This window comes from Acinetobacter terrestris, from assembly GCF_004331155.1.
Lineage (GTDB): Bacteria > Pseudomonadota > Gammaproteobacteria > Pseudomonadales > Moraxellaceae > Acinetobacter > Acinetobacter terrestris.
The window spans coordinates 57,672-115,342 of sequence record NZ_SJNZ01000009.1 but is presented as its reverse complement, the minus strand read 5'-3'; the positions used below and the strand labels follow the sequence as shown (position 1 = coordinate 115,342).

Here is a 57,671-nt window from a genome sequence, read left to right as displayed (position 1 = left end):
TATCACTAACTAAATTAAACCCAATTGAAGCAGTAGACGATATTATTCCTTATTTAAAAAATACGAATCCAAAGGTTCAAATTTTGACTCTGGGTGTTCTTCATAATGCTTCCCTACTCACGAAGAAAGAACATGAGCTTAAGCATTCACTTACAGAGAATGAAGCTGTTCGTAAACGGATTACTGAAGCCGTTAATGAGCTTAAAGTAGATCCAAATACGTCAAATGAAGTAAAGGAAGTATTAATTTCTACTTACTCAGGGAGTAATACTTCTTTAAAAGGTAAATAACAACTCATTTTATAGAGCATTCTTAATTCACTATTGAGTGGAAAATACCCCCATTTAACATAATGGCGCTTATACGAAACGCGATTGTAATAATATTGAAATATCAACAAGTTAAGCTAAAAGAAAAAGTTAAAAGATCAGCAGAATCCCGGCTTGGAAACAAGTCGGCTTTTTTTTAAACTGTTTTGATATATTCCGCCAATAGAATTGATCATAATTTAATCAAAATGAAACTTTTCTCAATGTTCCCGGACTTACCAGGGCAAAAAATATCCCCAATTTTTGCGGATAAATCTGGGACAGTTTTTAGGCAGTGTTGTACGCATTTGCTTACATCAATTCCGGTCCTTTGCGGCTATACGATCTAGCTACAATTTCCTATGATGGGGACATAGAGAGCAGGATGCTCCAGATAAAAAGAACAAGAGAAAGAACAAGGAATGTGAGATCAGACAGGAGTCAGATCTAAGCATCAAATACGAAAAAGCCCAACAGGATGTTGGGCTTTTTTTATGCTTGATCAATTATTGTGTAATGCAAGTTGCAGAATCTTAATGATCTGCTAGAGGGCAAACATAATTAATTATGTTATCAGTGATAATTTTAAATTGATTTTTTATACACATAAAAGATTCTCTGCATAATAGCTGGCTCTATTGATTGTTACTCATTTGAACCATACACTTGTCTAAAAGTATTCAGCGACTCGGGTTTCAAATAGGCAGAAAAATCATTCTATTTTACTAATGAAATATAAAAGCTTAAAAAAGCAACCAGATTTGTCTTGGTAATGAATAGGGGTAAAACTACATTTCAAATTGCTGAGTAATAAACAGCATAAAAAACCCGCAATAATGCGGGTGTTGAATTATTCAAAAAACAGTTAAATATAATAACTGGTCTTGGTCATTAACTTTGAAATGCCGGTCATTGCAATACGCACTGGGGCAGGTAAATCCACACCGCCAGCATTCAATGCTGTATCTCTATGATGCAGTTCATCTTCATTCATTTGCACAAGAATTTTACGTGAACGTTCATCTTGCTCCGGCAACTGCTTGATATGGTCTTCTAAATGCAGACTGACTTGACGTTCTGTTTCTGCCACGAAACCTAGGCTGTATTTATCACCGGCAATTCCGGCAATGGCACCCATACCAAATGACAAACTGTACCAGACTGGATTGAGTAAACTGGTATGGCTATCTAGTTCTTTTAAACGGTCTTCACACCAGGCCAAATGATCTTGTTCTTCAATTGCAGCCTGTTCCATTTCACGGCGTACATTGGGCAGTTTTGCAGTGAGCGCCTGACCATGATAAAGCGCTTGTGCACAGACTTCACCACTATGATTCACCCGCATTAAACCAGCAACATGACGTGCTTCACTGACACCTAGTTTGGTTTCAACAGTACTGCCCGGATTTTCACGATGTGCAGAGGTCGTTCCGGGAACCAAACTGCGAAGCGCCTGGTCAAATGAATGAATAAATTTGTCGATACCGGTATATTGACGCATAAAATTAATCCTCTAAAGCTTCTTGTTGTACTGCAAGCATCGGCTTGAGCCTAAACAGGAGCCATGTAGTGAAAATGGCGCTTAGAATAGCGGTAATACTGAAAAGTATTTTAATATCAATCTTGAATATACTTAAGATGATAATCGAAAATACAGCAGAGGATACCATGAATACGGCATTTAGGATGTTGTTTGCAGCCACCACACGCGCACGATGTGAGCGCGGAGAAAAGGCCTGCATCATGGCGTATAAAGGTACGATGTAAAAACCGCCACTAATCCCGAGTAATGTCACGGCAAGCATGACATGGTAATAGCTCCAGCCTTGGGTAAATACCTCTTTTAAACCTAACAGGTCACCGCTACGTTCAGGCACAAAAGCCAGACTTGCGGCTAAATAAAAAGCAAAAACCGTTAAGCCAATGGCACCAATTGGTACCATCTTCAAATTCACCTCTGTACCGCCAATTCTGCGGCACAATAATGAACCGACACCAATCCCGACAGAGAAGAAGGTTAAAAGCAGACTGACGACATTTTCAGAAGCATGTAGATTCTGCTGGGTTAACTGTGGAATCTGAGTCAGATAAGTTGCCCCATAAAACCAGTACCAGGAATTACCCAATAAAATCAGAAAAATGATCGGTAGACTTTTGGCATATTTTAAGGTCTGAAAACTGGTTCTAAAAAAGTTCCAGTCAATTTTAATGTCAGGTGAGCTTACATTTTGCTTTAACACAAAACGACTCGAGATATAGCCTAAAACAGCAATGGTGACCACAGTCAGGCTAATCCAGACCAAATTGCCGTCTGATGCAGAAATGACGGCACCGCCTAAAATCATACCAATCAGAATGGCCATAGATGTACCAGATTGAAACAGGGCATTTCCGGACATCAGTTCGTTTGGTTTTAAAATTTCAGGCAAAATGGCATACTTGATTGGCCCAAAGAAGGTCGAATGCACACCCATTAAAAATAAAGCCATTAATAATAGCCACAAATGACCCAATAAAAAGCCAGCAGAGCCAATTAACATGATCACAATTTCGAGTATTTTAATGCCGCGTACAAGTTGTGAGCGTTCAGATTTATCTGCAATCTGGCCGGCTGTCGCAGAGAAAATAAAATAGGGTAAAATAAACAATAAGGCTGCAAGATTATTCAGGGTACTGACACTGGCGCTTTGCTGATTGATCCAACCATAGGTAATGACCAGTAACAAGGATTGTTTATAGACATTGTCATTCAGGGCACCGAAAAACTGAGTGACGAACATCGGTAAAAACCGACGTGTGCCTAAAAGATGTTCATTTTTTTCCATGGTTTTTGGGCTTCATTAAGTTTTATTAAGAAATGTGAGCATTTGGTAAAACACTATAAAAAATCATGTATTATATTTTAAACCTATACTTTAGTGAAAATTCCAATAGATTTGAGTTTGTTAGCAAGCGAATATTGGGCATTTCCATTACAAATATTATATTAGTTTAGAGTTGTTTATGCTTTCAAAACTGAATTTTAAAAAGTCGACTCTTACACTAAGTGTCAATTCCTTCATACAGTGGGATGATCAACATAAACGATTTTGTTTAAGTCTCTTTTTAATGTTACTTGCACAGCAAGGTTTTGCACAAGTTGCACAGCCTGATCCAACGGTCACTCAAACAGAATTTGAACAACAACTCAAGAGTGAAGCTGTTAAGCAAGGCATGGACAGTGCCGAAGAACTAGAAAAAATTGAAAACTTTCAAGAAAAACAAGCTGAACCTGATAGTTTGCAAATGCTACAACAACAAGAACAGGCGGGGCAGACTCTACCAGAATTTAAGCCAATTGAATTTGAAGATTTAGAAGAACTGCCGATTGAGCCAGTCAGTCAGGCAATGGCAGACGAAATTTTTCGTGAGGCTGAAAATGCGAAAAATCAAGCACAACTCTACCGTGCAGGACAGGTTTCAGAAGTGGTGGTTTCTGATGCAACCCAGCAAGAACTGGTTGAAATTAATCAGGCGCCTGTAAATGTCGATCAATTGATGTCAAGCATTCAAAACGATAGCAAAATTGTGGTTGAAGCCAATGAGGCCGCTAGAACTTTACCTGAAATCAGGCCAGCGGACGAAGTTGAAGAACCAAACTTCTTTAAGCGCTGGCTTTATAAAATACGACCTTCACGTCAGATAAATACTGTGAAAGTTCCGCGTATTAGTGCAGACGTTGTGTTTATCTCAGCTCAAAACAGCAGTGAGGTTTCAAGCAAAGCCTACGCTCAAGCGCTAGAGAATCTTGAAACCAATATTAAAGGCAAGCTTTCCAGTTTTACCCAAGAATCTTTTAGTGATTTTCCTTCGGCACTGCCACAATTAAGAACGATGTCGAATCAGGCTGCGCAGGCAGTTGGCTTTTATAATGCCGAATTTAAATTTGAAAAACTCAGCGAAAACCGTGTTCGCGTCAGAGTAACGCCGAATGCACCTGTGCAAATTAGAGAGCAAAATATTGAGTTGAGTGGCGCAGGTCAACAGCAAGCGCAGTTCCAGGTCATCAGTGTGCTACCCGATCAAGATGTCGGCAACATTTTCAATCATGGTTTATATGAACAAACTAAAACACGAATTAATGATGCAGCGACCAATAACGGCTACTTTGATTCATACTGGCGTTTACATGATGTAAAAGTGGCCCAGCCGCAAAATACTGCCGATGTAAATTTGCGTTTTGAAACAGGTGACCGCTACAAACTAGGCCCTGTTGAATTTCGTATGAGTGATCCATCGAAACCATTCCCAATAGACATGGATGTCTTGCAAAGTATGGTGTCGTGGGAAGATGGCGCTGATTATACCTTTTGGCGTGTCAATGGCTTGGCAAACAACTTAACCAACTCGCGTTATTTTAATTACACTTTGGTGGATGCTGTACGACCGGATCCGATTGAAAAACCGCTGGAACTTCCACCTGATATCCAGGCATTAGTAGATCAGCAAAAACTATCGGAAAATGAAGCGAGCGTACAGGACAAAAAGCAGGTTGCTTCTGCAAAAGAAGTCACTCAGTCAGTTGTGGATGAGACACAATTTGCAGGTAAAACAGATGCAGAAGGTGATCAAAATCTGCGTCAAATGCGTGTAGAACAGGAAACCAAACAATCTGAAGAAGAACGTTTAAAAGCGCAAGCACGTGAAGAAAAGAAAATTCCGGTGATTGTTACTTTAAATGCCGACCGTCTAAATACTGCAGAAGTCGGTGCCGGTTATGGTAGCGATACCGGTGCACGTGTCCGTGGTCAGTATCGCCGTGCCATTGTAAACCGTCGTGGGCATTCCTTTGATGCCAACTTGGAATTATCTAAAATCCGCCAGTCGATTGACGGTCGCTATAATATTCCTTATCACCATCCACTCAATGATTATATTAGTCTGGTGGGTGGTTATGAGCGTGAAGAACGGGATGATGTTGCACAAGGCAATGGATTAATGATTGAATCTGCAGTTGCGGGTGTGGATCGAATTATTAAAAGACCACGCGGAAGCTGGCAACATACTTTTGGCATGCGTTATCGTTTAGATCGTATTACACAAGACGGCATACTAGATGCTGAAGAAATTCCTGATGCATTTTTAGCAAACACCAATGAGCAGCAACAATCCTTACTTTTCGGTTATGAGGTTGCGCGTACCACCAGTGATAAACGTGTCAACCCGGGCAAAGGTTTTAAACAGACTTATAAAGTGGAACTTGGTAGTGAAAGTTTATTGTCTGATGCCGATATGGCCATTGTAAATGCCGGTTGGCGTTTTATTTATTCATTGGGTGAAAATGATAACCATCAGTTTGTGGGCCGTGGTGATGTAGGTTATATCTTTACAGAAGATTTTACCAAAGTTCCTTATAACCTGCGTTATTTTACTGGTGGTGACCAAACTGTTCGCGGTTTTGACTATAAGAGTCTATCGCCAGAAGAAAATGGATTTAAACTTGGTGGCCAAGCTTTAGCTGTGGGCTCCTTGGAATATAACTATCAATTTAAAGAAGGCTGGCGTGCAGCTGTATTTAGTGATGTGGGGAATGCGTACGACAAAGATTTTAATACGCCAACTGCATATAGTGTTGGTTTGGGGGTTCGTTGGGCATCGCCAATTGGTCCAATTCGTATAGATGTGGCTTCAGGCATTTCTGATGATGATCATCCGATCCGTATCCATTTCTTTATTGGTTCACAATTATAAATTTTAGGTTTTAGAGAGCATTATGGCTGAAGTAGAACAGCAACCAGAGACGGAAATCCCTCGACCAAAAAAACGTCGTATTTTGAGGAGTGTGTTATTCACACTCCTTATTGTGTTGGTTCTACTTATTGCTTCCTTTGCTGTCATGTTTACTACCGATAAAGGTAGTAAATTCTTACTGGACCGAGTACTTGAACGCCAACAGATTATTCATTATGAATATGAGGGTGGCAATCTGTTAAACGGGATTATTTTAAAAAATATCCTGGTCACCTTAAAACCTGTTGACGTCAAAATTGATCGTGCCGACATAACTTTGGGGTGGCGCGCCATCCTGAAAAAAGAAATTCATTTAAATCGTGCCGATGTACGCAATCTGCAAATTATCTCCAAGAATCCATCGAGTGATGATCCGTTTAAATTCAATGAAATCCGTTTGCCTTTTGTCCTGCGCTTAGATACGGCGGATATTGATCATCTACTGATTAAAACCGCAACCAGCAGCGTGAAGTTTAGCGATGTTCATCTGAATAATTCACTCTGGTCAGGGACACAGCTCAAGTTTGAAGATTCCCGTATGAATATGGGCTATCTTTCGGTAAAAAATGCCACAGGCAACATGAAATTTGAAGGGAAGTACCCTTTAAATGCCGTAGGTGACTTGAATATACCGTCATTAAATAAAAGCCTGAATATTCATGATATTAAAGTGGTAGCCCGAGGTACTCTGGATACCATTCAAGCCGGTGTGGCAACCAATACGCCTGATCTGTTAACCGGTTGGGTGGTGTTACATCCAGTACGTAAACATGTGCCTATGTTTGGCGAGCTGCAGTTCAAACAATATCACTGGCCATTAATGACTGAACAAAAGCTGTTTAGTAAAGATGGTGTGGCAAAATTTAATGGGGATATTGAACGCCTAAATATCGATGTTGCGACCGATTTAAGTGGCAAAAATATTCCACAAGGTCAATATAACGGTAGCATGCATACCGATCTGGTCAATCAGTTGGATGTTAGCAATTTAAATGGCCAGCTCATGAATGGCGCCGTGAATGTTGCAGGTGTGGTGAGCTGGAAAGACCTGGTGACTTGGGATATGAATGGTCGTCTGGATAAAATCAATCCTAAAGACAAGCTGATTCCACAAGTCATCCAGGATTTTCTACCGCCAAGTCTGGATGGTAAAATCGCGTCTAAAGGCAGTTTAGACAAAGGCCTGCATTTGACCGCACTGGTCGATTTTGACCGTTATGAAACCTGGAACCTTAAACTCGATCAAGCCGAGCAAAAAGGTAAAAAGCCAAATCCAATGCTGCTTGATGTTGCCTGGCAGAATATCGACCGCGCCGTACCCTATGTAGGCTGGCTCAGCAGTAAATCGGGTGATGTCAAATTGGCCCTGGTGGAAGGTAGTCAAGATATTTATGTCGCAACTGCTGTGACTCAAAATGATCAGGGAGTATTGCCAGAAGGGTTCTACAAGGCAAAACTCAACCTTAAAAATAATAATTTGAATGTGCCGAGTTTTAGCTATGTGGCAGGTAAAGGCAGCTTAAGCGGAAGCGGGAAAGTCGACTTGCCGACTGAAAAGCGCCAATTAAAATGGAATGCCATCCTAAATGCCAAAGATTTTAATCCACAAACTGTAGTGGATGCTGCACCCGTAAACTTGTTGAATGGACAGATCAAAGCCAATGGTTTTGCCAAACCGAATCAGCAAATTATTCAGTTAAATGGCATTAACTTAACCGGTCGTCTGGCACAGCAAAATAGCAATGAAACCGTCCGTTTAACTGGACGTAGTACCGTTGCCCTGATTTTCCATAATGAAAAGTCGGGCGGTGGCTTTAAAAGTTTTGCCGTAAATTATGATGGTGCATTGAATGCAAGTCATATTCAGGCAAGTGAAGGTTTACTCAAGTTTAAAGTTTCAGGTACACCTGAATTGATTAAAATTGCTGAATTACAGCATTCAGGTATTGCAGGGAAAATTTTTGCCAGTGGTTTGGTCAATCTAAAAAATGGCATTGGCTGGAATGTAAATGCATCCCTGGTTCGATTTAAGCCACATTATTTTGTCTCGTCTGTACGTGGTGAATTATCGGGTAATGTGAAAACTGAAGGGGTTTGGTCAGATCGCTTAAAACGCATTAATATCGAAAAATTAAATTTAGCCGGTATTATCAATAATAAACCTGTTCGCGGAACAGGGAATTTGGCGATGGTCATCGATTCAAATCAAAAAGGTTTCTTGCCGAAACAATTTGAAGCCAATAATTTGTATCTGTCTTATGCAAAAAACCAGCTTCAAGCAACTGGTAATGCACAAAACTTAAGATTAAAAATTAATGCACCTGCCTTGTATGAAATTTATGCTGGACTTAAAGGGCGTGCTTATGGCTATTTAAATGTGCAATCGCAACCACGTGTACAAGCCACTGCAAATCTGGCGGTAGATGATTTTGGTTTTAACAATGTATTCAGCATTAAAAAATTACGGGTACAAGGTCAGTTACCGACTTCAGAACTTACACCGACACTTCTGACGGCGAAAATGGAAAGTTTGCGTAGTGGTACGCGTGAGATTCAGCAAGGTGAAATTTCACTGGCAGGAACACGTAAGGCCCACATATTGAAAGTTCAGGCAGAAAACAGAATTTCCAAATTTTATGTGCAGTTGGCCGGTGGCTTTAATGCTCAAAATGATTGGCTGGGGCAAATTCAGAAAGGTGATTTTGACTCTTTGCGTGCCCGATTGGTGCAACGTCAAAATGCCTCGGTTATTTACAATACTGCAAAATCTGAATTATTTGTCGGTGCACATTGCTGGTCCAGTCAGCAAAGTCAATTGTGTTTCGATCAACCGATTCGCGTCAGTAAAACCAAAGGTAATGTGTCCTTTGTTACCCAAAATGTCGATTTAAATGATTTTGCAGCCTTTATGCCAGAAGGTTTGGCCATTACCGGTAAGGTCAATGGTTATGCAAAAGCTGCATGGGCTCAAGGGGCTAAACCGAAAATTGATGCAAGACTGGTCACACGCAATGGTGTAATTGGTCTGGCAGCTGAAGATCCGCAGGATGTAGGTTCTACATTAAGGTATAACGAAATTGGCCTAATTGCGAAAAGTGTAGCCGAAGGTCTGCAGGTTCGTTTAGATGTGAAAACCCCTGAAATTGGTACCGGTTATGCCAATGTCATTATTGATCCTTATAAAGCCAACAAGCCTATGCGTGGTGAAGTTGCCTTTGACCAGGTGCAACTTAAGGTCTTTAAACCCTTTATTCAAGATGTTCGCTCACTCGCTGGAACCCTGTCTTTTGCAGGCAAAATCGCAGGAACGCTGACTCAGCCGTTGTTTAATGGTGAAATGCGCCTCAAAGATGGCGCCATTAGCATGATTTCATTGCCTGTAAACTTGAGCAATATTCAGGTTTATTCATCTATTCGACAAGATCATGCCAGCATTAATGGGGCATTTAACAGTGGTCGAGGCGTAGGTGCATTAGCGGGGAATGTGGACTGGAAAAATGATCCACGTATTCAATTGCATTTAAAAGGTGAAAACCTGCTGATTCGCCAAGCACCACTGATTACCGCAGTGGTTACACCAGATTTAACCTTGGATGTTTTGCCATTCCAGAAAAAATTAACCTTAAATGGCAAGGTTGAAGTACCACGTGCCTTAATTTCTATGCCTGAAGCTTCAGCACCGGTGATCAATGTATCATCGGATGTACGTATTGTTCATGAAGGGCAAGATCAGCTTGCAATATTGAGAGCGGCTCGACCATGGGATATTCGTGCAGATGTCATGGTCAATCTGGGCAATCAAGTGATTTTCCAGGGTTTTGATAGCCGCATTCCAATGCTGGGACGTCTATATTTATCCCAACGTGGGCTTGAAACAGCAATGCGTGCCAATGGTGCAATTGGTGTGAGTCAAAAGGTAAAAATTGAAGCTTATGGACAAAGTCTGGACTTGAACCGTGCAATTGCCCGTTTCAATGGACCTTTATATAACCCAACTTTGGATATTGATGCCAATAAGAGTGTTCAAGGCAGCACAGTGGGTGTGCGGGTTACCGGAACAGCAACCAGTCCAAATATTCAGGTTTATAACGATGCCGGTTTGTCTGAACAGGAAGCGTTAAATGCCATACTCACTGGTCGTATTAATGAAGGGACTAGTGGTATTAGTCAAACAGAAGGCTTTAAATCCGATGTCAATAATACCATTGCTGCGGCAGGGATCAGTATGGGCTTGGGCGGTACACGTGCCTTGACCAATCAGATTGGACGTACTTTTGGCTTAACTGGCTTGGCGCTAGATGCTCAGGGGACAGGTGATGATACCCAAGTCAGTGTGACCGGTTATATTACCCCTGATTTGTTTATTCGTTATGGTGTGGGGGTGTTCACGCCTGTAAATAAATTGACCTTACGTTATCAAATGAACAAACGGTTGTATTTGGAAGCTAGCCAATCCTTAGAGCGAGCTGTGGATTTATTTTATAACTGGCGGTTTTAAGAACTAATCACCTTAAAATTTTCTCTGCATTATTTAATACCGCCTTCGGGCGGTTTTTATATGACAGAAGTCATTGTTTTTGTTAGATTGTTATTACTTTGTAAAAATGGAAAAGTAGTCAAAAAAATACTTATTGCGGGGATACTGGGATTTGGATTGGCGGGGTGTACTGCTATTCAAGTCAACAATACGACTGGATTTAAGCCAGATTCAATTAAACAGGTGTGTATTATTCATAATCCAAAAGTCATAATTAAGGATTATGACAAATTAGTAGAAAAAAGTTTTGCTAGATACAACATCCATGCTGAAACACATCAAGAAACGGATAATTTAAGTTTCTGTCAAACTACACTGAATTATACAGCGCTAAGATCTTGGGATGTGGTTCCTTATATGGTCTCTGCACAATTTAATTTAATACAAAATGGTCGTCAGGTATCAGAAGCATCCTTTAGATTAAAAGGAAATGGTGGCTTGGCGCTTAATAAATGGAGAAGTACCGAGACTAAAATCAATGAGCTAGTCGATCAATTATTAAATAAGGCTTCGAGAGAATAATTTAAGTTTTTATAAAGCCCAGATGTGCAAAAGCGAGAGTGAACTCTCGCTTTTTACTCTTAAACTATCTTACTGATGTAAGAATAATTTTAGAATTATAGTGCTACGATGTTTACAGCATTCGGGCCTTTTTGACCTTGAGTGATGCTGAATTCAACTTGTTGGCCTTCAGCCAAAGTTTTGAAACCAGAGTTAGCGATTTCGCTGAAATGAGCAAAAACGTCAGGACCGTTTTCTTGTTGAATAAAACCGAAACCTTTAGTTTCGTTGAACCACTTAACAGTACCTTTAACAGTATTAGACATAATACAATCCTATAAACTTTAATATTTTTGGTTTAATAAAAAACCGGGTGTTAACTTGAAAATATGAATGGAACTTTAAATCTGAAAAACGAAGGATTATGACTAAAACTGCGAAATACAAAAAGATTTACCAGAACAAAACTATTTCTCTAGTTGAGATAAAGAATACAGGTATATTTAAGAATGTGCAAGTTAATATTTACCTATTGATGCTTTTTATGCCGTGTATTTGTAAGTAAATAATTATTTTTAGTAAATCAATAATTTATCTTTTGATTCTGTGATCTTTTTATCGAGTTAAAGTTATGACTCAATTCTATTTCATAGCTTTAAACCACTTTATTTGAACTTTATTTGAAAAAATGACTTAAATTTTTTCAGATTGGTAATCTTACGCATTAAAAAATACTGACGTGATGACTTTAATTAATCCTCTTATTATATTTTCATGGGCCTTATGATTGTGAATTTAGGACTTAAACAGGGCAATGAATGCCTAAATGCGTTATTTTTCAATTAAAATTGAATAAAGTTTGCTTTGTTATGCTTTAGGGCGTATAAAGCTAACTCGTTGATGCGGGATGGAGCAGTCTGGTAGCTCGTCGGGCTCATAACCCGAAGGTCGTTGGTTCAAATCCAGCTCCCGCTACCAACGAAAGAATAAAAGAGTTTATAGCCTAATCTACACAGATTAGGCTTTTTTTATGCCTTCTATTTAACTTCAAACTCAGGTTTTTCCCTATATAAAGGACGCATTATTTCTTATTTTCCCTAACTTTGATTATGATAGAGGCAATAGGAGAAGGTTCATGAATAAGTTATTCACTTTAATGGTATTGGTTGCTTTGGTCGGTTGTGCTGAAAAAAAACCATTAACTGCTGAAGAGCAGTGGAAAGGCTATTGTACAAGCGTGGGAAATGCTGCAAATACAATTATGTATGATCGTCAAAATGCAATTGATAAAGCAGCGGCATTAGAACATGCCGGCAAAATTGAAGATGAAACCACAAAAACCTTTATTTTGGATATTATTGAACAGGTTTATGCATTTCCATTAGCTGAAATTAATGCCGACCCAGATGCAAGCCGCAAACAATTCAAGCAAAAAACCATAGAAAAATGTCTTGTGACTCCGCATGACAAAATGCCAGATTACAAACCGTTCTAAGGAACGGTTTTTTTTATTTATCTTTTATTTGAATGGTTAAAATAGCCTAAGTATGGGCGGCATAAATTGTGACATTTGAGTAAATCATAAATATAGAAAAGCTTATACAAATAGTGAATAATGAAAATAACTACAAAAAAACGAAGGGGCGCTATATGGATGTTGTGGGTTATTTACATAATGCAGACCTGCTCTTGGAAGATGAACAGGGTGTTGTGGTGATGGGCGGGAGTCACTATGTACTCAGTTTGGGCGATAAAGTCTATCTTCAGCATATGATTGATCAAGAAACGAAGCTTTATCAGGTTCATATTTCGTTTGCCAGCGCAGAGCATGCTATGCTGCATGAAGATGAAATTCAGGTTAAATTTGAAGGCTGTCGCGATGATTTACGTGAATATATCAATGCAACGACAGTCCACTAAGGTTGAATGTTTTTCTTTTTTAAAAGAGGGCAACATTAAGTTGCCTTTTTTATGTATGAATTTCAGTTAAAAGTTAATTATCATCAGCATTAAAGATGTACATTGGGGTGGGCGTGATTACTGAGTGATCAATATGGGCATCATTTAGATACTAAATAATGGACATCATAAAGAAACACTCTACTTGCATTAACTTTTAACTGGAATTTTAGTAAAATTTTGCAGTCCATATTATTTGTGAAGCTTTATAGAAGCTGGAATTCACAGATAATTTTTTAAAAAAGAGGAATAACACCGTGCTAGAAGCTTACCGCCAACACGTTGCAGAACGTGCCGCACTCGGAGTCCCACCGAAGCCACTTGATGATGTTCAAACAGCTGACTTGGTTGAACTATTAAAAAATCCCCCAGCTGGTGAAGAAGCTTTTTTAGTTGATTTGCTAGAAAACCGTGTTCCTGCAGGTGTTGACCAAGCTGCTTATGTTAAAGCTGCTTTCTTGGCTGCTTTGGCAAAAGGTGAAGCAACTTCTCCACTTATTTCTAAAGAACGTGCGGTTTACTTACTAGGTACTATGCTTGGTGGTTATAACGTAGCGCCTTTAGTTGCATTGCTTGACGACGCTGAACTTTCAGAACTTGCTGCTGAAGCGTTGAAAAAAACTCTTCTTGTATTTGATGCGTTCCATGACGTTGCAGATAAAGCGAAAGCGGGCAACGCAAATGCACAAGCGGTTATGCAGTCTTGGGCTGATGCTGAATGGTTCACTACACGTCCAGACGTTCCATCTGAAATTAAATTGACAGTTTTCAAAGTAACTGGCGAAACAAATACAGATGACTTGTCTCCAGCTCAAGACGCTTGGAGCCGTCCAGACATCCCATTGCATGCAAATGCAATGCTTAAAAACGTACGTGACGGGATCAACCCGGAAGTTCCTGGTGAAGTGGGTCCACTTAACCAAATTAAAGAATTGATCGCGAAAGGCAACCAGGTTGCTTACGTAGGTGACGTTGTCGGTACGGGTTCATCTCGTAAATCTGCAACTAACTCTGTACTTTGGTTCTTCGGTGACGACATTGCTCACATCCCGAACAAAAAAGACGGTGGTTACTGCCTAGGTTCTAAAATCGCTCCAATCTTCTTCAACACTATGGAAGATGCTGGTGCGTTACCAATCGAGATCGACGTTGCTAACATGAACATGGGCGATGAAATCGTTCTTAAGATTGATCATGCTGCTGCGAAAGTTTCTGCGTCTAAAGACGGTGCAGTGATTGCTGAATCTGACCTTAAAACTCCAGTGCTTCTAGACGAAGTTCGTGCTGGCGGTCGTATTAACCTGATCGTTGGTCGTGGTTTGACAACTAAGGCTCGTGAAGCTTTAGGTCTTCCAGTATCTACTTTGTTCCGTGTTCCGGTTCAACCTGCTGCAACTGGCAAAGGTTTCACTCAAGCACAGAAAATGGTTGGTCGCGCTTGTGGTCTTCCTGAAGGTCAAGGCGTACTTCCAGGTACTTACTGTGAACCACGCATGACAACTGTAGGTTCGCAAGATACTACAGGTCCTATGACGCGTGACGAATTGAAAGACTTGGCTTGCCTAGGTTTCTCTGCTGACCTTGTTATGCAATCTTTCTGTCATACAGCTGCGTATCCAAAACCAATTGACGTTCAAATGCAACACTCGCTTCCTGATTTCATCATGAACCGTGGTGGTGTGTCTTTACGCCCAGGTGACGGTATTATTCACTCTTGGTTAAACCGTATGCTTCTTCCGGATACCGTTGGTACTGGTGGTGACTCGCATACTCGTTTCCCAATTGGTATTTCATTCCCAGCGGGTTCTGGTCTTGTAGCGTTCGCTGCTGCTACTGGTGTTATGCCATTAGACATGCCTGAATCTGTTCTTGTTAAGTTCAAAGGTAAAATGCAGCCTGGTATCACTCTACGTGACCTAGTACATGCTATTCCTTACTACGCGATTCAAGCGGGTGACTTGACTGTAGAGAAGAAAGGTAAGAAAAACATCTTCTCTGGTCGTATCCTTGAGATCGACTTAACAGAAATGGAAACTGACTTAACTGTTGAGCAAGCGTTCGAACTTTCTGATGCTTCTGCTGAACGTTCAGCTGCTGGTTGTTCAATCACGCTTTCTGAAGAGAAAGTTGCTGAATACCTTAAATCAAACATTACAATGTTGAAATGGATGATTTCTGAAGGTTATGGCGATGCGCGTACAATGGCTCGTCGTGTTGAGAACATGGAAAAATGGTTGGCTAACCCAAGCCTTCTTAAAGCTGATGCTGACGCTGAATACACTAAAGTGTATGAAATTGATCTTGCTGACATCAAAGAACCTGTTCTTTGCTGCCCGAACGATCCAGATGACGCGAAACTTCTTTCTGATGTTCAAGGCGTGAAAATTGACGAAGTATTCGTTGGTTCATGTATGACGAACATTGGTCACTTCCGCGCAACTGGTAAGTTACTTGAGAAAGTTCCTGGTGGCGTACTTTCAACTCGTTTGTGGATTGCTCCACCTACGCGTATGGACGAACGTCAATTGATGGAAGAAGGTTTCTACAACATCTATGGTAAAGCTGGCGCGCGTACTGAAATGCCAGGTTGTTCATTATGTATGGGTAACCAAGCACGTGTAGCTCCGAACACTACTTGTGTTTCGACTTCTACGCGTAACTTCCCGAACCGTCTAGGTCAAGGTGCTAACGTTTACTTAGCTTCTGCTGAACTTGCATCTGTTGCTGCTGTACTTGGTAAATTACCAACTCCAGAAGAATACCAACAATATGCAGCTCAAATTGACAGCATGTCAGCTGACATCTATCAATACTTAAGCTTCGACAAAATGAGCGACTATACTGACGCTGCTGCGAATGTTGATACGAAGAAAATTGCTGCTGCTCAGTTGACTTAATTCTTTGTTAATTAAGCAATAAGCGGTATAAGATAAGGGCTGAGTAATCGGCCCTTATCTTTTTATGAATAAAACAGAAGCTTTTTTAAAATGGCAAAAGAATACTCAAGAAATTTTTGATTTTAGTGTTTTAGTACATTATGCGGTTCCGGCTTTAAGACAACAAATTTCTTTAGTTGAAAAAGGCGTAGTAAAGCAGTTATGTAGACCAGATTATTATAGAAGTCATAAGGAAAATTATTATTCCTCTCCAAATTTATTGATCAATATAAAAAGAAGAACTTCAGGCTATAAATCACATGTTTCAGATTATTTATTGCTTTCTTTATTTAGCTATTTTGAAGCATTTGTAATAGATATTATTAAAGAATTTTTAGATTTTCATGGTGGAATTTCTGAATTTCAAAGTTTTGCAATTAAAAAATCTATAGAACAGTTAAGTAATCACAAAGAAATTAGAAAATATAGAAATAATTTAAAACCGACTATTGCAAAGAATCAGCCTGATCGCAAGCATGCAACCCGTGAATTGAAGAAGACAGAATTTAGATTCCCTAGTGATCACTTTGCATCGTATGGAATATTTATGCTTGGAAAGAAAGTTGAGGATTTAAAAGCAAGAGACATTCCTGAAGTATTAATAAATGTATTATTAATTGAACTAGCCCCAGAGGATGTAAAAAAATTTCATAATATTAGAGATATACGAAATAGTATTGCTCATGGTTAATTGGTTCATCTTGATATTGAGGCAGTTACAAAACACAATGACGTTTTAATGGGTCTTGCTAAGAAAGTTAACACACATGTTTGTGAATTTTTTAAAATCTATGAATGTCATTATTTTAGTTAAATTTTTTATGAAAGAGCTATCTTTGAACGATAGTAACTTCTAATTTTTTCCAAAAATAAATCATCTAAATTGCTCATGATTTTAAATTTTCAAACCAAGATTCATTTAGTATGTTTCAATTACTACATTACTCAAGCATTAAAAAATTACATTATTTGCCAAATGTAAAGCTGATGATATAAAGATCTCACGAGTATGGCGAATATTTATTATGTTCTTTAAGGAGTTTGACGATTCTATACACTTTACAGCTAGACTAATAAATCGTTTAATCCCCACGTTCAAGAATGATTTAAAAAGTTGATGTAACAATGGCAAAACAATCCCGATTCCTCTGTATTGGTGGGTTCCTCAACGGAACCCAAGTTAAAGACCAAGGCGATAACTTTGTCTGTGTCGAAAAGTCTAAAAATGTGACTTACACAAAAAAGGAAATTTTCCATCCTGACGCTTGGGATCATGACTACTATGTCTGTGAAAATACTACAGACAAACAAGCCCGAAATTGGGTCTATGATATCGAATCGAATTAGATATTCATTAAAAAGCTCAAATCTTAAAAATAGATTTGAGCTTTTTTTATAACAATAATGATTTGATTAACCATAAGAGAGCCAATCAAAAACTTAAAAATAAATTATTAAAAATGAATCTTTATATAACAGTTTTCTAGCTGACCTAAAGTCCATATATGGACTTAAAATGATTAAAAATCCAAGTCGCTGAAATTTTTGAACTGGATTTTGATATTGTAATGTGGAAGAAAGATCTACAATACCATATATAAAACTGATATGAATTTAAGATGAATGGTTGTTATTATGATTTATTATTTATATCTCTGTGCTAAAATTTGTACGTTTTTCAAAATAAAAAAACTTTCTACATAAATTTATAAAAAACAAAATAAAAACTAGGTTACTCATAATGTTTTCAAAATATACATATCAGGCAATGCTTACTGCTGTGCTTTCAGGATTCTTATTGTCTGCTTGTGGTGGAAGCTCCGACAGTCAAAATTCACCGTCATCATCCAATTCCTCTGCCACTCCAACACAACAAACTTATGCTGAACTCTCAGGTACGGCTTTTTCAAACAAGCCTTTGGCTGATGCTAAAGTAAATGCAATTTGTAAGGATGGTAGCGGTTTTAAATCTAGTGTTACTACAGATCAGGAAGGGCGATGGTTAGGTGAAGTAAATGCTTCACAATTTCCATGTCGTATTGAGGTGCAAGCTGAGCAAAAATATTATGGTTATGCGCAAAAGGCAGGTAATGTTAATTTAAATCCGTTAACTACATTAGCGATTGTTGGGACATCGGGGAAATTGCCCTCAGCGTGGTATACGGAAGAAAGAAATTTAGATTCTAGCCGTTTGCAAAACACAATTAAAAATTTGATTACTGAATTCAAGCAAGAAGGATATTCAGTGGATGAAAGCCGAGGTTGGTTTAATTCACTGAGTGACCTGAATTCAGTCGAGTTTAAAGTCGTACAGGAACTTTTAGCTGCAATTGAAGAAAATCCAAATATTGAAGATTTCGAAGCATTATTACTTCTAATTAAAGATGGTAATATCAGTCAGATTCCTGCAAAACCTGATAGGGTTATTACTGTACCATGGAATATTAATCTGAATGCTTGTGTCCGTGAAAAGATTGAAGGCTCTGATCATATAGAGTCTTATGGTAAATGCTCTGGTGCTGTACTTAAAGATTTTCAAACAACAGATCTTGTGGATGATGCTAGCGATATATCATGTTCCTTACATAAGGAAAATAATACGATTACATTAACAAGAGGTACTCAATCGCTATCCGTCATTCTTGATCAGGAAGGTGCGGATGGAATAATGATAAATCATAACATTATCGATGATGATGGATTCCCATCGTATCTTCTAGTGAGTTCTACAGGTATATATGATTTTAATTTCCAATATAATCAAGGACTATTTGATTTTAGGCATTCCGGTAAATTGATGGCTGCTTATATCAAAGGGCCATCCGCTGAAATTCGCTGTTTGCACCCAGATTTTAAAAAGTTAATAGAACATTATGGTGGTGATGCTGATGATTTGGATGATGAGTAATTCAATTTCTTGTATTTAGCATAAATATGAACAGCCCCTTGAATGGGGCTGTTTTTTATGGGTGTTAGTTAGTCATTAACTGAATTTATGATGAACAATAATTTAAAAAAATTGGAAAAAATGAAAAATAAATCTCAGGCAATAAAAAGCCCCATGGTTAGGGGCTAGTCGTATATAGGTCAAGCCTATATACTGTAAGAGGCTCATCTCAAACTGAGTGTATTAGAACACAGCAGCCTTCAAATAACTATCTAAATCTTATTTAAACTACCAATTGCTGCGCAATCACCGACCATAAATTCTGATGCGACTTTTTGAACATCAGCATATGACCAATAGCTTTATGCTCATAATTTTTAGGCTTAAGTTCAATCATCTGGGTATCTGCATTCGGGTATAAACGCAGTAAATCTTTCACATTTGCAGACGTTGCAATTTCATCGTCTGATGACCAAAGTACCGTGATCGGACAATCAATTTCAGCGTGATAATCTTCAAACACAGTTTTACCCATCGCATTCATGACATAACCCGGTTTGCTGCAAAATTGCGCCCATTGTTTAGCCACATCTTTAGGCAGGTTTTCACCCATGCCAATGGCTTGGGTTGGACCATAACCTTTGGTAATACGCGCTAATGGGAAAATGACATTGAACATGACAGGGGCAAGCAGTTTAGTTTTGCCTTTTAGACCTTTCACATGTCCGGTTGAGCCAGAAACTGCAATCACTTTGGCCACTTTTTGATAATTTGGCACAATTCCTAAAAGCTGACCACCTGCACTATGACCCAGTAAAATGACTTGCTCTGCTTGTGTCTTGCATAACAAGGTGTCTATGGCCGCAGGAATATCAAGCTGTCCCCAGTTGATAATACTGGCTTTAGACTTACTTACATGGCCGTGTAGGGAGCGACCAATACCCCGGAAGTCAAAGCTTAAAACATCATAACCTTGCGTAGCCAACCATTCTGCAAAAGCCTGATAAAAATGTTGGGTGATCCCCGTTGCAGGGCAAATTAAAACGGGGTAATTATTTTGACTGGGATTTTGTTTTGGGTAAAAACGTCCACTGAGAGAATATCCATCTTTACAGCTGATTTCTAATGTTTCAAAAATATTCATATTTAGAACATGCGTTCAATTTAACTTGTTACTACTGTACCCAAGTTCCAAAAAGAAACTTGCACAAATCATGACTTTAAAGTCAGAATAGCGCTCTAAAAATAAGGATATAAATCAATGGATATTGAAAGTTTAAATCAGTCTGTTTCGCTGGCAATCATATTTAGCGGTGTTTTTCTTTGGGTCGGCATGCTGACTGGGGTGTGGAAATATTATCAAATACGCCATTCTGAACAGGCTCGGGCACATTATTATGTCGATATCGCGCATAGAAGCAGTTTGCTTTATGCACCCGCCAGTTTAATTCTTGCGGTACTGGCATTTTTTTCAGTCTGGGCTGAGGGGCTTAACTTAATTTTCGTGCTGATCAATCTGTTCTTTTTTAGTTTTTCAATTTTAAGTTATGTCTTACATGGCTGGCTTAAAGATACCAGCAACCAGTTTAAACAGCCACACCAGATGGGGCTTTGGCATTTGCCAAAATGGATGCTCAGCAGTGCGATGATTTTTTTGGTGATTGGGGAATTAGGCGCGACAGCAGGGTTGTTGCTTGGAGCAATATTGGCGCTGAATGGATTTTGATGAGATTATTTAACTAGATAATATTTATGATTTTTTGGTTTTTATTTTCTGTTTTTTTCTTTTCTGAAGATGGGTGATAGTCACCCATCTTTTATTCTGTAGTGTTAATTTGTTTCTGTTGGCGATACTTTTGATCGACCAAAGCCCAAATATAAAAGGCAACTGAAACAATAAAAGCATATAAAAAGTATTCAGGTTTTAAATTGTCTTGAATCAAACCATGAATAATAAGTGTCACGAGCAGAGCAGCAGTCGTACTCAAATAGGTGACTATGTTCTTATTTGCTTTTAGAGCGTTAATGAAGACTTCTTTATTGAAATGTATTGATAACATCTCCACCCCTCCTGTTGTTTTTGACTTAAACTTAATTGTTTTAGTCAGATTAGTCTCTATTGTTGTACTGCTTATTTAATGTTGTTTCAATAGCTATTGTCATTATTTTGTAATAAAAGCATGTTAATGCATAAAACCAGAGATAAATCCTCTTTAAAATATAAAAAGTATGTATTTTTAGGCCTTGAAATAACTATTGTTGATGGTTTAAATGTGCAATAAATAAGCTTTATTCAACAATGCTAGATAGAAATATATAAAAAGCAATATTGATGCCAGTAGTGTGTATGCAATTCAGTATTACGAAGGGGGAAATTGAAGATTTTGCAGGAAATAACGATGAATCATCATTTAATATTTTTACATTAAAATGTATACAACCGGAAACTGTGCCAATAAGAGATGTAAACAATAAAACTCTGTTTGGGTAAAACATGATGTTTTATTGATCACGCTTAAAATCATGTTTGGGTAAAACTTGATTTTAATGACCTCAGCTTTCGGTTATTTTTTAACTTTATCGATCACAATAGCAATTATCAGCACAATGGTAGATGGAATAAGCCATGCCAAATTTTGCGCATTTAAAGGTAAATGTTGAATCATTTCAGGCAAATTGAAACCTGCAACTTTAAGTCCATCCAATATGCCAAATAAAAATGCAATCGCAGTTACGGGCGCAACAACGTAAGCAGGTTTATTGAAAAACTTCCAGAAGAAGCTGAGTAGAATAACCACAATGGCTGGTGGATAAATCGCGCTTAAAACAGGGACAGACACTGCAATAAGTTTGGTTAAACCCAAGTTTGAAATGATGAACGAGAAGCCAACCAAAACAAAAACCAAGATTTTATAAGGAATTTTAGTCAGTCCAGAGAAGTATTCTGCACATGCACAGGTGAGACCAATGGCTGTAACCATACAGGCAAGGAAAATCATTCCGGTTAAGAACAGCGAGCCAATATCGCCAAACGCATGTTGTACATATGCATGCAGGATCACTGCACCATTTGCTGCATTTGGAGCAACATCGTGACTGCCTAAACCTAATTTGAACAGGCTTAAGTAAACTAGCGTTAAACCCACACCAGAAATCAAACTAGCGATCACTGCATATTTAGTCACCAGTTTTTTGTCAGTTACACCACGTGAATGAATCGCGTGAATAATGACAATACCAAAGACCAATGCGCCTAAAGTGTCCATGGTTAAGTAACCATTCACGAAACCTTCAGAGACAGGAGCAGTCACATAGTTATCAATTGCAGGTGGAATGAATCCGGCAGGAATTGCAAATGCGGCAATACCCAACACAGCCAAAGAAATGATCTTTAAAGGTGCAAGGAAGTGACCTACAGTATCGAGCAGTTTATTTGGGTATAAAGACACAACCGTTACAACGGCAAAGTAAATTGCACTGTAAATGAGCAGACTGCTGCTTTCTGTACCAAAATAAGAAGAAAAACCGATTTCATAAGAAACCGTTGCTGTACGTGGAGTTGCAAATAAAGGACCAACCGCTAAGTAACACACGACAGTTAAAATCAGACTTGCGATTTTACCTAAAGGAGAACTTAAATTTTGGATGGATCCTTCTACACGTGACAGCGCCATAATGGTGATGACAGGCAGACCAACTGCGGTAATTAGAAAACCTAAAGCAGCTAACCATACATGTTCACCCGCTTGTTGAGCGACAATCGGAGGAAAGATAATATTGCCTGCACCAATAAAAAGTGCAAATGTCATGAAACCTAAGGCAATAATATCTCTTGTACGGAGACTTGTCATAGAGGGGAGATGGATTGACCAAAAGAGGCAATTTTAGAGGATAGAAAAGTATTTGGGTACCTTATTTTATTTAGGTTATGGCTTTTATTTATATTGATATATCAATTTATGAATATAAAGCTGAATTGAGGTTGATTTATATTATTGATTATTGAATGAAAATTATAGAATATTGAAAAATAGTGTGCATTTTTAAAGATTTACGCATTGTTTAATTTTTTTGTAATGACAGTTTAAGTGTATAAAAATCAGTCATTAAAGCCCTAAAATTACCGCACTATTGGCTTTATGTACTGTAATTAAACAAAAAAATGGTAAAAGGTTTATAATCATAAGCCTTATTTATGAGGATGATGCAATGAAAGCTTCCACTATTACCATTAAAACTGAGCAAGATCTCGAGAAACTGCGTATTTCCGGGCGTCTGGCTGCTCAGGTTTTAGAAATGATAGGGAAGTATGTCAAGCCGGGCGTGAGTACAGAATATCTGGATGACATTTGTAATGATTTCATTGTAAACACTTTAAAAGTGATTCCAGCCAATGTTGGCTATTATGGCTATACCAAAACCACCTGTATTTCACCTAATGAAGTGGTTTGTCATGGTATCCCATCGCTGAATACCATTTTGCAAGATGGTGACATTATCAATATTGATGTTGCGATTATTAAAGATGGTTATTTTGGCGATACCAGCCGGATGTATTACGTAGGTACAGTTAAACCAGAAGCTAAAAAACTGGTTGAAACCACCTATGAAGCGATGGTTGCGGGTATTCATGCAGTGAAACCGGGTGCAACGCTGGGTGATATCGGTTTTGCCATTCAGTCGGTTGCACATCGTGAAGGTTATAGCATTGTGCGTGAATATTGCGGTCACGGGATTGGTAAGGTTTATCACGAACAACCGAATGTTTTACATTATGGTCAACCGGGTCAGGGGCTTATACTTAAAAAAGGCATGGTTTTTACCATTGAACCGATGGTTAACGCCGGTAAACCGCGTGTCAAAGAACTTAAAGATGGCTGGACAGTGGTTACAGCAGATCGCTCTTTGACTGCACAATGGGAACATATGGTTGCTGTGACAGACACCGGTTTTGAGCTTTTATCCCCTTGGCCAGAAGGTACAGGTTCGTATCCTTCAATTTAATGGATGGAGTTTAAATGAAATAGATTGTTTTATACTTAAGTAAAAGGCAATCTATTCTGTATACTAATAAAGTTTTAAAAACGATTAGTAACAAACTTAAGTCTATGTTTAAATTTAAAAAATAATTTTTCAGATTTTTTTGTAAGATATTTTAAATATTAGATTTAACTGTATTTATTTTGTACTATATACATATAGATTCTAGCTGTAGTTTCTTTTTCAAAGTTTATAGGCTTACCCACCTCGGGTAAGCTTTTTTTTGCCTAAAATTTTAACGACATCAAGTGATATTTCATACTTTGTTGTTTATAAATATCATTTTTGTCTTGTCGAGAGATGACTGAAATTTGTCAGCAGGTGACTTTAAATATTCAGCCATTATCCCTTAAGCCATCAATGATTAAAAAATTAATGTTTGCTGAGCTGTTCAACTAAATAGTCGATAAAGACACGCACAGCAGGCAGTAGTCCACGGCGTGATGGATAGACGGCATGGAAAATACCATGGGGTGCTTTCCAGTTCGGAAGTACACGAACCAGTTCACCGCTTTGCACGTAGTCTTGCACAATGGTATCCGGTAATAAGGCAATCCCGCAATTTTGTCTGGTAAGTTGCGCCAGCATCATCAAATCAGAACCCATCACCATGGGATTCACCTTGATTTTTTTCTGATTGTTTTTTTCATCGTGTACCACAATATGCTGATCTAGATGTTCATCTGCCATACTCAGAATTTGATGCTGGCTTAAATCTTCCGGTTGTTTTAATTCACCAAATTCATTCAGATAAGCCTGACTGGCAAATAAGTGCTGTTCGATATTTTCAAATTTTCGTATGATCAGACTTGGATCCTCATCCAAATTTGAACGAACACGCAATGCGATATCAATACCTTCATTGATGACGTCAACACGGCGATTACTGACAATGAGCTGAACTTTGATTTCAGGATAGCTTTTGAGGAATTGAGGCAGAATTTTGGCAATTTCATTCTGCGCGATGGAGACAGGGAGACTGACCTTAATCACGCCGCGTGGCTGGGTACTCAAATGATCAACCAGGTCATGGGCGGCTTGCGCAGCATTCATCATGACTTGTGCATGGCGATAAATATTCATGCCAATGTCTGTCACTGCGAAATGGCGTGAACTGCGTTGAATTAACCGAACCCCCAAGTGCTCTTCCAGATTATAGACGCGACGACTGAGTTTTGATTTGGGGATATCGGTTGCGCGTTCTGCTGCGCTAAAACCCCCATGTTCAACCACCAATGCAAAGCAATAAAAATCATCAAGATCTGACAGCATTTAAGAATTCCATTTATGCAACAATATATAAGATTAAAGGTCTATCGTTTCAGTTTGTCAATTTTAATTTGCTTAATTTTTCAGATTTGAATTGTCTATCCTATTGAGATAACAAGGCTAAAGTGGAATATCTATATACCGGGCTTTTCTTTAATTTGATGCGTGGCTGCTTTGAGTTAAACAAGGTTGGATTTTTCCATTTTTATTATGACTTCTTATCAATATATAGATTTGAATAAAGGAAAAATGTCATGGAATTAAGACATTTACGCTATTTTGTTGCCGTGGTTGAGGAGCAGAGCTTTACCAAGGCTGCTGAAAAACTGTTTATTGCCCAGCCTCCTTTAAGTCGTCAAATTCAAAATCTTGAAACTGAGCTGGGTGCTTTGCTGTTTGAGCGTGGAAGTCGTCCGTTAAAGCCCACCGCTGTGGGGTATTTCTTTTATCAGCAAGCGGTCAAGCTGCTAGCCAGTGCCGACCAGATGAAGTCGATCACCATGCGTGAAGGCATTATCAAAAAAACCATGACCATTGGTTTTGGTGGTTCATTGTTGTATGGATTATTACCCAGAGTGGTTTATTTATTTCGCCAGCAACAGCCGTATTTGAAAATCAAACTGGTTCAAATGAATGCGATGGAGCAAATAGATGCGCTTAAAGAGGGGCGGATTGATGCCAGTTTTGGTCGGGTTAGAATTTCTGATCCTGCAATCAAGCGAATTTTATTGCGTGAAGAACCATTGATGGTCGCCGTGCATTCCAGTCATGCGCTTGCTGCAAAAAAACAGGGAGTTAAACTCGAAGAAATTGTTGAGGAACATGTGTTGTTGTATCCGAAGCTACCCAAGCCGAGTTTTTCAGCCCAAATGAAAGGTCTATTTTCAGAATATGGTTTAGAGCCTAAAAATTTAACTGTGGTTGACGATATTCAACTGGCTTTAGGTTTGGCGGCTGCAGGCGAAGGTCTGTGTATTGTTCCTGAGAGCGCCAAAACCGTGCAGTTTAAGCACCTGAATTATATTCCTATATTGGATGATGACGCCGTGAGTCCGGTCTTTTTGATTATCCGCAACGCTGATCACAGTGAATATATCCGTTCATTATTGGATAGTGTTTATCAAGTCTATGACCTGGAAGCCATCAAGTATGATCGTCAGATTTTTTAATATTGATCGATAGTAAATGACTCTATTTAATTGTTTAATTTAACTACTTTATTTAATTGCCTTGTTTAAGAAATTGAGCAATTTCGCGACCGAATTTGATCGGTTCACTGATTAACGGCGTATGCCCAGATTTTTCAAAGATAATCTGTTTGGAGTTTTTTACGCTATTGGCAATTATTTTTTGCCCTGCTGCAGGATATAGCCTGGATTGTTCACCAATAAAAAAAGTGCTTGGGCAAGCAAGCTGTGCAATGGCATCACGATAGTCTTCTTGATGATGTAAATAATTATTCACATACCAGGCCAAATAGTCCAAACGCTGCATCGGTAAAACAAGGGACTGTAATTTTGGCTGTTTTAATGCCATTTTGACCACTAAAGGTGCAACTTTATTGCTCGCTTGAAGCTGAAGAAAGCCAAACCAGAGCTCCAATAAATGTTGTCGGGATGCTAGGTCTAGATCAGATAACTGAAGTGCATGAGGTTTTGAGGCAAGGAGCTGTGAAATCTCTGCCAAGAGCTGTTTAAATTTAGGCTGTTGCTGGCTAAATAAACCGTATTGCCAAGTTTCATCCACCGAAATTTTTGGTGTTTGATCAATATGCAGATAACGGGTTATTTTTGCATTTAAATTGCTGTAATGCATGCCATGCATGGCCGTGGTTGCACCCATGGAATAAGCAATCACCGAGAATTGATCTAACTCAAGCTGTTCAATCAAGCTGTCTATATCACGCCAGTGACTGGAAATAGCATCCAGTTCAGGGATGCTGCAATGCTGTGAACCGCCAAAACCACGCCAGTCTGGAATAATGAATTTATTGTTCTTGGCTTGGGGATACAAGAACGGAAGCCATTGCCAACTTTGCATGCCCAAACCTGACAGAACCAATACGGGCTGTCCTTGGCCAAATTCGCGGACAGAAAGTTGTTCGCCATCAGGCATACGGTAATGTGACATGGTTGTTTTCCTGGTTTATTATTGTTGATCGAATGCTTTTAATTGTGGAATCATGCTTTCTAACCACGAAATCCAGCCCACTTCCAAATCAATCCCAAGTTGCAGAATCATTTTATGAATAAACTGGGTTCGGTCCTGATCTTGCCCATTGGCGAAATCTTTTGCAAAAATAGTTTGGTAAATTTTTAGATTTTCTTTGTGTAAAATCAGATGCCGTTCCAGTTCAGGGAGTACAGTGTTGCCGCCCAGTTGAGCTTCTGCACGCAGACGCACCATGAGTTCTTCACGTAATTGGGCAGGTGGACTTTGTTTGACCATCCAGTCTGCTAATTCAGTACGACCCAATTGTTCAACTTGATAGGTTTTTTTTCGGCTGGTCGAGTCATGCTCTTCAAGGGTTGAGATCCAGTTTTTTTGTTGCATGCCACTCAGTTCACGGTAAATCTGCTGATGCGTTGCATTCCAGAAGAAGCCCATGGAACGGTCAAAGCGACGTGCTAAATCAATTCCCGTACTGGGTTTTTCAATTAAGCTGGTCAATAAAACATGGGCTAAAGACATAAACGGCTCAGTCAGTAAAAATTTACCAGATCATTATGCAACATGTTGCATAAAAATCAAATCTAGAATATAAATTATGCAACAAGTTGCATTAAGCACCATATTCGCCAGCTCAAATGGCACGCCAAGGAGATCATATGTCTAATTACCCTCATTTATTAGCACCTTTAGATTTAGGCTTTACCACGCTTAAAAACCGTGTCTTGATGGGATCCATGCACGTGGGCCTGGAAGAAGCGCCCGGTGGTTATGATCGTATGGCTGCATTTTATGCCGAACGTGCTCAAGGCGGTGTGGGGCTAATTGTGACTGGGGGAATTTCACCGAATGAGGCAGGACTGACCTTTGCCGGTGGAGCTAAATTAGACAGCCGTGAAGAAGCTGAAAAGCATCAAGTGATTACTCAAGCAGTGCATGATGCAGGCGGCAAAATAGCCATGCAGATTTTACATACCGGCCGTTATTCTTATCAGGCTGATCTGGTCGCGCCATCTGCCATTCAAGCACCGATTAATCCTACTAAACCGCACGCTTTGACTACAGCAGAAGTGAATCAGACCATTGCAGATTTTGCTCACTGTGCTAAGTGGGCACAATATGCGGGCTATGATGGCGTAGAAATCATGGGATCTGAAGGTTATCTGATTAATGAATTTATTGCTGCACGGACCAATCATCGTGATGATGAATGGGGTGGTAGCTATGAAAACCGGATTCGTTTCCCGATTGAAATCGTCCGCCGTACCCGTGAAGCAGTCGGTGAAAATTTTATTATTATTTATCGTTTGTCGATGCTAGATCTGGTTGAAGGCGGCTCTACTTTTGATGAAGTCGTGCAACTGGCAAAAGAAATTGAAAAAGCCGGTGCAACCATTATCAATACCGGGATTGGCTGGCATGAAGCACGAATTCCGACCATTGCCACCAAAGTGCCGCGCGCTGCATTTACTTGGGTGACAGAAAAGCTCAAAGGTTTGGTCAAGGTTCCATTGATTACCTCAAACCGTATTAATACCCCAGAAATGGCAGAGCATGTTCTGGCTTCTGGTCATGCCGATATGATCTCCATGGCGCGTCCAATGCTTGCCGACGCATTCTTTGTGCAAAAAGCAGAACAAGGCCGTAGTGATGAAATCAATACCTGCATTGGTTGTAACCAAGCCTGTCTAGATCATATTTTCTCGATGAAAATTGCCACTTGCCTGGTCAATCCACGGGCTTGTTATGAAACGGAGCTGATCTTTAAAGAATCCACTGTTGCAAAAAACATTGCGGTGATTGGTGCGGGTCCGGCTGGGTTAAGCTTTGCCACCTATGCGGCAGAACGTGGGCATCAGGTGACTATCTTTGAAGCGGCCAATCAAATTGGTGGTCAGTTCAATATTGCCAAAACCATTCCGGGCAAAGAAGAATTTTATGAGACCTTACGTTATTTCAAACGCAGAATTGAATTATTGCCTAATATTCAGTTACGTCTAAACCATCAGGCGACTTATGAAGAACTGGGCGCATCAGAGTTTGATGACATCGTCGTCGCAACCGGTGTGACTCCACGTCATTTAGAGATTGAAGGGATTGACCATCCTAAAGTGCTGACTTATCTGGAAGTGTTAAAAGAACGCAAGCCAGTCGGTCAGCGTGTCGCGATTATTGGTGCGGGCGGTATCGGTTTTGATACGGCTGAATATCTAACCCATGAAGGAGACAGCGCAAGCCTGAATCCTAAAAAATTCTATAATGAATGGGGCATTGATACCACCTATGAAAATGTCGGTGGTTTAAAAGCAGCTGAAGTCGAACAATCCAATCGTGAAATTTATTTATTGCAGCGTAAGGCAAAATCAGTAGGTGCAGGCTTGGGTAAAACCACGGGCTGGATTCACCGTACCGGTTTAAAACACCGTGATGTAAAAATGGTGGCAGGTGTAAGCTATGAAAAGATTGATGACCAAGGCTTGCATATCCTGGTGAATGGTCAACCGACTGTTTTAGACGTTGATAATGTAGTGATCTGCGCTGGTCAGGAACCTTTTACCGCGATGTTTGATCAACTTCAAGCGGATGGCAAAAATGTACACCTGATTGGGGGCGCTAAAGAAGCCGGTGAACTGGATGCGAAACGCGCAATTCGTCAAGGTGCCGATTTGGCGGCAGTGATTTAAACTGATTAAGTCCTCTCCAGAGGATTTAGGAGAGGGCTTAATCAGGTGTAGGGCAGAAAGAAAATCCTGCTCTATCCATGAAGTGAAATAATAAAATCATAAGGAAATAGAAATGGCTTTAACAACGACTCAAGCATCGGTACAACGTTGGCATGAAATGCTACAAACAGCTGATATGTCTATCTTGAATGAGCTGCTTGCTGAAGATGTGGTTTTTCGTTCACCTGTGGCGTATCAGCCTTATCCGGGCAAGCAAGTGGTGTCTTTTATTTTGACCAATGTCATTCAGATTTTCGAAAACTTTACTTATCACCGTGAATTTTATTCAGAAGATGGATTGAACGTGGTACTGGAGTTTTCTGCCAATGTCGGTGAAAAAAAACTTAAAGGCATCGACATGATTCAGTTTAATGATCAAGGCCAAATTATTGATTTTGAAGTGATGTTGCGTCCAAAGAGCGGTCTGGAAGCATTGGCCGCGCAGATGGGGCAACGCATGGCTGCTTTTTTACCTAAAGCATAAATTAGGGTGATATAGTAGGGATATAGATATAAACAGTCATGGAGTGGCATTTACTGAATATTTTCAGTTGCATCCTTTTTAAGGTGGAGCGAATATGAAATTTTTAGTGAAAAAAATTAGTCTGTTGGCACAAGAAGTGATCGACCAGATTACAGGTGCAGAATTCCCTACGCTGTATTTCCATCCACAAGGTGAAGCACGGCAGATGCTCGATGTTTTACCGCAACTGAAACAGAAATATCGCCCAACACCATGGTTGTCAAATACACATTTGCATCTGATGTATTTTGACTTGATTAAAAAGAAAACCATTCAGCTTAAATATGATGCCATTGAACAGTTGCACATGTCTGATGGCGGTGTCACCGGTATAGCCTGGTATGGGCTTGATCTTCCAGCAGACACTCCGACCATTATATTAATGCATACCCTGACTGGCACACCTGAAAGTATGTCAGAACTGGTACGTGACTTACATCGGCATACAGGCTGGCGTGTAGCGCTGTGTTTGCGCCGTGGTCATGCCAATTTACCCATGCCGATACCCAAAATTTCTATCTTTGGCTCAACTGATGATTTACGTGAACAAATTCAGCATATTCAAACAAAATTTCCAAATTCTCCTTTATATGCCGTAGGTTCATCTGCCGGTACAGGATTACTGGTGCGTTATTTGGGTGAAGAGGGTGAACAAACGCCATTTAAAGCCGCGTTTGCACTTTGTCCGGGTTATGACACTGAACATGGCTTTAAAAATGTTCATCCTTTTTACAGTAAAGTCATGACCAGAAAGTTATTTAAGTCTTTTATTTATCCTTATACGACAACTTGGGAAAAAACAGCATCTTTAGCACAAGTGCTTGCGAGTACAAGCCTGTTAGAATTTCAATATCAATGTTTTGAGCTGGCTGGCTATAGCAGCTTTGAAGACTATAATCAGGCAACCAACCCGATTCTGGTCTTTGAAAATGTTAAAATTCCACTGATGATTTTAAATGCAGAGGATGATCCGGTTTGCCATATTCAAAATTTTGATCCATATAAAGAAGCTATTCAACAGATGTCGAATATTATGGTGGTGACCACGAAAAAGGGCAGCCATTGTGGTTTCTATGAGGGTGTAAATCACACGCAATCATGGTCGGCACGGTTGATTGCAGACTATTTAATTGCACAACATCATTAAATTTAAAATGTGAGATTGATGTAGGAGTGAAAGCTCTGAAATATTTTGATGCAATTGTCATTGGTCATACTGATAATTAGTTAGTATTTAAATCAGTATTTCTGTTATAATCATTTCAACAATAAAAATGACATGAAAGTGTTCTTTTTTTAAATTGATATAAATCTTATTTAATCTGAATTATCAAAGTAAAGGTTGTTATTTTGAAATGCCAATGGTGGCGTTTCTGTATGTGTTGAAAAAATTGGTGTAAATGTTGAATATAATTGAAAATTTAGTAGCAAAATCTGTAAACGGTAGTGAAATTATTGTATCGCTGGTACCTTCAAAAAAAATGCAAAGTACTCGCGATGGGTTTAAATGGGTTGAAGTTGGTAAAAGAGTAATGCTTCAGTCTGGTGTTGAAATTGATTTGAACCTTGATGGTCGTAGCTTCTATACAGGTGTTAACGAAATGTTCCGATTCACCTCACGTGTGAATTAAACATTTAAATAATCACTGATCCAAATTAAAAACCGCCTTGATGGCGGTTTTTTGCTATCTGATCATCCATTTACAATTGCTGTTTTGTATCAATAAAAATTCTCTTCTTACTCATCATTTAACGAGTCGTGATATTTCTTTCTTTGTGCAAGAGTGCATGTGACTTGCGGTTTAGAGGATTTAGGATTCTATTCATATCTTTTAAATTAAAAATAAATTTATTTTTCAGAAATTCTAAAGAAATTAATTTTTACAATTTTGTATGGTTTTGAGCACTTTTTGTCACTTTTTGTCATTTATTGGTGAGTATGATAAGGCTATAAAGAGTAATCCACTTTATATAGGGGAGTGGTATATGATGAGCACACTAGAATTATTATTAACTTCCTCATCTGTGCTGATGTTGATGCTAGTGATTTATGCCTTTGGGCAAATGTTTAATTAGTTAAAAATATGCTGTATAAAAAAGCACCTTCGGGTGCTTTTTTATTGAACTGAACTTTATTCACTGAGTTTTATTAAAGCGCTTTAAGCTGTTTTATGTCCTGTATGTACAGTGTGAATGATTTCAGCTAAATCATAACCCAAGCTTTCTGCATAAGTTAAATATTCTTGTTTGGTCGCTTCATCCAAGGTTACATCGCGATTAAGTAGCCACACGTATTTTAAGTGGGGTTCACCCACCAGTACCGTGTTGTAATTAGCATCAATTTTTCAAACCCAATAATCGCCTTTGGTAAAGGGAATCCAGCGTAAACCTTCAGGCAGGAAACTCACTTCAAGTTTGCTATTTGGTCCATCCACAATAGTGGCTTCCGCGATGGCTTCATCTAAAGCTTTGTCCTTATCTAAGCAGCGGTTTTGTACCCGAACTGTGCCATTTTCATTTAAGCTATAAACAGCAGAGATATCCGTACTATCTTCTGGCTGATGCTTCATGGGCAAGCGAGCTATTTCATACCACGTGCCAAGATAACGATTTAATTCAAAATCAGAAACTGTTGGGATTTTATCAGACATTTTTTATCCTTATTCATGTTTTATTAAGCGACTTGAGTAGTGTTGTCGATAATTAAAATATTGAATATATGGAATTTGTTTGATTGTGTGATTTTATATTATTAAAAAATTATATTTTTTTAAACGTGATTTATACATTTATTTTTAAATTATTGAAATCAACAATTTATATTTCTGAAAATTTATATTAATTTATTCTTTATCAGAATTTGATTTAAGAATCATTCATTTTTCTATGTTTATTTATTCACTAATAGGTTATTTGATAATAATATTTAATTTTATAAATATACTTTTATTTTTATATTATATTTTGATACATCATCGCTATTTTTATTAAGTTAACTTCAGTATATGCTGATATTGTGATTAATAATTGGACTGATATTGTCATTAAGTGACATGACCAGAAAGGATACTATTATGTCTAAATCGAAATCTCAGAATCCACCCGAGTCTACTAATCAACGAAATCAACCCATAAAGCAACCTCACCACCTACCAGAGCATGACCATAGGAATAATGAGAAACGATCGCCTGAAAAGCCAGCACAAAGCGAGAAATAAAATAGTTCATTATATCAATGCTATATTGAAAGGGGTCTAGGCCTCTTTCAATATAATAACAGGAATAAATTATGCATATTAAAACCGTAAAAGTGTACATAATGAAAGATTAATTAGACTTATGGGGACTTATCAATGGATTTTAAATTCTACCCGAGAGATTTTTTATAGACCAAGATCTTCTCGATTTCACCGACTAAAGGGCTATGTAAAATGAACATGACCACAACCTATCCGCAAAAATTAGTCACATTTTATAAACTGGAGAGTCCTGATATTCAAAGAGGTGTGTGGGCTAATTATGATAAGAATGGAAATTTTATAAATCTTACCAATTATTATGGTAAAAAATTAGAATTAATTGGGCCTGATCGTGTCCGTATAGATGGAGAAGTGTGGGTATGTAAAGATCATTTTAAATAGAAGTTTGATATAGTTTATTTAAATTATTCGGTCGAATGTAAATATAAAAAAAATATATATAAATTAATAAAAATATGATTATGTATCTAGATTTTAAAAAGTTAAATTTTGAATCACAAATGATGAATCATTATAAAATAAATCTAATGGTTATGAAAAATTAAAGAAAATTTCAACAGAATCATATATATTTGTATTTTATAAAGCTCATAGGGCAAATAAAAATGATCTCAAAACAATTAAGAATACTTAGCTCTGTTCTAGCCGTTCTGGGTATCTCTGCATTTTTTGCATTTCAGTATTTTTTACAAACCGAAGAGTTTAGTGGCGTTAAGGAAGGGACTGAACAATACAATGGTTACCGCTATGCCCAAGACAATCAATTGAAGTCTGTAGATCAGTGCGATGATGAAAGAGATGATCCCGCCATGAATTTTAATCCTGATTTTTTGCAAGGCTGTAAGCAGTATTTTAATCAATAAGATGGACTGTTAATGGTGAAAGTTATTTTGTTGATCTCACTTGAAATATAATACAGCAAGCTAAAAACAAGCTCTTTCAAAGAAAGGACTTATTCGTTCTATCTAATTTAAACAATGACCCAATTATTTTTTACTTCTGTTGAATCTATCTTAAGAAAAACTTGATTATCTTTAATCTTACTCATCCGGGAAAGTGCAATAAGAGGATGGCTAATTTCTTCATTAAGTGAGTATACTTGAGTGGAGGATTATAATTTTTAATCCCAGATTTTAGGTTTTATAGTGTTGAACGCTGAATGGATTCTTCATTTAATTTTATAAATGATTGAAAATGAAATAATCATTTAAAAATGATTGCTGGTGTTTTGATCTGATGATTCAAAGCTTATAGCTGAGATCTTTTATAGTAATAAGCCCTTATTTATTGAATGAACAGCATAATTCATATGACAGAACTGAGAGCTTTTAAAACTCTTATGTATCAAAAATACTATTACTGGAATATTACTACTGGCGTTTTTCTGACTTACGCTGTTTGGGCGTTGCCACATATTCATCTTTCATTTCAAAGAAGAATTGATTAGCTTCACTTGCGTCGCAATTCAGCCAGTCCATTCTGTTGTCTTCAGGTATCACAATAATGGAACGCTTTTCATCATTAGGTTTATGGAATTGCTTCATAAATGGATGATGATCTGCATTGATGGTGAGCAAGCTCATTGATCTGACCGGTTTATTATCGATTACCGTATCTTCATAGATCGCTGCAAGTGTAAAAGGCAGTCCATCTTCCCGAGAAATTCCATACCAATGTGGTGTACCATCTACATATTTGGGTTCACAGATCGTTTCAACAGGAACGAGGCTAAACTGGTTTCTATGCCATGCATGCCGAAAACTCGGCTTTTCAGCCACACTTTCAGTTCTTGCGTTATAGGTATGACGACCGTATTTTAATTCTTTGGCCCAAAAAGGAATAAGGCCAAATTTGGCCAGATCCCATTCGGGGTGATCCGCACCATGCATTAAAATTGGCGCGTCATATAGCGGGAAAATATCATTGGGAAATTCAAATGGAGGCTCCGGCAGATCCAGAAGAAATGCTCGATTTCTTTTGATTGCTTCAAAATTTGCACACATGAGGGATCTCTTTATTTTTATTCATCCTCATTAAATCAAAAATAATCAGCAAAAATAATTAATCTTACAAATCTAGAACCATTTCTACGAAAGCCAGTCATTTTAAACCTTTAATCACATCGCGTATAAGGCGTGTAAGGAAAACGAGAAGGGTGGAATGTACCGAGCATGATCTTTACTTAATCATTGAATTGAAACGCTTTGATGTAATACGTAGAGCTTAAAATAATTTTATGTTTCCTGTTTTTTGTTGTCTTTAAAAAGAATATATAGCCTATCTGGATAATATGATTGTTTATTTAGATTAATTGATATAAGGGATTTTTTGCCAATGAGTTTAATCCATTATATCTGGAAAATAGATAATAGAAATTGGTTGAAATTTATATGACCTCATCCTGAGGTATGTTTTAGTCAAATCATTATGAAGTCATTATAGAGGGTGCGCCCACTATAATTTCGTGGAGACAACAGTATGCTTAATTCCCTTCGTAAACTATTCTGCTTTCATGTTTATGAATTTAACTGGGATCATAAGCTTGGATATACTCACGAATGCCGAAAATGTGGTAAAGCTGATTAATACTTCTCATACTTTCAGTAAATAATGTGAATTTAAATTTAAACAATTTATTTTAAATCAATAATATATGTTGATTGAGCTTACATGGAAAGAAATTGAAACAGATACAAGATAGGATAATAAAATTTAAGGAGTAGAGTGAAAAGTCGTAATGAGTATTTCTAATTCACTAGGATGCAAATAAAATGGCTAATCAGCAACCAATGCAGCAGAGTCAACATAATCAACAGCCTGATCAACAGAAGCAATCGAATCAGCCACAGCCGGATCAGCAGAATCAGCACATTCAGGAATCCAATCCACAAAAGCAGCCCAATCAGCACCCTCAAAATCCGCAAAAGCAACCGAGATAAACCTTGTTTTATTCGCCTTGAATTCAGGTATTCAGGGCTTTTACTGTTTTAAATTTTTAATAGATAAACTGCGCAATTGCTTTTATGGGGCGTTATTTTATCCAGAGGTCAACAATAAATAAAATGAACTTAAAACCATTCAAAATCATAAGTGCTGTTTTAGCCATTATCGGTATTGCAGCCTTTATATATTTTCAATCTTCAATGAGACCAGAAGAATTTGGCGGTTTTAAAGAAGGAACTGAACAATACAACGGTTATCGTTATGCACAGGACACGCTTAAGTCGGTAGATCAGTGTGATGATGATAAAGATGATCCAGCCATGAACTTTAATGAGGAATTTTTTGAAGGCTGCAAGAAGTATTTTGAAAAGTAAAAGTAGCTTTCCAAATAAGTTTTCTTATATGCAAAGTTAATAGGCGCTGATTCCTCAGTAGTTTAGTCATCCTCAATAATAACGTCTGCCTTACTAAGAACGCTCTACAATGCTCTAGAATAAAAATCTCAGCTTTTCTTTGACTGCTAAAACTTTTCACTTATCTTGCTCAGACATTCACTGCTATTGGCTAAAATTTGAAAATGTAGTTCAATTACTTTCCATGTATGCGAATTATCAAATTAATCGTAATAAATTAAAAAATATTTCATCCTGAAAAGAAAAATTACTCAAAATTGACGAGAATAAACGGTTTCTCTATATTCTCTATACTTTGTCATAAATTCTAGATGCTATATTCTTACTACTCCAAGAAGTTAAAGCAGTAAAAATAATTAAATGGTAAACAAAATACTGGCCCGCTTAATTCCCCGATTAAGCGGGCTTTTTTATGTATTAAAATACCATTAGTTAAGCTTTTGTAATATTTGAACTCTTTTTTGTATTTTTTAAACTTTTAGTATATTTTTTATTTTTCTAACGGTATATAAAATATATAGAAACGCGCTGTAGTTTCTTAAATTTACTTTGAAATATTAAGTATGGCTCATTTAGTTTACTCATATAGTTCTAAGTGAGCTTTTTTATTTTAGGAGAAAAATATGCTCCATTTTTTAATGTGTTTATTGGGTCTTCATGGTGCTACAGAGGTTGATTACACGGTTGAAGCGGAAGAAATCAAAGTGTGCCGTGATTGCCTGAAAGAAGTAAAATAGTTATCCAAATTGCCAGACGTGTTACGGCACATAAACCCCCGCTCAATATGCATTATTGACGGGGTTTTTCTTTTTTTATTGGAGCTAACCGTGAAAGAGCGTGTACAAGCTAAAAAAGATTCGCAGTTTTGTTGTGATGAGCTGATTAAATAGCAAAACTTAAGTCGAACTGGTTCAAGGCATAGCGAACTAGTCGCTATGGATAATATTATGATTCACTTAAAAGAGTGTATTGGTAATTTATGAACGCTTCTGTATACATGATCCTAAAAGTTTAGCTTCGGCTCGATTTCATATAAAATAGATCTAAAAGATTACTTTGCTGGTATCTACAAAGGCGTGTTTTTGAATAAATATTAAAGTTAGAAATTTAAAGAAAAATATTCAAAAACAATAATTTGTTTGCTTTTGTAACATAAATCAGGTAACTTGTTGTACTTATACACACTATAAGTTAATAAATTGCGAATCTATTCCTCTACAACAATTGCACTCACATTTTTAATTTTTGGGATGATGATTTTTTCCCACCTCCAAAGAACCTATATTACTATTCCCATTTAACCTGATACTACCGATCTGTATAAATTATAGCCTCCTTTGGGAGGTTTTTTAATGCTCAAATATTTTCATAATTTTTTACTTATTTCATTAAAGTGTTGTTGATGAAAATCCGCATCATGAAGTATAAAAAAAGAACAATAAAAGTAGGAGGAAAATGGAATGGATACAATAGATGTACTGGAAGTATTGGTAACATCATCTTCAACTCTTATTCTTATATTTACGGTTTACCAGTTTGGACAAATGTTTAATTAATATCTTTGGAAAGCAAAAACCTCCGAATTGAAGGTTTTTTAATAGGTATTATTTGACTGTGCCGGATGATTTGAAGCGATATTGGGTAGAACAGGTATCTTATATAAAAAACCATCTTAAATAAAAAAGCCCATCAAATAGATAAGCTTGTTTTATTAATCAAACAAGCCGTAAATTTATTTTTTAATATTTTGTAAACTGGTTTGTAAACTGGTTTGTAAACTGGTTTGTAGACTGATTTATAGGCTTTTAAATTACAATGGATGAAAAATCCGTCCCATGAGATGCAGCTATCAATTATATTAAGCTATTGAAAATACAATGGAATACCGCTAAATGTTAAGCTTGCCCATCCAGCATAAACTGGCAGGATTCTACTTTTTTTACTATTCGATAGTAGGAACCTTCATGCCTTTTTGGAGCCTTTATCTTGAAGATCAAGGCTTTAATTATCAGGAGATTGGGCTTTTATCTTCCATTGCCATTGTGACCCGCTTTTTTGCCCCGTTTATTTGGGGATGGATTGCAGATAAATCTGGCAAGAGAATGTTGCTGGTACGCATCGCAACATGGATGGAGGCTTGTATCTGGTTCATGATTTTCCTGATTCCAAATACTTTCCAGTCCGTCGCATTACTCATGCTGATTTTTAGTTTTTTTCAAAATGCCATTTTAGCGCAGTTTGAAGGGGTGACTTTATTCTGGTTAGGTGAAAAGCGAACACAGCTCTATGGAAAAGTCCGTAAATGGGGTTCAGTCGGCTTTATTGTAGGCGTTTTTGGCATTGGGGCTTTATTGGAAATTGTTCCGATTGCAATGTTGCCGGTCATGTTGCTGTGCATTGCATTTCTGACTTTTATCTGGTCCTTTAGCATTAAAGAACCGAGTACAGCACCGCGTTCACAAACCCAATTAGAACCACTGTTACCAATCCTAAAACGACCTGTCGTGGCTGCATTTTTTGCAATCGAATTTGTGTTGTTATTTTCCCATGCACCATTTTATAGTTTCTACAGTAACTACTTGCATCAAGTGGGTTTCAGCACCACTGAAATTGGTTTTTTATGGTCGGTTGGGGTTGTAGCTGAAATTATCATGTTTGCTTTTGCCAATCTGTTCTTAACCCGATTTTCTTGGCGTAGTCTGGTTAGCCTGTGTTTGCTGCTGACCGGAGCAAGATGGATTGTTGTGGGGCTATTACCCCATTCATTTATTGCGCAGTTTTTAGCACAAACCATTCATGCTTTTAGTTTTGGCTTGTTCCATATGATTGCCATGCGCGTTATTTTTCAGAATTTTTCAATGGGGCAACAAGGCCGTGGTCAAGCGATGTATAGCACCATGTGGGGCTTGGGTGTAGCGATAGGCAGTATCTTGGCGGGTAGATACTGGCAACTGATCTCTGGTGAGATGGTTTTTATTATTGCCGGGCTTTCAACTCTAGTTGGCTTGCTGTTTGTTCGATGGTTACCGAAACAGATCCAGCAAGCCTAGACCTAAGGCTTAATACTTAATCAATATTATTGAGAATCTATTTTACAGCTGAATTTCACTGTATCGGTTAAACCAGGGCTGGGCTTGTTCAAGTTGATTCGCCAATTGCAGTAACAAGTCTTCACGGGCAAAAGGTGCAATAAATTGTGAACCTAAAGGTAAATTGTCCTGATTCCAATAGAGTGGAACAGACATCGCAGGAAGACCGGTGATATTGGCCAGTTGGGTAAAGGGAACCCATTTTAGATTTTCTTTCACAATTTGATCCACCAGTTTTCCTTGAGCCAGTAAATGGGCTTTGCGAAGTTTTAATAGGCTTTTCAAAATCGGTTTTTGCCAGTTGGGGATCTTAATTTCACCATTTTTAGGTGCGACCGTGGCAGTTGCAGGGGTTAAATATAAGTCATAGCGATCAAAAAAATGATTCATTTTCGTGGCATAGACTCCCCAATTATTCAGGTTGTGAATATATTCAAGTGCAGTGGTTTGTCCGCCGAATGCAGCAAGTGCGAGTGAATCCAGTTCGAAATCGCTATTTTTTGCCTGATATTGTTGTTTAATTTGGTCAAGAATATAAGAAAACTGACTGAACCAGGTGGTAATAAAATCTTTGGCTAGCGCCATGCCGTCAATCGGTGGGGTATCTTCCACCACAGTATGACCTAACGACTCCAATAATTTCGCCGTATGTTGAACGGCAGCAATTGCATCTTTAGAAACATGGGTGCCAATAGGCGAATGGGTACTAAAGGCAATCTTTAATTTCTTAGGCGGATGTTGCATGGCATCTAAATAGCTGCTTTTTGGATGTTCAATTTTAAACAGTGAACTATGTTCAGCGCCGTGGGTCGCATCCAGCATTGCTGCGCTATCTCGTACCGTTTTGGCAAGGATGTGTTGAATGGCTGCACCATGCATGGCCTCACTCATTTGTGGCCCCCAAGGCGTACGTCCACGGCTCGGTTTTAATCCAAATAAGCCACAATAAGACGCGGGAATACGAATAGAACCACCACCATCTCCGGCGCCAGCAATGGGAACAATACCTGCTGCAACAGCAGATGCGGAACCACCTGAAGATCCGCCACTATTATGTTTTAAATTCCAGGGGTTGTGACAGGTTCCCCAGGCATCAGGTTCGGTAATTCCTTTAATGCCGAATTCTGGTGTGTTGGTACGTCCAAAGGTGACAATGCCGGCATTTTCCCAGCGATTCACAATTTCTGAATTGTGTTCAGAAATATGATTGATGCGTTTTAAGCCTTTACAGCCATATGAAGTGGGGTAGCCGGCATATTCTTGAAATAAGTCTTTCACTAAAAATGGCACGCCGGCAAAAGGACCGGTTAATTCTTGCTGAGTGCGTTTCTGTGCATAGTCATGCATGGGGACAATAATGGCATTTAATTTGGGATTGGTATGATTTGCGCGCTCTAAGGCTAAATTCAGTAATTCTGAAGATGAAACCTCTTTATTTGCAACTAATTTGGCCAATCCTAGCCCGTCATATTGTAGATATTCAGAAAGATTCATTAAGGTCCTGGTTTTATTTTTGATATGAACTTTAATTGTTGTAATGGATTTTATATAAAGAAGCAACACTGACCCAATTTACTCCGAAGCTTTTGATTGATAATGTGCTGGCTAAGTAGAAATAGGCTAAATAAGTAACATGTCGCTAAAATACCTCTCCAATAAAAGAAAACTTCATTACTAGGGTCTGTTGACATTTCATAAGGGTAACCAAATAAAGATACATGCTAAAGCAACTGAATTTTCGTAGTTTCGCTTTAGCTTGTCGTAACGAGTAGCAATCCCTCTAAAATGTTTTAACCTAGCAAATGTATTCTCAACTAAATGTCTGATTTTATATAAATACCAATCCATATGTTGATTGCTAGATTTAGAATTACACTTCTTAGGGATATTAGCTTTAGTTTGGTTTTTTTCGATCTTCTCTCTGAGTAGCCCAGAATCATAGCCCTTGTCTGCACATAGTATTTTTGTTTCTTTTAAATCCAAGCCATCGATCAAATCAGGTGCAACTTTCACATCGTGAGTTGTGCCATCACCAATGATGAATTCGATAGGGTTTCCATTGGCATCCACAGCTAAATGTATTTTAGAGCTATTTCCACCGATGCTTTTCGAAATAGCTTGATGATAGCCTCAATAAACAATCTTAAATTATGTTTGAGATAAATACCGAAATTGGAGAGAATAGATTTCAGCTTAGACCAGTGTTGATCATTCAGCATTGTACGAGGCATAGCGAGGAGTGAATTTGGTTTGGCGATTGAATTCTACTTTCTCGCTATTTTTTTGAACAGCAAATGTCAACAGACCCTAATAATAGAATAATAATTAGAAAAATATTGGCTTGCTGTTTTATAGAAGGGGATTTAGATGATCCAGTTAGGGTTCCCAAAGGAGGAAGTTCTTTATCGCTTTAGAATATAGCCTAAGCATTAAAAATTTAATTTTCTATCCTGAAATTTAAATCAGAAGATTTGGATCATCGGTTAAAACATAGGGTGTTATTAAAGTCTTATTAAGCAGATCAGTGTTATTTAATTTCATAATGAATAATTTAATATTTTCAAGTCACTATCTTGCTATTTCTTAGATAAAAATGAGTAAATATATTGTTGTAATATGGTGATAAATACTGGTTTTTCATAAAAATATGCTAAGTTATAGAGAGAGATTTTTAGCCTTGAACTTCTGTATGAAAAACGCATATCTAACAATTTTACTTATATTATGCTCATCTGTAACGATGGCAAATGACAATAAAGCAGTTGTGGCAACAGAAGCTGACGCAGCTGAAACAGAAAGTTCAAATACGATTCGTATCGCCACTCGTCCCGAAATTGTTGGTCTATGGGGAATGCAGGTTGCCAATAATAAGAAATGTATTGAATATTATAATTTTAAAAGTAATAACAACGTCGTCATAAAAAGTGGGCAAGAATGGTCATCAGGTATTTATGACTATCAGCAATCCCAAGAGGAACGTACTTTATTGCCCGCACTGGTTTTGCAGGTAAAGTATGACAATAATGAAAAAGATTGCTCGGGTCTTCAGGAAGATCAAACCGGCGAAATTTCCCAGTATTTTGTGCAATGGAAAAATCCATCAACCATTAATTTTTGTAGTAATGAAAAAGCAGAACAATGTTTTGCGACATTACGCCGCGTTTTACCTTAATAGTTAAAAGCTAAGCTATACAATTATAAATATAAAAAACCAAATATAAAAAAACCGCTCATAAAGAGCGGTTTTTACATTCAAGAGATCAGTATTAAGACGCTTCTTTTTGCTGACCTTCTAATTTCTGAAGCAAATGCTTTTCAAGATAATGAATATCCATAGCTTGAGCGCAGAAGTTTTCATCTTGTAAGATTAAGTCTTTATGCAAAGGAATATTGGTTTTGACTCCAGTTAAGATTATTTCTTCTAATGCCTGTTTCATACGCGCAATACAAGTTTTACGATCTTTACCATGCGCAATGAGTTTAGCAATCATTGAATCATAGTAAGGTGGAATGCTATAGCCTGGATAGATATGCGAATCCAAACGAATACCTGCACCACCTGGCGCATAATAATGCTCAATTTTTCCCGGAGATGGCATGAAGTTGCTTGGATCTTCCGCATTAATACGGCATTCCATCGCATGACCATGACATTCAACGTCAGCTTGTTCAATCTCTAGACCAAGCCCACCCGCAATCCGCAATTGTTGTTCAATAATGTCGATACCCGTTACCATTTCAGTAACTGGATGCTCAACCTGAACACGGGTATTCATTTCAATGAAGAAGAATTCATCATCTTCAAACAAGAACTCGAATGTACCTGCACCACGGTACTGCATAAGTTTACACGCATTGACACAGGCTTCTAAAATATCAGCGCGTGCTTGTTCAGGTAAGTTTGGTGCCGGGGCTTCTTCAAGCACTTTTTGATGGCGACGTTGTAAAGAACAATCACGGTCAAAAAGGTGAATGGCATGACCATTACCATCAGCCAAAATCTGTACTTCAACATGACGCGGCTTTTGCAAGAAGCGTTCCATGTAGACGGTGTCATCACCGAACCACATTTCTGCATCACGTTGTGCTGCTTGAACAGATTCAAGCAAAGTATCTACACGTTCCACAATACGCATACCACGACCACCACCACCTGACGCGGCTTTGACAATCAGTGGGAAGCCAATTTCTTTCGCTTCAGCCAATGCATTGTTGGTTGTCACTGCATGAGCAGAACCGGGAACAGTGGGAACACCTGCTTTACGCATCGCGGTAATGGCAGAAACTTTGTTCCCCATTAAGCGAATATGTTCTGGACGTGGGCCAATGAAGATAAAACCTGAGTTTTCGACAATTTCCGCAAACTCGGCATTTTCAGACAAGAAGCCATAACCTGGATGGATGGCATCTGCACCGGTAATTTCAGCAGCAGTAATAATTGCTGGAATATTCAAGTAGCTTTCACTACTCGCGCCCGGACCAATACACACGGCTTCATCAACAAAGCGCAGGTGCATGAGGTCTTTATCGGCATCGGAATAAATGCCAACGGTTTTAATTCCTAAAGTTTTGCAAGCGCGGGTAATGCGTAACGCAATTTCACCACGGTTTGCAATTAACACCTTTTGCAACATTTATAAATCCCCGTGGTTTTAAGCGCGATAGCGGAAAAGTGCTTGACCGAATTGAATGACTTCACCATTTTTCACTAAAATTTCTTCAACCACACCGCTTTGAGTGGCTTCAATCGGGTTCATGATTTTCATGGCTTCAATGATGCCCAAAGTGTCGCCTGCAGAGATCGTTTGACCCACTTTAACAAATGGTGGTTCACCAGGGCTTTGTGCAGCATAGAATACGCCAACCATTGGTGAAGTTTCTACAGCACCACGTGGCGTTTTTGCTACTGGTGCCGCTGCTGGAGCAGCAGTCATGGTTGGAACGCCTGCCGCAACCACTGGATTGCGACGAGTTAAGGCGATGGATTGATCACCTTCTTTAACTTCTATCGCTTGTAAGTCAGATTCAATCATCAGGTCGATGAGTTTCTTGATTTTACGGATATCCATGAGACAGTATTCCTAATTATGATTGCGTAGAAAGTTGGATTTTTTCGATGGCATAATTCAGTGCTGCAGCATAGCCTTGAGCACCTAAACCGCAAATTACGCCAACGGCTTTATCGGACAGATATGAATGGTGTCTAAATGCTTCGCGAGCATGCACATTCGATAAATGAACCTCAATAAACGGGATCGCGACACCAAGAAGGGCATCACGTACTGCAACCGAAGTATGGGTCAATGCAGCAGGATTGATAATGATGAACTGAACGCCGTCTTGCTGGGCTTGATGAATTCGGTCCACAATTGCACCTTCCCAATTACTTTGGAAAGTGTCTAAAGAAAGAGATGAATTTTGAGCTTGAGCGATGAGCTTCTGATTAATATCTTCTAGGGTGAGATGTCCATAAACTTCAGGTTCCCGCTTTCCTAACAAATTTAAATTCGGTCCATGAATAACCAAAATGGTCGAGCTCATTCAGCTTGCTCCAATTATAAGTTTGCAAATTTACTTTGCAAGATGCCAGCAAAGTTTGCGCATTATGGCATATATTTCCACATTTTTATTATGAGCTGTTTGAATCAATGCGGAAGCTACGTGTCAAAACTGAGCTATATAATGAAAACTTTGCAAGGAATTGGCAATGTTAAAAAATGACATTTTTTATAATTATTACTATTTTTTACATTGTAAACTGAATTGACCAAAACAGTTCATTTATTTTGTGTAACTGCTAGGGCTGAATCATCGATAGTCAGAAGTTCTTGCCAACATGTGGTGTAGCGTGGAGATCGGTGATGCTGTTTCATTTGCCATGCCGGGCTGGCGGAATGGTAACCAACCTGTATGCAATCTGAACCGTAGCGCTGCTTCATTTCCAATAAGGTTTTCATCAAATCATCACGCTGTTGAATCAGATCTAATGGCTGCCATAAGTCATGAATATGCTGTTGCTTGGAATGCAGCGCCGTAAACATCACTTCAACTTTGACATACTTTTTATTTTCTTTAAATAAAACATCTATTTGCTTTAATGCTGTGTGGTTTAAAACCAGTAAATCATCGGTGGCATATTCAAGTCCTACTGCATGGGAAGCACTCTTTTTATAGGGTGGATAAGGTATTTTTTCATAGAGCGCAACATGCACACATGCGCAAAGTTGCTGTTGTGCAGTTAAGCGTTTATAAGCACGGTTTACATGAAAAATAAGGGCTTGTTTGATGATGGGCTTTTCGCTTAAAGCTGAAGCAAAACTACGGGAGGAAAGGATTCTTTTTGAAGGGATTGCAGGATCATCCAAGGCAATACAGGATTGACCTTTTAGCTCACGAATAGTGCGTGCAATGAGCACCGAGAACTGCCTGGCAAGATGATGTTCATTGGCAAAAGTTAAGTCATAGCTATTATAAATTTCATAATCTTGAAGTTGCTTGCTGATTTTACGACCAACACCCCAAACATCTGCTACCGGTGTTTCTTGAAGCAGGCTTTCATAACTACATAAGTCCAAGTTTGGTAAAAAGCACAGTGAGTTAAAGCCGGTTCTTTTTTTCGCAAAATGATTCGCCAGTTTTGCTTGGGTTTTGGTCGCACCAATGCCTATACAACAGGGTAAGCCAATCCATTGATTAATGATGCTGATCAAATCACGGCAGTATTGTTCAAGATCCCGGTTTTTTGCATAAGGCGTTAAGCGGATAAAGCATTCATCAATAGAGTAAGGTTCCAGATCATCTGTATGAAAGTATTGCTGCAAGATTAAAAAGAAGCGCCGTGACATATCGCCATATAACGCATAATTACTTGAAAATACTTTTACTCCCGCCTGTAAAGCCTCTTGCTCAATTTCATACCATGGAATAGCCATCCCAATATTTAAAGCTTTGGCTTCATTGCTACGGGAAACTACACAACCATCGTTGTTGGAGAGCACAACCACAGGTTTCCCATTCAGCTGCGGGTTAAATACGCGTTCACAGCTCACGTAACAGTCACAGCTCACGTAACAGTTATTAATATCTATTAAAGCAAACAGTTGTTGTTTCATTATTTTAATCTTGATTTTGTAACGTTATCAAGTAAGCATAAAGAGATGAGTAAGAAAACTCAAATCAAAATTTTTTGAATAATCAATAGGGCATCAGATGCGGAGGTTTAACCTCGTGTAAGCTTCAGTGTAATTCGGGTTAACAGCGTAAAGGTAGCCAGGAGTGACTTACTACAAATCAATAAATTAATATTTTGAATATTACAATGAATCAAGTCGATACAGTTTGAAGGTTGGTGAAATGGAAATATGCGTTAGATTAGTAAGAGTCGTAATTAGTACGGCATATCCCTAACAACTAAAGGATGGATATGGAAATGGCTAATCAACAACAACCTAATCAACAGAACGATAATCAACGTCAACAACAGCAAAGCAATCAACAAAGTGACAAACAGCAACAACAGCAAAGTGATAAACAACAGCAACACAATCAGCAACAGCAAAAAAATCCTCAGCAACGCTAAGGATTAAGCAAAAAGCCTCAAGATTCATCTTGGGGCTTTTGTTTATCTTATTAAAAGTGAGATGCTTTGCGACAATCAGAATACTTATTTGACTAAAGCTTCATTCAAATCGAAAAACCCACTTTTAATACACTTATATAATTTTATTATCGTAATTTTTTTAGAATACAGGTTACAACGCCCCAAATAATCAACTCATCTTCACTACCTAAATAAATATCTGGATATTCCGGATTTTCTGCTTTTAACCAAATCTTAGGTTGACTATTGTTTTGCTTCTCTTTCATCAGTCGTTTTACCGTGAACTCATTATTGATTAAAGCTAAAACGATGTCACCGTGTTCTGCGTTTAAGCTACGATCAACTAAAATCTGGTCATCTATATCTATCCCTGCATTTTTCATCGACAAAGAATTCACCCGTAATACAAATGTACTCAGCGGGTTATGGATCAAGTATTCATTTAAATCGATAAAGTCTTCTGTGTAGTCTTGAGCAGGAGAGGGAAAACCCGCGGCAACCGATTCCAGAGGATAAGGAATATCTAACTGCGTACGAATTTGAATTGGATGCAGTTGAATGTTGTTAATGCGATCATCTTCAGGCTTTGGCTGTAACCATGCCTTGATTTCCAGCACTTTAGACTCTGGCACACGCATAACCACCGTTTTTTCTTGATACTGGGTTTTTCGCCCGGCATTTTTGCGTCTGCCGCCGTGGCTATGTTCTATTATCGTGAGATCTTTAGCTTTCATTGTTATTTCTTGATTTTGTAACTATTTCAAGTTTAACAAAAAACACTGAAAATAAAAAGATTGCCTACATATTTATGATCTAGGATAAAATGTCTTATTCAGCTCAATTTACCAAGGTATAAGCCATGAACCAGAAATCTCCATTGGAAGAATTAATCGCAGAACAAAAGCTATTATGCGAGGAATTTGATTCTGCTTATATCAAAGTCAGTGGTGACGATGTTGTTGCGGTTGCTGTAGACACCTTAAATCAGGAACCGATTGTCGGGATTCGTAAAAAGCCTGAAACTGAAGAAAATGTCGCCTGGTTTATCTATGGTGGGGAAATGGGAGAGGGTGAAGATTTTTTTCAAACCATGACTGTTCGAGAGTTACAGGATATTTTGCCTGAAGTCCTTCCGTACCTGGCTTTGGCTGAAGGTTTCCGCTTTATGATTGATCGTGAAGATTATGAAGATGTATGGAAAGAAGGCCAAGCTTAAGTAAGAATCAACCGATTAAATTATTGATGATATGAGCCACTAAATAGGTGGCTTTTATTTTTTAAGTATCTGGATCTAAAAATAACAATATTTAAAATATGGATGAAGACTTTAATCACTACTTCCGAAATGATTAAAGAGTGATTAAAGCGATTCTAGTCAGTCAGTAAGTCAATTAATCGCTTTAAATGAAATGGCATGATTAAATTAAGAATCCATCTAGCCACGCGTTACATTTCTATGTTGGTGTATAAATAGACAATTATTTGTACTATGTTAATATGAGATAGAAATATACCTTGTGTAACGGGAGTTGTTCCATGACAGCTTATAGCATCATGAAAGCAGGCAAATATGAGGATGATATGATTCCTAAACTTGCTATACATGCATTTCGTCATGCCTTTGACAAAGCATGTGCGGTCGCGACAGTCGTTTATGCAAAAGAACAGCAACTGCTACAACGCGAAGTGAATGGACAAGAAACCGTGATTCGTGACCTATCTAAGGCTTATGTGAGCGTTAATGATCTTCCTAAAGTGTTAAAACGCAAGAGAACACAAGAGGCAGCTGTATAACTTAATGCCTCAACCAAGAATAAGGATGTTTGCTGGTCCCAATGGATCTGGAAAAAGTACAGTCAAAGAATATTTATTGCCCCATCATATTGGGGCTTATTTAAATGCCGATGAATTAGAACAAAACCTTAAGCATAGCCATCAACTGGATTTGATGGCTTATCATCCTGCTTTAAAAGCACAAGATCTAATAGATTTCCTCAAACAGAAAAAACGTCCGAATGCTGGACAGTTGGTTCCTTTACTAACAAATGAGCCTATTCTATTAGATGATTGGAACATTCAGTTTGATGCATCGGAAATAGACTCCTATCTCTGCGCACGTATTATTGATTATATTCGCCTAGAATTTTTACGCTTAAAGATCAGTTTTACTTTTGAAACGGTGATGTCTCATGTTTCTAAAGTGGAATTTCTACAAGAAGCCAAACGTCAGGGTTTTAAGACCTATTTGTATTATGTATCGACAGTCGATCCGATGATTAATATTGCTCGAGTTAAATATCGGGTCAGTGTGGGTGGACATCCTGTACCTGAACAAAAGATTGTTGAACGCTATTACCGTAGTATGGATTTACTCATGCAGGCCGTAGATGCCAGTGATCGAACCTATTTTTTTGATAACTCTTCCAATGGTGAAAAGGCGGCATTTATTGCAGAAATTCAATCTGCAGAAACTTTAAAAATGAATCCTGATGCTCAGCAATTGCCATGGTGGTTTGCAGAAAAAGTCCTGAAAAATTTTGTAGAAGAGTAATAAATTTTTCAGGTCATTTCAAAAGATAGAAACCATTGATGCAGATCTTGATTTGCCAGAAATTGAGCACAAGTAACAAGATAAGAATGACAATACAGAGGTGACTTCAGGATTAGATATATTTGATTTGGCAGCAGAAGTAAGCAGTGATTTAATTGATGTATGAGATGACTTGGCGAGAGGGATTAGTCTGGATTTCTAAAAGGTCTGCAATAAATTAAACAAGATTTAACCATATTTTATAATACTTAGGCCATGTAAGACGTATAGTGATTTATAGGGTGGTTTCGCCTAATTTTCCATCGTTCGATATTTAATCCACAAAATATCCATCATATAAATATATTTTTATATATAATATTTAAAAGTATATTGTTTTGGAGCACTAATACATGCACGATTTCTTGCTCGCATTCCTAGGTGGAACACTTATAGGCTAGTCCGTAGTGGGATATTTGTATGTCAATGGTCGTATTGCTGGGGTGAGCGGCCTCATTGCTCAAGTATTAAATCCTCAAACGATATTTAAAACCCCGGCATTATGGTTTGTATTGGGGCTATTTGTGGTGCCGTTTTCTATGGCATGCTGCAAACGCCAAATATTGAATTTAAGGCGAGTCCCTTGATGCTAATTGTTGTAAGGTCTAAGGGGTGGACACGTATGAGTTGTGGCTGTACACGGGAATTGTGAAATAAACGGCTGTCTAAGTGTTGAAGGGTCGTAAAATTAACATTTATCGTTACAGGCGCTTTATCGATACGTGATTTCTCATCTTATTGGAACGTTCTAGCATGAAATGCATATGGACGGACTTGTTTGTCTGATGAATTTCTTGCAATCGGTTTGATGCTTTCTCAAGCATATCCAATTCTAAGAAAGTATTAGATTTTCCAGATTTTTTCACCAATAAGAGCCAAGCCTTACCTTTGTCATGTTAGGTGCAATCGCCGTGGCATTTATTCTGTTTCGAAGGGAAATGCATAATCAGGCTCTCAAAACAGCATATGTATATATAATTGATTTACCTAAAAATAATAAGATAGATTACAAGCTTGTAATGGGAAGTTTGATATTTGTGATCGGTTGGGGGATTGCAGGGATTTGCCCGGCACCCAGTCTGACTTTGATTGGTCTGGGATATTATCAAGCCCTTTATTTTATGGCCGCAATGATGATTGGCATGTTAATTCATCGTAAATTGATGGGAAGAAATTCATGAAGCAACATCCACAAGTGCAGCATTTTTTTGATGAAAAGACCAATACCTTTAGTTATGTGGTGACTGATCCTATCAGTCAGCGCTGTGCAATTATTGATAGTGTTTTGGATTATGATGCGCCGTCAGCGACAACCAAGACCACGCATGCAGATCAAATCATTGGCTATATACATCAAAATAGCCTAAGCATAGAATGGATTTTGAAAACCCATGTCCATGCAGACCATCTCACAGCATAGCAGTATTTAAAAGAAAAATTAGGTGGCAAAATCGCAATGAGCAAAAAAATTGCCATTGTGCAGGAAACATTTAGTGCAATTTATAATATAGACATCAAACACTTAAATGCACATCAATTATTTGATCATTTATTTGAAGATGGCGAACAGTTTAACATTGGTGAATTGATTGCCTATAACATCCCAACGCCAGCCTGTTTAAGCTATGTGATTGGTGATGCGGTATTTGTCGGGGATACCTTATTTATGCCGGACTATGGCACAGCGCGCTGTGATTTTCCGAAGGGCAGTGCTGATGATTTATTTAATTCAGTCAAAAAACTCTATCAATTAGATGAAAATATCCGGGTTTTCTTGTGTCATGATTATTTACCCAAAGAGCGGCAGGAATATAGCTGTGAAACTAGTATTACCGAGCAGAAAAACACCAATATTCACCTGAATAGCAGTACCACTAAAGCTGCTTTTGTTGAGATGCGAAACCGCCGTGATGCTACCTTGTCTATGCCTAAACTGATTCTACCTGCGATCCAGATCAATATGAGAGGCGGGCAATGTCCAGAAGCTGAAGCAAACGGTATTCGTTATTTAAAATTGCCCTTAAATTATTTTAAATAAGCGATTTTATTGAGTAAGACAACAGGAAAGGTCTAAATATAGCTAAGGATCAACCCTGTGGGATTTTGAATATAAGTATATGTTTTTAAATATATTGTTATAAATTCAGCCTCATGTATTTCTTGATCTTGCTTGTTCTTGAAAATTATCCAAAATCAATGATATTTAGAGTAAGAGTCTTTTTTATCCATTTTGGATAATCGCAAATAGCCTAAGCAAAAAATAGATTTTTAAAAAATGGCAATTGATTAAATCTGAGTTATCAATAAACATAAGACTATCTAAAAATGTAATGAAAGAAATCCATGATTCTTAATTATCAAATTCATCTCAATGAAGCGGCTACAGGAAAAACACCTCTGGTATTTATTCACGGTCTTTTTGGCAGTTTAAGTAATTTGGGCATGCTAGCACGAGCATATTATCAATCCCATTCAGTGATTCAAATTGATGTCCGTAATCATGGACATTCAGCACATTCGCCAGAAATGAATTATCCAGTCATGGCAGTGGATATTTTGGAAACATTGAATGCTTTGAATATTCAAAAATTCTCTGTGATTGGCCATTCTATGGGTGGAAAAATTGCCATGCAATTGGCAAATAGTGCAGGAGAGCGCTTGGAACAATTGGTCGTGCTGGATATGACACCATTTGCATATAAAGAAAGTCATCACGATCAAATTTTTAAAGCCTTATTTACAGTACAAAATGCGCAGATTGAAAGCCGACAACAAGCGATGCAGATTATGCGTGAATATTTGCATGAAGAAATGGTGATTCAATTTTTAATGAAATCATTTAATAAGGGCCAATGGCTATTTAATGTTGAGGCTTTATTTAACCATTATCCGGATATTATCAATTGGAATATGATTCAGCCTTGGCAAAAAGAAGCATTGTTTATTCGTGGCGGTAAATCTGCATATATCAGTAAAGATGAACATTTTGCTGCGATCCGGCAGCAATTTCCCCATGCTAGAATTGCAGTGTTAGAAGATGCTGGGCATTGGTTACATGCAGAGAAAACCCAGCAAGTTCTGGATGAGATGAATAAATACTTAAACTAGGCTCAGATATCGAAAGTAGCGGCTAAATTTAATTCAACTGCTACTGTATTAATTTATGCTATTTGCCAACAGTTGACCTTCAGAGGTGAGTTGTTCAGCCATTTCAGCCGTTTTTCTGAGTCCTGGCATGCGATATTCTGTATGACCATAATCCTGAATGGATTTCCAGCGGCCACCCCAAGTCAAACCTACCGATTCTGCAATTTCCCCATATAATTGGTAGCCTTGCATTGCCCATGGATCACGTTCAGAAATAAAAACTTTGCCATTGCGCTTAAAGGCAACATCGGCGGCTAAACCAAATTGATGATAACTTTGAAAACCTCTGGCACGGGTAACATTACTGTTACCGGCCAGAGTATTTTGACGCTCTGGACTGCGATAACCTTCTAATAACACCATTTCATAACCATGACGTTGCTGCATGATTTTAAAGACCATCAGTAAACGCTGTTTATAACGCGGATTCATTTTGTGCCACTTGCGATCAGCTGCTGCCAGATCAGCATGTGAATGCTGCATATACACATCTTCAACATTTGGGTTAAATACTTTTGCCTGAACATTGGGCTGAGCAGACTCAATATTCGTTGCAGCAATAATGGCTTCTTCAATGAGTGATTCTTCCACTTCGGGTGGTGGTGAAAGTATTTGTCCCTCAAGCAAGGCATAAATTTGAGGATCCACTTCTCTTAAATAATCGGCTTGAATTTTGGTTGGATTAATCGGGCGCGTAAATGCAAAAATCAAGATACTGGTAAACAGAAAAAAGCCGGCAACTAGAATCCACCATTGTTGTAAATGCCAATGCGACTGGATCTGTTCAGGAGCTGCAGCATTATTTAAATGTTGAGCAAAATACCTGACAGAATTTAATTGCTTCTTACTTTGAGGAATAAGCACCAGAAAAGATTGTTGTACTTTAGCGCGTAATTCATAAGAAAATAATAGAGCCAGGCTGCAAGCTAAACATATAAAGCAAATAAAGATGACAAGAATCATGGAGCCACGGCGGTTTCTTTGGGTATTACTGGTGTTTTGTTTAGGCTTTTCGCTACGAGCTCGGATTGACCTTGATTTATAAATACTTTACTTAAGTCGTCTTCTCTAGGTTGAGGAGATTCAACTGGATTTTCTTCATATTGCACCGGTTGATGAATTTGAATATCCGGTTCAATGACACGAGTGTCTAGCTCTGTAGCAAGCGGCTTATTTTTTAGGTTATCTTGTTCAAAGTGGTCTGTATGGCTGGATAGCAAGCTACTTTCAATTTTATTATGAATGAAATGATGTAAATAAACAGAACTTGCAATAGCGCTAAAAATAACGCCCATACAAAAACCTAAAACTCCATACGATACGCGTGGGTGAGGTATCTTTTTTGAAGGCTGTAATATTCTCAAAGATGTCTGTTTTTCTTTTGCCATTTTTTTATTTTCTTTTATGGTAAATGAATGGTGATATAGGCTTGTTCGGCAGGTGAACTAATAATGTTCTGATAACCTGCTAATGAATTATTATTTTGTTTTGAAAGCATAAAATTCAAGCCAATAAATGAAGATAAGGCAAAAATTGCTAAAAAGATTAAAATCCCAAAAAATGGTAATTCGCGATGAATAATATTTTTAATTTGATCAGGCAAGGCTGAAAATGGAGAAAAGGCAGTTTTTTTGCCTTTTAAAAAGTTAATTTCATCTCCAACACGTGCCACCAGATGACTTAAATTTTGTATAGACTCAATTCTGAATTTTCCATGAAAACCCAGAAGCATGCAGTAATGAAGGACTTCCAATGCTACCAGCCGTTCTTTATCGTGACTACGAAGCGACTCCAAGATTTCAAAAAAACGATAGCCTGCCAGTTGTGAACCAAAAAGGCTTAATTGTAATGGGCTAATCATCCAGTGATTTTGCAACTCAAAAAACTGTGCATCTTGTTGTGTGACAATGGTTTCATCCAGTAATGCACAATAGGCATATTTGGCATCATGAATATCATCTGCTGAAAATAGCAACTTTCGTGCCTGATTTTCAAAGCGGTTTAACAGACTCAAGATCTTGTCACGAAATTCATCTGCATTGGCTGGAACATATTGGTTCTTCAGTAAAAAAACGATATAGAAACCGTCATGTAATAAATCGACAAGATTAGCCGTACTGGTGATTTTAGATTGAGTTATGCTCGAGTTCAAACCCGTCCCAATTTGGCCGTCCTCAAAGAGTGAAGGGGCATTATTGTTTATAGTCATGGTAATGATCCTTAACTATTGCATCACTGCAATCAGTTCAATCGAGATATCCTGAAAACCTGCAGGGATATAAATACAAATCGATTCCGCTTCTAGCATCCGTTGATACAACTCATTATTTGGTTCTATTTCGAAATAACTAACACCGGAACGCACCGGAATTGCCGTTGGAACCTGCATCAAGTGATGTAAAGGAATGACCGGAAGGGCTGCAACTACACGTTGTTCAACATCCACGGTATTACCCACTTTAAAACGTAGCGGTACCAACTGAACCAATTCATGGTTTTGCATCATGCCACTTGAAACTGCGATATAAAGTCGCGTGTCACGCGTAATTTTGTCTGATTCCAAGCTTCCAAGCCAATAAGATGGGCGCATTTCTTTTAAGGCAATACTGATATAGCGATTTGAAATAATCGTATCGAGTAAATCACGTAAAATAACGTCTAGTTGGGAAAAACTTTCCTGTAATTGATGATGCTTATACTGCGGTAATTGATCAACTTCATATGCAGTAGAAAAGGTGAGCAGTGATCCGATTAAACGTAATAATTCAAAAAATAGCCGTTCTGGATGAATATGCGGATATTGTAATAGATGGTTCAGGGTGGCATGTGCAGTATTTAAGGCATTGACCAACCAAAAAGAGACAATATCGCCTGAACGGAATTCAATCAACTTTTGCTCATTTTCACGATTGTTGCTTTGAATGGTTTTAATCTTGGCCTTAATCACATTCAATGTACGTTTTAACCCGGAAATCAGTGTTTCGCATGCTTCAATGTGCAAGATCGGAGGAATAAACTTACGGTCGAGTTCAAAATTTCCAGAACTTTGACGTTTAACTTTCGCTACGGGTAAATACAAGAAGCCATCCAGTTCATGGTTAGGCTCAACATTGGATTCAAATAGTTTAAATTCCGCACGGCGTCGTAATAAAGTGATATCTGCTGCACTCGCATCAGTAAACAAATCATGGGTTTCTGTAAGATGTGAATGATAACGGCTAGGCTGTGTACTGGTTTCAAATGCTACATTACGTTTATTCGGCTGAATCAACGGTAAGGCCAAATAAACCATTATTTCACCACGTAAACTTAAATCATCCATTTGAATGGGTTGGGGTAATAAGTCACGTGCAGGCGCCTGGTAAATATCGCCATCTTGCCAAATCATGTTCACTTTTTCTAAAGCCAAGACATGAGTACTTAATTGCACTTCATCAAACTGAATCGATTGCACACCATAAGCAAAAGGAATGGTCGAACGAATCGTATGATTCAAGCGCTGTTCATGATAGGCATCCTGTAATTGAAAATGTTGTGGGCGTAAAAATAAGCCTTCGCCCCAAAGAATCTTTTCTGCTTTAAACATTTAATTTACCCATCGTTATTTGTGTCATGATTATTTTTTTGTACACCTAAAAGTTCATGTACAGTTTCTAATGGATTTTCATTTTTTATGACTTGGCTTAGCCATTCATGTAACGGCATCTGGTTCCATTTAATGGTTTTATGCAGCATATAGCTGACCGGACTATGCGGCTCATTGGCCTGAAAATAATCGGCAATGTCTTGTAGAACTTGCATGGCCTGTTCACGATTTGCCACATGATTTTGAAGTTGCGGTTGAAATTTTTGTGGATGCCTTGTGGTGATTGTAGATTCAATTTCAATAGGTGAATGAATAGCTTCAGGCGAAATTTTTGTTCCAGATTCAGGATTTATTTTATTTGTATCTTCTTCTAGCGAACCGAAGGCATCCGCTTTATATATTTTTTTTAGATTACTATGAAT

The 57,671-nt window shown here is 38.1% G+C and carries 50 protein-coding genes, 1 tRNA gene and 4 pseudogenes (2 of these 55 cut by a window edge); 32 read left to right on the top strand and 23 right to left on the bottom strand.

Annotated features, from left to right (window positions below):
• A protein-coding gene (locus E0H81_RS07075; protein WP_131317723.1) for a HEAT repeat domain-containing protein crosses the window boundary here: on the top strand, positions 1 to 290 show its 3' end. Its footprint begins 337 nt before the window's first position; the window shows 290 of its 627 coding nt (coding positions 338–627); its start codon lies beyond the left edge, outside the window; it ends in the stop codon at positions 288 to 290.
• 883 nt (positions 291 to 1,173) lie between these two features.
• Here E0H81_RS07075 and coq7 read toward each other — a convergent pair.
• Both coq7 and E0H81_RS07065 read right to left on the bottom strand, forming a co-directional pair.
• Positions 1,174 to 1,809, bottom strand: a complete 636-nt coding sequence (coq7, locus tag E0H81_RS07070; RefSeq protein WP_131317721.1) for a 2-polyprenyl-3-methyl-6-methoxy-1,4-benzoquinone monooxygenase — start codon at positions 1,807 to 1,809, stop codon at positions 1,174 to 1,176.
• Positions 1,810 to 1,813: 4 nt separating this feature from the next.
• Positions 1,814 to 3,133, bottom strand: coding sequence for an MFS transporter (locus E0H81_RS07065; RefSeq protein ID WP_131317719.1), 1,320 nt, complete (start codon positions 3,131 to 3,133; stop codon positions 1,814 to 1,816).
• A 178-nt stretch (positions 3,134 to 3,311) separates the two neighbouring features.
• On the opposite strand from E0H81_RS07065, the gene E0H81_RS07060 reads away from it, so the two are divergent.
• From E0H81_RS07060 to E0H81_RS07050, 3 genes are read left to right on the top strand one after another with little or no spacing between them, the layout of a single operon-like run.
• Positions 3,312 to 6,038, top strand: a complete 2,727-nt coding sequence (locus E0H81_RS07060) for an autotransporter assembly complex protein TamA (RefSeq protein WP_131317717.1) — start codon at positions 3,312 to 3,314, stop codon at positions 6,036 to 6,038.
• 22 nt (positions 6,039 to 6,060) lie between these two features.
• Positions 6,061 to 10,575 (top strand): translocation/assembly module TamB domain-containing protein, encoded by a 4,515-nt coding sequence (locus E0H81_RS07055; protein ID WP_131317715.1) that lies wholly within the window; start codon positions 6,061 to 6,063, stop codon positions 10,573 to 10,575.
• A gap of 60 nt (positions 10,576 to 10,635) precedes the next feature.
• A complete protein-coding gene (locus tag E0H81_RS07050) occupies positions 10,636 to 11,136 on the top strand; it encodes an Sbal_3080 family lipoprotein (protein ID WP_131317713.1) in 501 nt (166 codons plus the stop codon).
• A 95-nt stretch (positions 11,137 to 11,231) separates the two neighbouring features.
• Here E0H81_RS07050 and E0H81_RS07045 read toward each other — a convergent pair whose 3' ends face one another.
• The gene (locus tag E0H81_RS07045; RefSeq protein WP_053577989.1) at positions 11,232 to 11,441 is read right to left on the bottom strand and encodes a cold-shock protein; all 210 of its coding nucleotides are present in this window, start codon (positions 11,439 to 11,441) and stop codon (positions 11,232 to 11,234) included.
• Between the two features lie 575 nt (positions 11,442 to 12,016).
• Between E0H81_RS07045 and E0H81_RS07040 the strand changes: the two genes are divergently transcribed.
• The 7 genes from E0H81_RS07040 (at position 12,017) to E0H81_RS07010 (ending at position 18,918) form a co-directional block, all read left to right on the top strand.
• A tRNA-Met gene (locus E0H81_RS07040) sits at positions 12,017 to 12,093 on the top strand.
• 157 nt (positions 12,094 to 12,250) lie between these two features.
• A complete protein-coding gene (locus tag E0H81_RS07035; protein ID WP_131317711.1) occupies positions 12,251 to 12,610 on the top strand; it encodes a hypothetical protein in 360 nt (119 codons plus the stop codon).
• Positions 12,611 to 12,765: 155 nt separating this feature from the next.
• Positions 12,766 to 13,035 carry a hypothetical protein gene (locus E0H81_RS07030; protein WP_131266365.1) on the top strand — a complete coding sequence of 90 codons (270 nt, stop codon included), beginning with the start codon at positions 12,766 to 12,768 and terminating at the stop codon, positions 13,033 to 13,035.
• Positions 13,036 to 13,331: 296 nt separating this feature from the next.
• Positions 13,332 to 15,971, top strand: coding sequence for a bifunctional aconitate hydratase 2/2-methylisocitrate dehydratase (locus E0H81_RS07025; protein ID WP_131317709.1), 2,640 nt, complete (start codon positions 13,332 to 13,334; stop codon positions 15,969 to 15,971).
• A 64-nt stretch (positions 15,972 to 16,035) separates the two neighbouring features.
• Positions 16,036 to 16,701 carry a HEPN domain-containing protein gene (locus E0H81_RS07020; protein WP_131317707.1) on the top strand — a complete coding sequence of 222 codons (666 nt, stop codon included), beginning with the start codon at positions 16,036 to 16,038 and terminating at the stop codon, positions 16,699 to 16,701.
• A 434-nt stretch (positions 16,702 to 17,135) separates the two neighbouring features.
• Positions 17,136 to 17,357 carry a hypothetical protein gene (locus tag E0H81_RS07015; protein WP_131317705.1) on the top strand — a complete coding sequence of 74 codons (222 nt, stop codon included), beginning with the start codon at positions 17,136 to 17,138 and terminating at the stop codon, positions 17,355 to 17,357.
• A 394-nt stretch (positions 17,358 to 17,751) separates the two neighbouring features.
• Positions 17,752 to 18,918 carry a hypothetical protein gene (locus E0H81_RS07010; protein ID WP_131317703.1) on the top strand — a complete coding sequence of 389 codons (1,167 nt, stop codon included), beginning with the start codon at positions 17,752 to 17,754 and terminating at the stop codon, positions 18,916 to 18,918.
• A 262-nt stretch (positions 18,919 to 19,180) separates the two neighbouring features.
• On the opposite strand, the gene E0H81_RS07005 is transcribed toward E0H81_RS07010, so the two are convergent.
• Positions 19,181 to 20,041 carry an alpha/beta hydrolase family protein gene (locus E0H81_RS07005; protein WP_131317701.1) on the bottom strand — a complete coding sequence of 287 codons (861 nt, stop codon included), beginning with the start codon at positions 20,039 to 20,041 and terminating at the stop codon, positions 19,181 to 19,183.
• Positions 20,042 to 20,158: 117 nt separating this feature from the next.
• On the opposite strand from E0H81_RS07005, the gene E0H81_RS07000 reads away from it, so the two are divergent.
• On the top strand, positions 20,159 to 20,623 hold the full coding sequence (locus E0H81_RS07000; RefSeq protein ID WP_131317699.1) for a hypothetical protein: 465 nt from the start codon (positions 20,159 to 20,161) through the stop codon (positions 20,621 to 20,623).
• A gap of 91 nt (positions 20,624 to 20,714) precedes the next feature.
• Here E0H81_RS07000 and E0H81_RS06995 read toward each other — a convergent pair whose 3' ends face one another.
• Together E0H81_RS06995 and brnQ are read right to left on the bottom strand one after the other, a co-directional pair.
• On the bottom strand, positions 20,715 to 20,957 hold the full coding sequence (locus E0H81_RS06995) for a hypothetical protein (RefSeq protein WP_131317697.1): 243 nt from the start codon (positions 20,955 to 20,957) through the stop codon (positions 20,715 to 20,717).
• Between the two features lie 504 nt (positions 20,958 to 21,461).
• The gene (brnQ, locus tag E0H81_RS06990; protein WP_131317695.1) at positions 21,462 to 22,748 is read right to left on the bottom strand and encodes a branched-chain amino acid transport system II carrier protein; all 1,287 of its coding nucleotides are present in this window, start codon (positions 22,746 to 22,748) and stop codon (positions 21,462 to 21,464) included.
• Between the two features lie 358 nt (positions 22,749 to 23,106).
• Between brnQ and map the strand changes: the two genes are divergently transcribed.
• Entirely contained in the window at positions 23,107 to 23,901 is a 795-nt protein-coding gene (gene map, locus E0H81_RS06985; protein WP_131317693.1) for a type I methionyl aminopeptidase, read from the top strand.
• Positions 23,902 to 24,309: 408 nt separating this feature from the next.
• Here the strand turns inward: map and E0H81_RS06980 are convergent, their stop codons facing one another.
• On the bottom strand, positions 24,310 to 25,209 hold the full coding sequence (locus tag E0H81_RS06980) for a LysR family transcriptional regulator (protein WP_131266301.1): 900 nt from the start codon (positions 25,207 to 25,209) through the stop codon (positions 24,310 to 24,312).
• A gap of 251 nt (positions 25,210 to 25,460) precedes the next feature.
• Between E0H81_RS06980 and E0H81_RS06975 the strand changes: the two genes are divergently transcribed.
• Positions 25,461 to 26,375: a LysR family transcriptional regulator gene (locus E0H81_RS06975; RefSeq protein WP_131317691.1), complete on the top strand. Its 915-nt coding sequence runs from the start codon at positions 25,461 to 25,463 to the stop codon at positions 26,373 to 26,375.
• Between the two features lie 52 nt (positions 26,376 to 26,427).
• On the opposite strand, the gene E0H81_RS06970 is transcribed toward E0H81_RS06975, so the two are convergent.
• Positions 26,428 to 27,336 (bottom strand): alpha/beta fold hydrolase, encoded by a 909-nt coding sequence (locus E0H81_RS06970; RefSeq protein ID WP_131317689.1) that lies wholly within the window; start codon positions 27,334 to 27,336, stop codon positions 26,428 to 26,430.
• A gap of 18 nt (positions 27,337 to 27,354) precedes the next feature.
• Positions 27,355 to 27,897, bottom strand: a complete 543-nt coding sequence (locus E0H81_RS06965) for a PadR family transcriptional regulator (RefSeq protein ID WP_131317687.1) — start codon at positions 27,895 to 27,897, stop codon at positions 27,355 to 27,357.
• Between the two features lie 137 nt (positions 27,898 to 28,034).
• Between E0H81_RS06965 and E0H81_RS06960 the strand changes: the two genes are divergently transcribed.
• The 4 genes from E0H81_RS06960 (at position 28,035) to E0H81_RS06945 (ending at position 32,252) form a co-directional block, all read left to right on the top strand.
• Positions 28,035 to 30,059, top strand: coding sequence for an NADPH-dependent 2,4-dienoyl-CoA reductase (locus tag E0H81_RS06960; protein WP_131317685.1), 2,025 nt, complete (start codon positions 28,035 to 28,037; stop codon positions 30,057 to 30,059).
• A 112-nt stretch (positions 30,060 to 30,171) separates the two neighbouring features.
• Positions 30,172 to 30,582, top strand: coding sequence for a nuclear transport factor 2 family protein (locus E0H81_RS06955; protein ID WP_131317683.1), 411 nt, complete (start codon positions 30,172 to 30,174; stop codon positions 30,580 to 30,582).
• A gap of 94 nt (positions 30,583 to 30,676) precedes the next feature.
• Complete coding sequence (locus E0H81_RS06950) at positions 30,677 to 31,768, top strand: YheT family hydrolase (RefSeq protein WP_131317681.1); 1,092 nt, start codon at positions 30,677 to 30,679, stop codon at positions 31,766 to 31,768.
• Positions 31,769 to 32,021: 253 nt separating this feature from the next.
• Positions 32,022 to 32,252, top strand: a complete 231-nt coding sequence (locus E0H81_RS06945) for a hypothetical protein (protein WP_067867009.1) — start codon at positions 32,022 to 32,024, stop codon at positions 32,250 to 32,252.
• A gap of 528 nt (positions 32,253 to 32,780) precedes the next feature.
• Here the strand turns inward: E0H81_RS06945 and E0H81_RS06940 are convergent.
• Positions 32,781 to 33,272: pseudogene (locus E0H81_RS06940) on the bottom strand (lipocalin family protein).
• A gap of 786 nt (positions 33,273 to 34,058) precedes the next feature.
• Here E0H81_RS06940 and E0H81_RS06935 point away from each other — a divergent pair.
• Together E0H81_RS06935 and E0H81_RS06930 are read left to right on the top strand one after the other, a co-directional pair.
• Positions 34,059 to 34,262: a hypothetical protein gene (locus tag E0H81_RS06935; RefSeq protein ID WP_131266378.1), complete on the top strand. Its 204-nt coding sequence runs from the start codon at positions 34,059 to 34,061 to the stop codon at positions 34,260 to 34,262.
• Positions 34,263 to 34,486: 224 nt separating this feature from the next.
• The gene (locus E0H81_RS06930; RefSeq protein WP_131317679.1) at positions 34,487 to 34,744 is read left to right on the top strand and encodes a hypothetical protein; all 258 of its coding nucleotides are present in this window, start codon (positions 34,487 to 34,489) and stop codon (positions 34,742 to 34,744) included.
• 507 nt (positions 34,745 to 35,251) lie between these two features.
• On the opposite strand, the gene E0H81_RS06925 is transcribed toward E0H81_RS06930, so the two are convergent.
• Entirely contained in the window at positions 35,252 to 35,884 is a 633-nt protein-coding gene (locus tag E0H81_RS06925) for an SOS response-associated peptidase family protein (RefSeq protein WP_131317677.1), read from the bottom strand.
• A 768-nt stretch (positions 35,885 to 36,652) separates the two neighbouring features.
• Here E0H81_RS06925 and E0H81_RS15920 point away from each other — a divergent pair.
• From E0H81_RS15920 to E0H81_RS06915, 3 genes are all read left to right on the top strand, one after another.
• Entirely contained in the window at positions 36,653 to 36,820 is a 168-nt protein-coding gene (locus tag E0H81_RS15920; protein ID WP_165492599.1) for a hypothetical protein, read from the top strand.
• A 123-nt stretch (positions 36,821 to 36,943) separates the two neighbouring features.
• The gene (locus E0H81_RS06920; protein WP_131317675.1) at positions 36,944 to 37,198 is read left to right on the top strand and encodes a hypothetical protein; all 255 of its coding nucleotides are present in this window, start codon (positions 36,944 to 36,946) and stop codon (positions 37,196 to 37,198) included.
• A gap of 1,931 nt (positions 37,199 to 39,129) precedes the next feature.
• Positions 39,130 to 40,287: an MFS transporter gene (locus E0H81_RS06915; protein WP_131317673.1), complete on the top strand. Its 1,158-nt coding sequence runs from the start codon at positions 39,130 to 39,132 to the stop codon at positions 40,285 to 40,287.
• A 42-nt stretch (positions 40,288 to 40,329) separates the two neighbouring features.
• On the opposite strand, the gene E0H81_RS06910 is transcribed toward E0H81_RS06915, so the two are convergent.
• Both E0H81_RS06910 and E0H81_RS06905 read right to left on the bottom strand, forming a co-directional pair.
• Complete coding sequence (locus tag E0H81_RS06910) at positions 40,330 to 41,820, bottom strand: amidase (protein WP_131317671.1); 1,491 nt, start codon at positions 41,818 to 41,820, stop codon at positions 40,330 to 40,332.
• Between the two features lie 198 nt (positions 41,821 to 42,018).
• Positions 42,019 to 42,557, bottom strand: a pseudogene (locus tag E0H81_RS06905) (IS5 family transposase).
• A 458-nt stretch (positions 42,558 to 43,015) separates the two neighbouring features.
• Between E0H81_RS06905 and E0H81_RS06900 the strand changes: the two are divergent.
• On the top strand, positions 43,016 to 43,498 hold the full coding sequence (locus E0H81_RS06900; protein WP_131317669.1) for a hypothetical protein: 483 nt from the start codon (positions 43,016 to 43,018) through the stop codon (positions 43,496 to 43,498).
• A 94-nt stretch (positions 43,499 to 43,592) separates the two neighbouring features.
• Here E0H81_RS06900 and accC read toward each other — a convergent pair whose 3' ends face one another.
• From accC to E0H81_RS06880, 4 genes are all read right to left on the bottom strand, one after another.
• Positions 43,593 to 44,960 (bottom strand): acetyl-CoA carboxylase biotin carboxylase subunit, encoded by a 1,368-nt coding sequence (accC, locus tag E0H81_RS06895; protein ID WP_131317667.1) that lies wholly within the window; start codon positions 44,958 to 44,960, stop codon positions 43,593 to 43,595.
• Between the two features lie 18 nt (positions 44,961 to 44,978).
• Positions 44,979 to 45,395 carry an acetyl-CoA carboxylase biotin carboxyl carrier protein gene (locus tag E0H81_RS06890; protein WP_131266286.1) on the bottom strand — a complete coding sequence of 139 codons (417 nt, stop codon included), beginning with the start codon at positions 45,393 to 45,395 and terminating at the stop codon, positions 44,979 to 44,981.
• A 16-nt stretch (positions 45,396 to 45,411) separates the two neighbouring features.
• On the bottom strand, positions 45,412 to 45,867 hold the full coding sequence (gene aroQ, locus E0H81_RS06885; RefSeq protein ID WP_131266285.1) for a type II 3-dehydroquinate dehydratase: 456 nt from the start codon (positions 45,865 to 45,867) through the stop codon (positions 45,412 to 45,414).
• 236 nt (positions 45,868 to 46,103) lie between these two features.
• Positions 46,104 to 47,438: a Y-family DNA polymerase gene (locus E0H81_RS06880; protein ID WP_131317665.1), complete on the bottom strand. Its 1,335-nt coding sequence runs from the start codon at positions 47,436 to 47,438 to the stop codon at positions 46,104 to 46,106.
• 317 nt (positions 47,439 to 47,755) lie between these two features.
• Here E0H81_RS06880 and E0H81_RS15915 point away from each other — a divergent pair, with 317 nt between their 5' ends.
• Positions 47,756 to 47,905, top strand: coding sequence for a hypothetical protein (locus tag E0H81_RS15915; protein WP_165492595.1), 150 nt, complete (start codon positions 47,756 to 47,758; stop codon positions 47,903 to 47,905).
• A 146-nt stretch (positions 47,906 to 48,051) separates the two neighbouring features.
• On the opposite strand, the gene E0H81_RS06875 is transcribed toward E0H81_RS15915, so the two are convergent.
• Positions 48,052 to 48,660 (bottom strand): LexA family protein, encoded by a 609-nt coding sequence (locus tag E0H81_RS06875; RefSeq protein WP_244926511.1) that lies wholly within the window; start codon positions 48,658 to 48,660, stop codon positions 48,052 to 48,054.
• Positions 48,661 to 48,785: 125 nt separating this feature from the next.
• Here E0H81_RS06875 and E0H81_RS06870 point away from each other — a divergent pair, with 125 nt between their 5' ends.
• The 7 genes and pseudogenes from E0H81_RS06870 to E0H81_RS06840 all read left to right on the top strand — a co-directional run bounded on the left by E0H81_RS06870 (position 48,786) and on the right by E0H81_RS06840 (position 53,624).
• Positions 48,786 to 49,142 (top strand): immunity protein Imm33 domain-containing protein, encoded by a 357-nt coding sequence (locus E0H81_RS06870; RefSeq protein ID WP_131266282.1) that lies wholly within the window; start codon positions 48,786 to 48,788, stop codon positions 49,140 to 49,142.
• Between the two features lie 320 nt (positions 49,143 to 49,462).
• On the top strand, positions 49,463 to 49,720 hold the full coding sequence (locus E0H81_RS06865; RefSeq protein WP_131266281.1) for a hypothetical protein: 258 nt from the start codon (positions 49,463 to 49,465) through the stop codon (positions 49,718 to 49,720).
• A 25-nt stretch (positions 49,721 to 49,745) separates the two neighbouring features.
• Positions 49,746 to 50,477 carry an ATPase gene (locus tag E0H81_RS06860; protein WP_378235505.1) on the top strand — a complete coding sequence of 244 codons (732 nt, stop codon included), beginning with the start codon at positions 49,746 to 49,748 and terminating at the stop codon, positions 50,475 to 50,477.
• Positions 50,478 to 50,923: 446 nt separating this feature from the next.
• Positions 50,924 to 51,156: pseudogene (locus E0H81_RS16125) on the top strand (YeeE/YedE family protein); the annotation flags it as partial.
• Between the two features lie 253 nt (positions 51,157 to 51,409).
• Entirely contained in the window at positions 51,410 to 51,697 is a 288-nt protein-coding gene (locus tag E0H81_RS06850; RefSeq protein ID WP_425320990.1) for a DUF6691 family protein, read from the top strand.
• Positions 51,694 to 52,554 (top strand): annotated as a pseudogene (locus E0H81_RS06845) (MBL fold metallo-hydrolase). Before E0H81_RS06850 ends, E0H81_RS06845 begins: the two are co-directional and overlap by 4 nt.
• 305 nt (positions 52,555 to 52,859) lie before the next feature.
• On the top strand, positions 52,860 to 53,624 hold the full coding sequence (locus E0H81_RS06840) for an alpha/beta fold hydrolase (protein WP_131317660.1): 765 nt from the start codon (positions 52,860 to 52,862) through the stop codon (positions 53,622 to 53,624).
• A gap of 48 nt (positions 53,625 to 53,672) precedes the next feature.
• On the opposite strand, the gene E0H81_RS06835 is transcribed toward E0H81_RS06840, so the two are convergent.
• The 5 genes in view from E0H81_RS06835 to tssA are tightly spaced (at most 15 nt apart) and all read right to left on the bottom strand, a layout consistent with a single transcriptional unit that may run on beyond the window.
• Positions 53,673 to 54,626 (bottom strand): M15 family metallopeptidase, encoded by a 954-nt coding sequence (locus tag E0H81_RS06835; RefSeq protein ID WP_131317658.1) that lies wholly within the window; start codon positions 54,624 to 54,626, stop codon positions 53,673 to 53,675.
• Complete coding sequence (locus E0H81_RS06830; RefSeq protein ID WP_131317656.1) at positions 54,623 to 55,051, bottom strand: hypothetical protein; 429 nt, start codon at positions 55,049 to 55,051, stop codon at positions 54,623 to 54,625. Before E0H81_RS06830 ends, E0H81_RS06835 begins: the two co-directional genes overlap by 4 nt.
• Positions 55,052 to 55,065: 14 nt before the next feature.
• Positions 55,066 to 55,872 carry a type IVB secretion system protein IcmH/DotU gene (gene icmH, locus E0H81_RS06825; protein ID WP_131317654.1) on the bottom strand — a complete coding sequence of 269 codons (807 nt, stop codon included), beginning with the start codon at positions 55,870 to 55,872 and terminating at the stop codon, positions 55,066 to 55,068.
• 15 nt (positions 55,873 to 55,887) lie between these two features.
• Positions 55,888 to 57,249, bottom strand: coding sequence for a type VI secretion system baseplate subunit TssK (gene tssK, locus E0H81_RS06820; protein ID WP_131317652.1), 1,362 nt, complete (start codon positions 57,247 to 57,249; stop codon positions 55,888 to 55,890).
• Between the two features lie 5 nt (positions 57,250 to 57,254).
• On the bottom strand, positions 57,255 to 57,671 hold the 3' end of the coding sequence (gene tssA, locus E0H81_RS06815; RefSeq protein ID WP_131317650.1) for a type VI secretion system protein TssA. The gene runs 711 nt beyond the window's last position; the window shows 417 of its 1,128 coding nt (coding positions 712–1,128); its start codon lies beyond the right edge, outside the window; it ends in the stop codon at positions 57,255 to 57,257.

Coding starts and splice junctions, on each gene's coding strand:
- E0H81_RS06995 (WP_131317697.1), bottom strand. CDS start 20,957: ATGTTATCAATACATTTCAATAAAGAAGTCTTCATTAACGCTCTAAAA.
- E0H81_RS06890 (WP_131266286.1), bottom strand. CDS start 45,395: ATGGATATCCGTAAAATCAAGAAACTCATCGACCTGATGATTGAATCT.
- icmH (WP_131317654.1), bottom strand. CDS start 55,872: ATGACTATAAACAATAATGCCCCTTCACTCTTTGAGGACGGCCAAATT.
- E0H81_RS07045 (WP_053577989.1), bottom strand. CDS start 11,441: ATGTCTAATACTGTTAAAGGTACTGTTAAGTGGTTCAACGAAACTAAA.
- E0H81_RS15915 (WP_165492595.1), top strand. CDS start 47,756: ATGGCTAATCAACAACAACCTAATCAACAGAACGATAATCAACGTCAA.
- E0H81_RS07000 (WP_131317699.1), top strand. CDS start 20,159: ATGGATATTGAAAGTTTAAATCAGTCTGTTTCGCTGGCAATCATATTT.
- brnQ (WP_131317695.1), bottom strand. CDS start 22,748: ATGACAAGTCTCCGTACAAGAGATATTATTGCCTTAGGTTTCATGACA.
- E0H81_RS06980 (WP_131266301.1), bottom strand. CDS start 25,209: ATGCTGTCAGATCTTGATGATTTTTATTGCTTTGCATTGGTGGTTGAA.
- E0H81_RS06865 (WP_131266281.1), top strand. CDS start 49,463: ATGACAGCTTATAGCATCATGAAAGCAGGCAAATATGAGGATGATATG.
- E0H81_RS06835 (WP_131317658.1), bottom strand. CDS start 54,626: ATGATTCTTGTCATCTTTATTTGCTTTATATGTTTAGCTTGCAGCCTG.
- E0H81_RS06850 (WP_425320990.1), top strand. CDS start 51,410: ATGTTAGGTGCAATCGCCGTGGCATTTATTCTGTTTCGAAGGGAAATG.
- E0H81_RS07015 (WP_131317705.1), top strand. CDS start 17,136: ATGGCAAAACAATCCCGATTCCTCTGTATTGGTGGGTTCCTCAACGGA.
- E0H81_RS07010 (WP_131317703.1), top strand. CDS start 17,752: ATGTTTTCAAAATATACATATCAGGCAATGCTTACTGCTGTGCTTTCA.
- E0H81_RS06975 (WP_131317691.1), top strand. CDS start 25,461: ATGGAATTAAGACATTTACGCTATTTTGTTGCCGTGGTTGAGGAGCAG.
- E0H81_RS06870 (WP_131266282.1), top strand. CDS start 48,786: ATGAACCAGAAATCTCCATTGGAAGAATTAATCGCAGAACAAAAGCTA.
- E0H81_RS07020 (WP_131317707.1), top strand. CDS start 16,036: ATGAATAAAACAGAAGCTTTTTTAAAATGGCAAAAGAATACTCAAGAA.
- E0H81_RS06910 (WP_131317671.1), bottom strand. CDS start 41,820: ATGAATCTTTCTGAATATCTACAATATGACGGGCTAGGATTGGCCAAA.
- E0H81_RS06925 (WP_131317677.1), bottom strand. CDS start 35,884: ATGTGTGCAAATTTTGAAGCAATCAAAAGAAATCGAGCATTTCTTCTG.
- E0H81_RS07035 (WP_131317711.1), top strand. CDS start 12,251: ATGAATAAGTTATTCACTTTAATGGTATTGGTTGCTTTGGTCGGTTGT.
- accC (WP_131317667.1), bottom strand. CDS start 44,960: ATGTTGCAAAAGGTGTTAATTGCAAACCGTGGTGAAATTGCGTTACGC.
- map (WP_131317693.1), top strand. CDS start 23,107: ATGAAAGCTTCCACTATTACCATTAAAACTGAGCAAGATCTCGAGAAA.
- E0H81_RS06935 (WP_131266378.1), top strand. CDS start 34,059: ATGACCACAACCTATCCGCAAAAATTAGTCACATTTTATAAACTGGAG.
- E0H81_RS15920 (WP_165492599.1), top strand. CDS start 36,653: ATGGCTAATCAGCAACCAATGCAGCAGAGTCAACATAATCAACAGCCT.
- tssK (WP_131317652.1), bottom strand. CDS start 57,249: ATGTTTAAAGCAGAAAAGATTCTTTGGGGCGAAGGCTTATTTTTACGC.
- E0H81_RS06875 (WP_244926511.1), bottom strand. CDS start 48,660: ATGAAAGCTAAAGATCTCACGATAATAGAACATAGCCACGGCGGCAGA.
- E0H81_RS06840 (WP_131317660.1), top strand. CDS start 52,860: ATGATTCTTAATTATCAAATTCATCTCAATGAAGCGGCTACAGGAAAA.
- E0H81_RS06960 (WP_131317685.1), top strand. CDS start 28,035: ATGTCTAATTACCCTCATTTATTAGCACCTTTAGATTTAGGCTTTACC.
- E0H81_RS06830 (WP_131317656.1), bottom strand. CDS start 55,051: ATGGCAAAAGAAAAACAGACATCTTTGAGAATATTACAGCCTTCAAAA.
- E0H81_RS06930 (WP_131317679.1), top strand. CDS start 34,487: ATGATCTCAAAACAATTAAGAATACTTAGCTCTGTTCTAGCCGTTCTG.
- E0H81_RS07055 (WP_131317715.1), top strand. CDS start 6,061: ATGGCTGAAGTAGAACAGCAACCAGAGACGGAAATCCCTCGACCAAAA.
- E0H81_RS07005 (WP_131317701.1), bottom strand. CDS start 20,041: ATGAATATTTTTGAAACATTAGAAATCAGCTGTAAAGATGGATATTCT.
- aroQ (WP_131266285.1), bottom strand. CDS start 45,867: ATGAGCTCGACCATTTTGGTTATTCATGGACCGAATTTAAATTTGTTA.
- E0H81_RS06920 (WP_131317675.1), top strand. CDS start 36,944: ATGAACTTAAAACCATTCAAAATCATAAGTGCTGTTTTAGCCATTATC.
- E0H81_RS07050 (WP_131317713.1), top strand. CDS start 10,636: ATGACAGAAGTCATTGTTTTTGTTAGATTGTTATTACTTTGTAAAAAT.
- E0H81_RS07065 (WP_131317719.1), bottom strand. CDS start 3,133: ATGGAAAAAAATGAACATCTTTTAGGCACACGTCGGTTTTTACCGATG.
- E0H81_RS06965 (WP_131317687.1), bottom strand. CDS start 27,897: ATGTCTTTAGCCCATGTTTTATTGACCAGCTTAATTGAAAAACCCAGT.
- coq7 (WP_131317721.1), bottom strand. CDS start 1,809: ATGCGTCAATATACCGGTATCGACAAATTTATTCATTCATTTGACCAG.
- E0H81_RS06970 (WP_131317689.1), bottom strand. CDS start 27,336: ATGTCACATTACCGTATGCCTGATGGCGAACAACTTTCTGTCCGCGAA.
- E0H81_RS06955 (WP_131317683.1), top strand. CDS start 30,172: ATGGCTTTAACAACGACTCAAGCATCGGTACAACGTTGGCATGAAATG.
- E0H81_RS07030 (WP_131266365.1), top strand. CDS start 12,766: ATGGATGTTGTGGGTTATTTACATAATGCAGACCTGCTCTTGGAAGAT.
- E0H81_RS06860 (WP_378235505.1), top strand. CDS start 49,746: ATGTTTGCTGGTCCCAATGGATCTGGAAAAAGTACAGTCAAAGAATAT.
- E0H81_RS07060 (WP_131317717.1), top strand. CDS start 3,312: ATGCTTTCAAAACTGAATTTTAAAAAGTCGACTCTTACACTAAGTGTC.
- E0H81_RS06915 (WP_131317673.1), top strand. CDS start 39,130: ATGTTAAGCTTGCCCATCCAGCATAAACTGGCAGGATTCTACTTTTTT.
- E0H81_RS06945 (WP_067867009.1), top strand. CDS start 32,022: ATGTTGAATATAATTGAAAATTTAGTAGCAAAATCTGTAAACGGTAGT.
- E0H81_RS06950 (WP_131317681.1), top strand. CDS start 30,677: ATGAAATTTTTAGTGAAAAAAATTAGTCTGTTGGCACAAGAAGTGATC.
- E0H81_RS06900 (WP_131317669.1), top strand. CDS start 43,016: ATGAAAAACGCATATCTAACAATTTTACTTATATTATGCTCATCTGTA.
- E0H81_RS06880 (WP_131317665.1), bottom strand. CDS start 47,438: ATGAAACAACAACTGTTTGCTTTAATAGATATTAATAACTGTTACGTG.